Source organism: Paenibacillus sp. 01T443, from assembly GCF_056398325.1.
Genome location: NZ_JBFTPE010000004.1, coordinates 173,014 through 230,441, shown reverse-complemented (window position 1 = coordinate 230,441; position 57,428 = coordinate 173,014). Strand labels below are relative to the sequence as shown.

Genomic DNA, 57,428 nt, shown 5'->3' with positions numbered 1-57,428 from the left:
GACGAATGGGAGATGTATCAATTGACGGACTTGATTATTGGCCTGCCGACTTGGCAGCTTACGCGTATATTCGGTATTGCCGCTTATTTACTATTATTTTCCGGAATGGCTTTAGGCATCCTTTACAGCTATCCGTTTGTAAAAGGCAAAAGAAAACCAGCTATCTACAAAACACATATGCGCTTGACGAATAGCGGGTCACTGCTGGCTTTGCTGCATGCCGCGGTGCTTGTCATTGATACCTATACGCCGTTTGAGTGGAAGGAAATTCTCATACCCTTTATGGCTCATGATCATCCCTTACTTTATGGAATGGGTACAATCTCGCTTTACGGCCTTATTCTTTTGCTGCTTACATCCGATTTTCGCCAAAAATTATCGAAGGGCCTTTGGCTAACGATTCATTTGCTGGCCTATCCCATATTCATGCTGGCGATGGCACATGGGTTCTTTGCGGGAACGGATTCACAGCTTCCGGCGATGAAATGGATGTACGGCGCGACGTTTGTCATCACGCTTATGCTCCTTGGAGGAAGAGTGCTGCTCAGAAAGCCATTACGCCGCATGGCGGCATAAATTTATCGCATGCAAGAAGCCTACGCAGAACGTAGGCTTCTTGCATGCTCGCGCGGAAGCGGATACGATGTATGATGATGATGAAAAAAACTAGGACGGAACTGTATCGTTTGGGGGTATTAAAGCCGATATACAAAGTAATGGTTATTTACCTTTATTTGAATCGGGGGGATTTGATGAACCAGAGTCTGTTGCGCAAAGCACTGTACCCGCTTTCATTGATCATCCTGATCTCTTTCATAAGCGGCTGCACGCATAATCGTGACCAATCGGAGAAAACCGTACAGACGGCAGCTCCTGCTAAAGTGACTCTGAAGGTCGTCCAAAGCTTGATGGCGCCGCAGCGGACAGATCAGCTTGAAATATTAATCGAACAGTTCGAAGCGGAGCATCCGGGAATCGCGATTGAGCTTGTTTCACCCAATTACGATACGGCTGATAAAGACATTATGGCGATGCTTGAGCAAAACGAAGAGGTAGATATCGTGGAAGTACGCGATATTACGGCGCATGAATTCGTGAAACGGGGTCTGCTCGTTAGCCTGGAAAAGTATATTGCAGGCTGGAGCAACTACATGCTGCTCAGTGTAAATGCGAGACTTATGGCCAGAGACGTGGCTAACATTACGTATTATATTCCGAGCAGCCTCTATCAGGTGCAGCTCTACTATCGCAAGGATTGGTTTGATGCAAAAGCGCTTCAAGTACCGGAAACGTGGGAGCAGCTTTTCTTTGTCGCAAAGCAGCTTACGAAGCCCGAGATCGGACAGTATGGCTATGCCTTTCGCGGCGGAAGAGGTGCAGCGAACACCTTATCATCCATCATACAGGACTATAACGGGAATAACGTAAGTGCTGGCAATTCAATGTTTAATCTGGATGGAACAACTATTTTTAAAGGCGCTCGCGCGGCGGAKGCGCTTGAGCTTTACCGTAAAATTTATGTCGAGACCTCACACCCCACGTCGATTGATTGGGGCTACAAAGAACAGGTACAGGCTTTTGTGGACGGCAAAGCAGCCATTCTCATTCAAGACTCCGACGTGATACCCATGATCCAGGAGAAACTGAAGGCTAACGCTTGGGCGACGGCACCTTTGCCAGTTGGGCCTGAGGGCGTATCGCATTATAATTTAGGTGCGGCTGGTTGGGGTATCGCCTTGCAATCCAAGCATAGGGATGAGGCGTGGGCTTTCATTTCGTATCTTTCGTCATTCGAGAGCAATAAGGCCTTCGCTGATGCCGCTGGAGTGATCTCTATTTATAACAATGCTTTGGATAATGAAAAGTATTCTACAGGTACTTATGCCCCATATACACTGATGAGAAACAATCCTATTCGTTATCAAGGGGTCAAACGACCGAGCCATTATTCAAATTATAGCGAGTATTTTGAAGAGGCTACTGTTGCTGGACGGCAATATTTGCAGGGTGTCGTTTCGACGGAAGCACTGCTGGATCAGTTTAATGATTTTTGGCAGCGGCAAAGAGAGTTGGAAGGTGATTAAACAAGCAGGAGCTGCTGCTGGGCGCGCGAAGAACCGCGGACCCAGCGGCAGCTCTGTTTGTTATATCAAGTAAGCATAGGCTGTTCGTATGAAGCTAGTAGGACGGGGCAACCTGTTAAGAATGATGGTGCGTCTTGACCTGGATGCATCGCCGCATATACGATGATAGCATTCCATTATTAGTGATCGCTAGGAAGCGATGGCAAGCAGCAAGGAGGAACAAGTTATGAAGCAGCTGTTAGTTGTATTTACCGGAGGAACCATTGGAAGCAGAAAACAAGGGGAGGGCATCGATGTTGACGGTGCGGGCTCTTATTCCCTTATTGATGATTACAACCATAGTGCGGAAAAGCGCAGTGACGTAACGCTTCATGCGATACAGCCGCTAAACTTGTTAAGCGAGAATTTGACGACATACGATTGGATTACGTTAGCACAAACCATACGCCGTTTGGACCTTAGCCCGTATGATGGCCTTGTCATTACGCATGGCTCGGATACGCTTGCCTACAGTGCAGCAATGATCAGTTATTTATTTGCAGACACGCGGATACCATTCGTTCTGACTGCGAGCAATTACCCGCTGGCTGACGAGCGGAGCAACGGGCGGCGCAATTTTGTGAATGCGATCGATTTTGCTGCGGGTGAACAGCTCCCTGGCGTATTTGTCGTGTACGAGGATGACAAAGGGGACGCACTTATTTATCTTGGAACGCGGATTACGCAAGCCGTATCCTTCACGGACCAGTTTGGCAGTCCATATGGCGTACCCTACGGTAAAATAGCGGATAGCGTATTCAGCTGGCTTCCGCATGCACGTAATCCGAAGCCGGAAACGCTTCGGCTGGCTGCGCCGAAAACGGCATTGCAGTGGGAAGCGGAAGCGCTGCATCTAGATTCCAGCATCGTATATATTAGACCTTATCCCGGCCTGGATTATACCTATTACGATTTTTCAACCAACCAGCCTAAGGCGGTGCTCCATGATCTTCATCATTCCGGAACGGCCTGCGCAGTCGAAGAGGGACCATACTCGCTCCCGCAGTTTATCGAACGCTGCAAGGGATTAGGCATTGACGTTTACATATGTCCGATTAGAGATCGTTCGGATGCGCTCTATTCGTCTTCTCTGCGTTTGATTGAAGCGGGAGCGATTGTTATAGAGAAGCTTTCCGTGGAAGCCGCCCTAACGAAGCTGATGCTCGCTTACGGCATGCATGAGGATCCTGCAGAGGCAAGAGCCTTCGCAACGGAAAGCACTTTGTATTTTGAACACAACGAGGTGTAAAATGATTATAGAGAAGCTTTTGTTAACGACGGCATGCACAGCGGACATTCAGCCATTTTACAGCGAGGTATTGGGTCTTCCGATAATTCACTCGGAGCAGGGCAGCTTTACGGTAAGGGCAGGCCGGAGCGAGCTCACGATCCAGGAGATGGAGCAGAAGCCGGCCGAAGAACATTATTACCACTTTGCTTTTACGATTCCGGAGAACAGGCTGCCCGAGGCGAAAACGTGGATCGAAGCAATGGTGCCGATAGGCACAGAGGCTGGTCAGGATGTGTCCTTCAGCGAGTCCTGGAACTCGCATTCAGTTTATTTTGAAGATCCGGCGGGTAATATACTGGAGCTTATTGCACGTCATACGATGGACAATGCCACTGATCGTCCCTTCGACCCGAAGCAGGACATCCTTTGCATCAGCGAGATTGGTGTGCCGACCAGCAAGGTTCCAGCGGCCGTAGACCGGTTTGCCGAGCTCGGGCTCATGACCTATAAGACGCGTGACGACAGCTTTAATCCAATCGGGGATGACGACGGCTTGTTGATGGTGGTTGAAACGGGCAGGCGCTGGCATTTCACGAACAAAACGGCTGAGAGCTTCCCGGTTAACGTAACCATACGCGGCATAGGGGAGTTATATCTAAGTGAAAATGAACACGGTTTGTCGATTGAAAATATAAATTAGAGGAGCATGAGCAACCATGGGAGAAGCATTGAAGGTAGGAGACCAGGTTCCGAATTTTAAGCTGCAGGCATCAAACGGCAAGGATGTGGAGCTTGCGGATTATGCAGGCAAGAAGCTCGTTATTTATTTTTATCCGCGCGATATGACCCCTGGGTGCACGACGGAATCCTGTGATTTCCGAGATTTCAACGGACAGTTCGGCGCGAATAATACGGAGGTTATCGGAATCAGCCCGGATGATTTAGCTTCTCACGAGCAATTCGTGGATAAGCATGAGCTTCCATTCCTATTGCTCTCAGACACGGAGCATACGGTTTCAGAGCTGTTTGGCGTATGGAAGCTGCGGAGCTGGAACGGTGAGGAGTTTATGGGTATCGAACGCTCCACCTTCTTGCTTGATGAACAAGGTAAGCTGGTCATGGAATGGCGCAGCGTGAGTGTAGACGGACATGTGAACGAAGTGCTTGAGGCGGTAAAAAACAGCTAGCAGCTATAATACGAAAAGGCTCACCCTGAAGCAGCTTATTGCGCTTCAAGGCGAGCCTTTTATATTTTTTTACTCTTGTTTCTTCTTCCAACTTGGCAATTGGCTGACATAGCTGTCGGATAAATTGAGCAGCTCCAGCGCGCGCTGGTACTCATCTTCCGTAGCCTCCTGCTCTTTGATGCCGTCACCTGCTAAAGAATAGTGCGTGCCGTCCTCGTAGCCGCTTCCTGACATGAACAGCTCCTTGCTGCTTAAGAATGAGCCAGTCGGGAGATAATAACGCTGTGGCAGCACATTGTACGATTGATTCAACAAGTCTTGGCCGAAGTGGATATGATCGTCCAAGGAAATGCCGAGCATGTTCGCGATGGTTGGCAAAATATCGACTTGACCGCCAAGCTGATCGAATACTTTCCCTTCGGTAATGCCTGTCGATGCCACCACGAGCGGAATGTTGATCATATCGGTATAGCCGTATTCATGGCCGTAAATTTCAGCCATCAGCTCTTTGTCATCACGGTCGAGCGAATAAACCGGAAGACCAAGATGATCGCCGTAAAGCAGGATTAAGCTGTCATCCCAAATGCCGCGTTCCTTCAGATCCGCAATAAACTCGCCAAGCGCGAAGTCGGCATAGTTTTGCGCACGGATATAGTCTCCGACGAAGGTATCTTCATAACGCTCAGGAAGCGTCATCTTGTATTTGTCCGCTGGAATCGTGAACGGGTGATGCGAAGTCATCGAAATCACATGCGAGTAAAACGGCTTGCCGTTTTGACTCATGCGGTCCAGCTCAGCTGCTGTTTTCTTATAAAGCTGTTCATCGGAAGCACCGAAGAATACCGAATCCTCCGTACCGAAGAACTTCGCATCGTAATAACGGTCAAAGCCAAGTGCTTTGTAAAGCTCGCCGCGGTTCCAGAATTCAACGACATTCGTATGGAACGTCGCAGTGTCATATCCGTTTGCCTGCAGCATTTTAGGTAAGCTTGGAAGCTCCTTGTCGGCATAAATCATCGTTGCCGCGCCGCGGGGCGGAATGTAGAATGACGTATTAACAACGAACTCGGCATCGGAAGTATTGCCTTGGCCGACCTGCTGATAGAAATGCTTGAAATAATAGTTTTCGTTTACGAGCTTATTAATGTTAGGCGTAATTTCTTGGCCGTCAATTTTCAGGTTGACGAGGAAGTTTTGGAACGACTCCATTTGAATAATAATGACGTTTTTGCCTGATGCTGTCTTCCACAGCTGCGGAGCAGCCGGCTGTTCAATTTTTTTGACAGTATCGATTTTGTCCTGCGTAATATGGTTTGGATCCACGAAATCAATATCTTTATTGGAGAAAATCATATAGGCTTCATAATTGAGAATACCCATTTGCTCCGCTTTGACAATTTCATTCATACTGGCGCGGTTTGGCAGGATATTGAACAAGCAAAGCGCGATAGAAATGCTAAATAGAGCAACGACAAGTCGTTTGTTTTCTTTACGGGAGCTTGCTTGCTTCCAGTTCAGCGCCTTTTTTGGGCGGAATAGCACGACAGCCATAATGATAATGTCGATAAAGATTAGTAAATAGTAGGGATCCATGAGCGAGAATACGCTGTTTTTCACTGCAGTGACTTGATTGACCTGCTCGAGCGCAAGATAGGTTACGATAACCCCGTAATACTTGTAATACATAATGACAGCGAATAAGATGAGTGTCATTAGTAGATTCGCGATTAAATAGTAAATAAGCTTACGCTTGGAAGCGAACCATTCAATGAGACAGTATACAATAAGCACAAACGGTATTTCTTTTAAAATCGTAGTCCATGAAAACCCATCCTCGAAAATAACCATCCACGCCAGATAGCTTTTGAGCAGCATAATGAACGAGAAGAAAAGAATGGGACGAGTGCTTAACAATCGTTTTGGAGTGAGAAATGTCATATAACCGCCTACCTTTCACAGCAAAAACAGGCCGTCTCTCAGAGGCAGCCAGCCCGCTTATAGTAATATATATGCGTTCGGTAAATTCTTAATCCATTATGCTCCTAATTATACTCGGATGTCAAAAGGCAAAAGGCTCCTCCATGCCCATGAAAAATATTAGTAAGCAAAGAAATAATTAAGGTTTTTTGTTTATTCCTAAAGGTAACATGTTTTCCAAGCGTTAAGATTGAAACATAACAGCGGTTTTAGTAGTCTATTAATAAGAGAGTTTTGGACAAACCATGAATAGAAGTATATTTACATGAAATATATGTAAAAATATTTACTGGAGGCTTATCATGAAAAAAAGAAGAAGTAGGCTGCTGCTGTTCGTTATGGTATGCGCGGCAATGGTCATTGGTTACTCTTTATTTAATAAAGAAGAGACGACCACAATTCCTCCCAAACAGGCGGCCGCCGATAGCGGAACCGCTCCGAACGGCGGCGAGGTTACGGGCAGCGCGGACTCCGGGGCGGAAGAGCCTGAATCAACCGATGCGGCAGACGGAGACAAGGGTGAATCGCAGCCGGATGGCGAGGCTGACGGCGGTCAAGAAGAACAAACGGAGGACGGGCTGGCGGTTATTGCAAAGCCTGAGGAGATGGCCGTGCTTGTCAATAAGCAGCGCAAGCTGCCGGAGGAATATAATCCTTCGGATTTAGTGTATCCGGATGTTCGATTTATTTTTTCGGAGAAAATAGAAAAGCGGAAGATGCGCCAGGAAGCGGCATCGGCGCTTGAGAAGCTGTTTGCTGCGGCCGAAGACGATAACATCCAATTAGCCGGGGTTTCTGCGTATCGCTCGCACAGCACGCAAAAGACGTTGTTTGAACGCTATGTAAAGAGAGACGGCCTTGAAAAGGCGAGAACGTACAGCGCTTTTCCGGGAACGAGCGAGCATGAGACCGGCTTAGCGATTGATGTTTCCGGCAGTGACGGCAAATGTGCGGCGGCCGATTGTTTCGCGGATACAAAGGAAGCGCAGTGGCTGGCGGAGCATGCGCATGAGCATGGCTTTATTATTCGGTATTTGAAGGGTAAGGAAGAGATTACCGGCTATCAGTATGAGCCATGGCATCTTCGTTATGTAGGCGAAGACCTTGCTGCGGACCTTGCCGAAAGCGGAGAGTCGCTTGAAGAGTATTTTGATGCGGTGCCAGTCACACAATAAGAGATAATAGCAATAGCGCAAGCCGCACCTGTAACAACCGGGATCATTTCGTCGGTTCGGCACAGGGAGCTTGCGCTGCTTTCTACTGGTGATGTGAAACGTTAAACCTTTGCTTCAAACGTTTTGCAATCTGTTTCTTCGGAGTTGCTTGCTTGTTTGCCGCGGTTGCTGACCACATAAATAGATGAGGCGGCGCAGTGGTTACCTGCTGCCCAGAACTTGCATGAGTTCACTTCGCATAGTACATCCTTAGCCATTACCATTCACCCCCTCAATTATAGGATTGACAAACGATATATCGTTTTATACTCAGAAGGGACGGATAGATGTGGGAAATAAAATTTATTTTAATCATGATGCCGGCGTGGACGATCTGGTATCCCTGTTTCTTTTGCTGCAAATGAAAGAGGTTGAGCTGCTTGGGGTATCCGTTATTCCGGCAGACGGTTATATGGAGCCCGGCATTAAGGCGAGCTGCAAAATTATCGACCGCTTCGGAGATCCCGCCAAGACAGGAGAGATCGAGGTCGCTAGGTCCAATTCACGCGGCGTGAATCCTTTTCCCGCTGAATGGCGAATGCATACGTTTTTCGTGGATGCTCTCCCAATCCTGAACGAATCAGGGATTATCTCTACGGGTATTTCGGCACTGCCTGCCCATCTGCATATGGCCGAACAGCTTCGGCGCTCGGAAGAGAAGGTGACTCTGTTGTTCACGGGCCCGCTTACGGACCTAGCACGGGCATTGGATGAGGCTCCGGATATAGAGGATAAGATTGAGAAGCTTGTCTGGATGGGCGGTACGTTTAATGAGAAAGGCAACGTACAGGAGCCTGAGCATGACGGTACCGCGGAATGGAATGCCTTCTGGGACCCGGAGGCCGTACACCGCGTATGGGCAAGCCGTATTCCGATTTTGCTCGTCGCTTTGGAGAGCACGAACAAGGTTCCGCTGACGATGGAGGTTCGCAACCGCTGGGCATCGCTGCGGAAGCACGAGGGACTCGATTTTGTAGGCCAATGCTACGCAGCTTGTCCTCCGCTTGTCTATATGGAGACAAATTCGACCTATTATTTATGGGACGTGCTTACGACGGCTGTCGTAGGAAACCCGGGGCTGGTTGACATCAAAACGGTAAACAGCGTCGTGATTAAGGATGGTCCGAGCCAAGGCCGCACCGTAGAGGACGCGGACGGACGCCCGGTCAGCCTCGTATACGACGTTGATCCAGTTCGATTCTTTGATTATATTACCGAACTATCTGCAGGCGCGGTTAGCGCCGTTGTAGAACGGGACTAGATTTAATATAAAGAAGCGCAGCGAGGAATGAGCCAAGCTCATCCTATGCTGCGCTTCTTTCAAAATATAATTAAAAAATTCAACCTTATACGATGCTTATCATTCAACGCGAAACGAGCATTTGCCGCCAAGGACGACGCGTCAGCCGTTTACGCTTGTTAATCCATTTCGTAAATCGAGCCTGACTTGCTGGCATAAAGCTCAGCGTATACCTTCTCTGCATAGGCATCGGTCATACCCGATATATAATCGGCGACAAAACGCGGCCAGCTCCATTTGCTCTTATGCAGCTCGTAATTTTCAATCCAGTCCGGCGGGATGATAAGGCGGCCGTATTCGGGAACCTTAAAGCTGTCCCACAGCCTGCGGATCATAATCTCGCTGCGCATTTGCAGGCGCTGAACGCGGAAGTCCTTAATGAGCGTGACCCATGCGAGCTTCTTCAATATTTCCATCGTCCGCAGCAAATCGATATCCTGCTGCCCATTGTTCACGAAGGTGACTTTCTTCCAGCCGCGTGAGGAATCGTCTATGATCCCGACCCTGCCGGCGAACAGGCTTACCCATCTCGCCTTCATCTCCCGGCGTGTGCGCGAGGATTCGCGCTCGCAGCTTACGTACAGCTCCTGCCACTGCTCGAAATAGGAGACGAGCACACGCTTGACCATAGCGGGAATGTCCACTTCTCCCCAGCCAATGCCCGTATTGCCTTTGTCCTCGACAATTTCCTGAACGACATGGTCAATGAGCCTGCTGTCCTCAAAAAAGGTGCGGTTCATATGGATTTTGCCGGCACGGATGCCATCCTCAATATCATGCGTAGAATAAGCGATATCGTCACATAGATCCATGAGCTGGGCTTCCAGCGTGGAGCAGCCAATCGGGATCTTCCATGAACGGCGCAGCTGCTCGATTTCACCCCACTCGGTGCTGTACACGCCTTTGAGACGACCAGGCTCACCAAGGCTGAACGGGTATTTATTGATAGCAAGCAAGACAGCAGCGGTCAAATCAAGGCCGCTTCCGCTTCCGGCGCGCTTCTCCAAAAACATCAAAATGCGAAAGTTTTGCGCATTCCCCTCGTAAGGGATGCCGTATTCTTCCATGAGCACGTGATTAAGCACCTCTTCGCCTTTATGACCAAACGGCGGATGCCCGAGATCATGCGCGAGCGCAGCAATTTCCACGACGGCTGGATCCAATACGAGGCCGGGATGCTCCTTGCGTGAGAGAAATTCATATTGCTTGCCCAGTCTCCGGGCAACCTCGCGTGCGATTTGGGAAACCTCAAGTGAATGGGTCAGCCTTGTCCTGTAATAATCGCCCGTGCCTGCGCCAAACACCTGCGATTTGCCCTGCAGGCGGCGAAATGCGGGTGATTGTATAAGCCTTGCATAATCTCTTTCATATTCGTCTCGCTCTTCGCTAAAGGTGCCAAGCGCCTTCTCATCTAATCTAAATTTACGTATATCCATCGTCGTTCCTCCAGTGCCAGCGCTGCGGGTCTTCTATAAAATCAGAGCCATTCGTTCCCGGCTTGTAATCAGCTTATATTTCAAGTCTTCTCATGTAATGGCGGTATTAATGAAGCAATAGGTTGTTCTGCTTGAATTGTAGCATATAATCAGGCTTGAACATACTTCGTGCTTGGAGTATGATCGCATTAGCTTTTACATCAGACTGAGGTGTTTATTATACGAACGGCAATCATGCAAAACGGATATGCAATTATTATGCTGCTCAACATCTTTTTGGCGGTTACCGTCATCTTTCTTGAACGGCGCAACGCGAGCACGACATGGGCTTGGCTTATGGTTCTTTTCTTCATACCGGTTATCGGGTTTGTCATGTATTTGATCTTGGGGCAGAAGGTTCGCAAAAGAAAGCTTTATAAGCTGCTCGGCGACAGTCAGCGCATTATTGAGCACACTATCGAGAGACAGATGCGGCAGCTGCGCGACGGAGAAATTGCTTATAGTGATCCGGCTATGCAAAGCTATCAGGATATGATCTACATGAATTTGAAAACCAGCTACGCGCTGTTCACAAACAATAACGCGGTAGAAATCTATACAGAGGGCAATGCGAAATTTGACGCTTTGCTGAAGGATATAGAGGGAGCGCGCCATCATATTCATCTCGTTTATTATATCGTTCGCGACGACGAGCTGGGCAGAAGGCTGGTAAAGGCGCTGGCGGCGAAAGCGGCTGAGGGCGTCGAGGTAAAGTTTCTGTATGACCATATTGGAAGCTCCGGTTTGCCGAAGCGGTATTTTCATGATTTGCTGGCGTCTGGCGGCCAGGAAGCGGCATTTTTTCCATCGCGAATTCCTTATTTGAATTTAAAGATTAATTACCGCAATCATCGCAAGCTCGTTATTATTGACGGGCAGGTTGGCTACATTGGCGGTTTCAATATCGGTGACGAGTACTTAGGGCTGAACAAGCATTTCGGCGAGTGGCGAGATACGCATCTGAGAGTTCATGGCAGCGCGGTGCTGCAAATGCAGGCACAGTTTCTCATGGACTGGAATCTGGCTGCATCGGGTCAGATTTCGTTGAACGAGCTGTATTTCCCAATCATGAGCAGTGATGTGGGATCGATCGGAATGCAACTGGTGGCAAGTGGTCCTGACACAGAGTACCAACAAATTAAGGATGCGTATATAAAAATGATTTATGCGGCCAAAAAGACGATTTGCTTGCAAACGCCTTATTTTGTACCGGATGAAAGCTTGATGACGGCGCTGAAGATCGCATCATTATCCGGTGTCGATGTTCGCATCATGCTGCCGAGCATGCCGGATCATTTCTTTGTGTATTGGGCGACGCATTCCTATTTGGGGGAGCTTCTTGCCAACGGGGTCAAATGCTATATGTTCGAAAAGGGCTTCCTCCATGCGAAAACGCTTGTCATTGACGGCAAGGTCGCTTCGGTTGGCACGGCGAATCTCGACATCCGCAGCTTCAAGCTGAATTTTGAGATGAATGCGTTTATCTATGATACGCAGACATCGGCTAAGCTGCAACGCATTTTTGAGGATGATATGAAAAATAGTATGGAGATGACGCTTGAAATTTATTCAGAGCGGCCGCTTATGAACCGGTTCAAAGAATCGATTTCTAGATTATTGAGTCCAATCCTATAAACACACGTAAGAAGGGCTTCTGCTTATCTATGATAACCAGAAGCCCTTCACGTGCTTGGTAGAAAACTATTCAATTTATTCAAACGCTCCATTCCGCTGCTTGCCCTGTTTCTTTGTCCTTTCGAATTTGTTACAAACCTTATCGACTTCGATCCTAGCTTTAATGACCTCGATCAACATCCTTTCGATTTGTTTCAAATCCTTCTTTTCCGTAAGTACCTGTTATTCCAAGTGGCCGTTTACATCACTTTCGCTATTGTCCCCGCATGTCCTTAAATCCGATCGGTACTCCTTTCCGAGTTAATGAGACATGCTTCGCTAACTTAGTCCAATGGGCTATCCCCTTTCCTTTAATATAGGCTTAGTATACACCTTTATTTGAATTTTGTAAATATTCAGTTTATTTATTTCGACAAAAAAATGATTATTATTTCATAGAGTAATAGGACGACCATTACAAGGTATGGTTGACCGTTTCTGCCATTGAATTTATACTTAGTCTAAAGTCATTAATAAAGGAATGATGTTCTAGTGAACAAAATCAACTTAACAATACAGCGCAAAGAGATACTTGAAGTCGTTCAGCATGCGCCGGACCATCCAACCGCGGCGGATGTCATTGATCGGCTTCGCGGCAAAGGCTTCAACTTCGCCTACGGTACGGTGTACAATTCCCTGCGTTATTTGACAGATGCAGGTTTGATTAGGGAGCTGAAGCTAGGCGAGGCGGTTAGCCGATACGATGCCCGTACGGACGAGCATCAGCATATCGTGTGTACCGTATGCGGGCGAGTAGACGAGGTGCTTACGGAGCTGCCTGGCGAGTGGCTGCAGAAGGTAGCGATAGAAACGAAATATCGGATCGAGCATGCACAGGTTGTAATAGAAGGGGTGTGCGAAGAATGCGCGACGAAACAATCATAACGGACAATGCTTCGTTGAATAGGGCCGAGGCGGGAAGCTTCTCGGAAGAGGAGCTGCTGCAAAACGGGATGTTATGCTCGATTACGCAGCGGGTTATGATTATCAGTCCGATGCCGGAACGGGTAAAAAGCTTGCTCGTCGCATTGTCATCCGAATGCTTCGATGTTTTCTCGCTGCATGACTTTAACAAAGGCATGCTTCAAAGCCTGCAGCCGGAGCTGCTTGTCTTCGATGCGATACCCGTTGTCAACGCTTCGACAGGCCATACGCTGCAGGCAGGCGCGGAATTGCTGGAGTCTGCTGACCTGCATGCGGTTCCTGTATTGATCCTGCTGGATCAGAAATCATTTGACAGCCGCGGGACTTTCGCCCTCGGCGCGGCCGAGCTGCTTGTTTGGCCTGCTAAGCCTGAGCAAGCGGTAAAACAAATTAATCGCATGCTTTTGAACCGACCGGCAGTTAAGGCAGTTGACGCGGATGTTCGAACCTTTAAGGATATTACGGTCGACCTTAAGAAAATGACGGTAGACCGGGCTGGCCAGCGCATCGAGCTCACCAAGACGGAATATGATTTGCTGCTGCATTTTATGTCGTCCGACGGCTCTGTGCTGTCGCGCGAGTCGCTGCTTGATACGGTATGGGGCTTGCAATTCTATGGCGGCAGCAATTTGGTTGATGCCCATATTAAGAGCTTGCGCAAAAAATTAAAGGATAGCGCGGTATCGCCAAAATATATTGTTACGGTGCGGGGCGCAGGCTACCGAATTGCGGATATTCGCGATTAGCATGCAGCAGCGTTCTCATGTGAAAAATTTCATGGCTGGTGGAGTCTCATTATCATTTTCATGAAATATTCATCCTTCGTTCATCTTGCTTTCATGACAGCTAATAAGCTATCCGCTAAGATTGGTTTAAGGATTTAGATCAAGTCTAAATATATAAACCAATCGAAGAGGTGCTATCATGGACAACTACATGACAACGAATCAAGGAACGCCAGTTGGCGATAATCAAAGCTCGCGAACGGTAGGACAGCGCGGACCGGCGCTTTTAGAGGATTACCATTTGCTTGAGAAGCTCGCGCATTTCGACCGGGAGCGGATTCCGGAGCGTGTCGTACATGCGCGGGGGGCTGGCGCACATGGCGTCTTCCGCACGGAGGTCAGCATGAAGGAGCATACGAAGGCTCATTTTATGCAGGAAGCAGGAACCGAGACGCCTGTATTCGTCCGCTTCTCGACCGTTATCAACGGAACCGGCTCGCCGGAGACGGCGCGTGATCCACGCGGCTTTGCGGTGAAGTTTTATACGCAGGAGGGCAATTATGATATTGTCGGCAACCATTTGCCCGTATTTTTCATTCGCGATGCCATGAAGTTTCCCGATATGGTCCATTCCTTGAAGCCGGCGCCGCATACCAATCTTCAAGATCCCGCGCGTTACTGGGATTTCATGACGCTCTCGCCGGAATCCACGCATATGCTGACCTGGTTGTTCTCGGATGATGGAACACCCGCCACCTATCGCGAGATGGACGGCTTTGGTGTACATGCTTTTAAGTGGATCAATGATACCGGCAAGCCTGCCTATGTTAAATATCACTGGAAATCGCTGCAAGGCGTACGAAACTTCACTGCGGATGAAGCGAGCGTGATGCAGGGCAAAGACTTCAATCATGCGACACGTGATTTGCATAATGCGATTGAGCTTGGGCAATTCCCGGAGTGGGAGCTGCATGTACAGCTCATGCCGGTTGAGCATATGGATCGTTATGCGTTCGATCCGCTTGATCCGACTAAGGTATGGCCGGAGGATATGTATCCGCTGCAAAAGGTAGGCACGATGACATTGGACCGTAATCCTGTTAACTATTTCGCGGAGGTGGAGCAGTCGGCCTTCTCGCCAAGCGCATTAGTGCCAGGCATCGAGCCGTCCGAGGACAAGCTGCTGCAGGGACGATTGTTCTCGTACCCGGATGCGCAGCGGTACCGTCTTGGCGCAAACTACCTCCACATTCCAGTGAACTGTCCATATGCGCCTGTACGCAACCATCAACGCGACGGGGCGATGACGATGCAGGCTAATCCTTCGCCGGTTAACTATGAGCCAAACAGCTCCTCGGAGAGTCCGATGGAAGCAGCCGCATACGTCGATTCCTATGCGCCTCTTCAAGGGGTTGCCGGCCGTCAGAAGATCGATAAAACCGATGATTTCACACAGGCGGGCGAGCGCTTCCGCTCCTTGTCTGAGCAGCAGCAGGCAAATTTGATTGCCAATGTGACCGGCGAGCTGGAGCAGACGAACGACGAGATCCGCCTCCGCGCCATCTGCAACTTTTTCCGCGCTGACCGCAATTTTGGCATGAAGCTTTCGCAAAACCTAGGCGTAGATATCCGCAAGTATATGCCGCAGGGATAATCATCTCTAACGCCATTACACAGAAGCCCCGCTGCTTCGAGAAAACCTCGAAATAGTGGGGCATCTGCTCATTTTTCCGGTGACTATCCAGAACAAATGCTCAAATTGAGCTCCTACTGGCCGGTTAGATGGAAAAGTTCCCGTTAATTGCTCAATATGAGCTCCGCCGTCCCTTGATTTACCGAGGACCATCTCGTACAAAGGCACATTTAATACTCTCACAGTTTATTTACCTGGAAAAACTTCCGTTAATTGCACAATATGAGCTCCTACCAGCCACTTAGATGGAAAAACTCCAGTTAATTTGTTGTTTTGAGCTGCTTATGGAGCATTCTGAGGAAATTAGCAGGAGAAATTCCAGTTAGATTACCCTGCATGCAGAAAAGGATCATTTAACAGGAGAAATTCCTATTAAATAATGAAGCTCATAGGCATCCGATCCCGATCACTATATTCGAAATAAAATTTGGATAACTTACTGGTGACCTCAAGTACAAATACGTATCTAGTGCTCCTCCCGTTTAATTAGCTGGAAAAACTCCCGTTAATTGCTCAATATGAGCTCCTACCAGCCACTTTGATGGAAAACCTCCAGTTAATTTGTTGTTTTAGCTGCTTTTGGAGCATTCTGAGGAAATTAGCAGGAGTAATTCCAGTTAAGCTGTCAAATACGCAGAAAAGGAAAATTTAACGGGAGAAATTCCTGTTAAATGAGGAATCTCATAGGCAACCCGATCACTCTATTCGAAATAAGATTTGGATAACTTAATGGTGACCTCAAGTACAAATACGTATCTAGTGCTCCTTCCGTTTAATTAGCTGGAAAAACTCCCGTTAATTGCTCAATATGAGCTCCTACCAGCCACTTAGATGGAAAACCTCCTGTTAATTTGTTGTATTGAGCTGCTTTTGGAGCATTCTGAGGAAATTAGCAGGAGAAATTCCAGGTAAGCTGTCATACATACAGAAAAGGAATATTTAACGGGAGAAATTCCTGTTAAATATCTAAGGCATCCGTTTACTCTATTCAATAAAAGTTTGGTAATCTCGTTCAGCAGCATTTTTCTGCAAAGAGACTAGTCATCTCAACTTTGATGTCCTATAATTAGATTAAAGAGACGAAGAACGTCCCGTTGTTACTCCTGCGCGAGTAATACCGGGACGTTTTCTATTTTCAGGGAGGTTGATGAATATGGCGTATGATGAGGCACAACGCTCATTTATTCAATATCATGTCGAGAATAGGAAGGGGGAGCGCCGCGGCAGACTGGAGAGAGGACATGGGCATGCGGAAACTTTATTTTTACGGAACGTTTGGTGGCCTTTGCGGGGCAGCTTCCAGCATCTGCATCCCGAGTATGAAGTAATCGATTGGAGAGGCAGGTCGTATTTCGCTGATTTTGCTTGGCTGCTGCCGGGGAAAATAAAGCTTATTATTGAAATCAAAGGTTTTGCTTCGCATGTGCGCGACATGGACCGACAAAAATATTCCAATGAGCTAAACCGTGAAACCTTTATGTTCGCGATGGGCTATCATGTTATCTCATTTGCATACGATGATGTAGAGAAGAACCCGGAGCTTTGCATGACGATGCTTCGGATGGTGCTCAGCAGATTTGAGCCAGGGCAGGCTCAGATTTCCCGCACACAGCTTGCCGAAAAAGAGATAATACGCCTCGCCGTCCAGCAAGTGGAGCCTATTCGACCGAAAGATGTGGAGCGGCATTTTGGCATGGATCACAAAACGGCTGTTCATCATCTGCGGAACTTATGCGCAAGAGGGTGGCTGCAGCCTTTTTACCGCGGCACCGGAAAACGAATCGTTCGATATGAGCTGGCTCGTGATTTCTTGGATTATTTGGACTAAGAAAAGCACGATATCCAAAACCTTTTGATTACATTGCCGTTTTCCTCGGTATACGAAGTATCGGGTACTCCGCCATTACGTACGATGGTTCTCTCTGAGGCGAGATTGCTCTCGTCGCATACGACCAGAGCCTTACTAATGCCGAGCTGACGAGCCTCCTCCAAAGCTAAAGCTAAGAGCGCAGTGGCGTAGCCTTTACGCCTTTCCGAGGGACGTATGCCATAGCCAATATGTCCTCCGCTATTGAGCAGCTTATCGGTAAGCGCGTGTCGAATGTTGACCGCACCGACAATCCGCCCGTCATCCGTTACGAGCCAAAAGGTAGAGTCCGGTACCCAGCCCTTTGGTAAATTCGCGCCTTTTTCGTTAGCCTCTAAAAACTGGAGCATGCCTTGAAAATCGTCAGGGGCTTTGCTAATCACCCACGGCACCATATCTTCTCCGCTTTCCACCCATTCCTGGTAAAAAGATAAATAAGCGGCCTTCAATGCCATAGTTGGTTTTACTAACGCGACTTTCGTCACCATATAATCGCCTCCCGCTCTCCTAAGCAACGATGCTGTTTTTTGTAAGCCACTAATGATAAGCTGCTGTTTGAAAGTTATGTCCTTATCTAAATTGCCGTTTGAAAATGATTTCTTCATCATACCATATGGTTTATTTTGTACGCTCATAGCAGCAAAAAAACAGCCGCCTAACCTCCTTTCGGACGGTTAAACGGCCGTTCACATTCAAAAAGACTTATTTCTTCAGTTTATCCCATGCGCCCTGCATGCCAGTTTCCCAAGCAGACTCATCGATTCTGCCTGCGATATACTGCTGGATCACACTGGCGAATTCCTGCGTTACACCATCCGGGTATTTCGAGGATTGCAAGCCAAGCACTTTACCTGCTTGTACATAGTTGTAAACCTCAGTACCGATGTCGCCCATATCCTCAGGCGTAGCTGTAATCGTAGTCAGAGCCGGAATGAACTTGAATTTTTTAACGATGTATTCTTTACCGATATCGGAAGTAACGAGCCAGTTCAGGAACGTTTTAGCTTCTTCCTTCACGTCTGATTCTTTGTTGATAACAAGGTTAGCCGGGATACCGACATTCAGCTTGTCATTCGCTGCAGCATCCTCGCCTAGCGGCATTGGTAATACGCCAAGGTTCAGGTCGGGATTGATGCTGTCGATTTGAACCTGCGCCCAGTTGCCTTCTTGCATCATCGCTGCTTCACCGCTTGCAAATAGCGATACTTGCGTGTTGTAGTCGGTCGTGAGCGGGTTTTTGTTGCCGTAATCAATGGTAAGCTTCATCAGCTTAGCCCAATCCGCGAATTTCTCGTTGCCTGGGATTTTTGCGGAGCCGTCGTTCAGGCCAGCAATAAAGGCATTTACATCCGGCTGCTGCGCAAATGCAGGGTTGATGCCTTGGTTACCGATCAGCCACCACTCTTGATAAGCGTTAGCGAATGGCGTAATGCCGGCTGCTTTTAGCGTTTTTGCTGCTGCTTCAAGCTGGGAATACGTTTTTGGAAGCTCGGTAATGCCTGCCTTTGTGAATAGATCCTTGTTATAGATATAGCCGAAGCCTTCAAGGTTCATCGCCATACCGTATACTTTACCGTCTTTGGTCATAGGCTCGGCAGCCAAAGGCACAAGATCCTTCACCCATGCTTGGTCGGATAGATCCTCGAGCTTGTCCAGCCACATTTCCATTTCTGCGTAACCACCGTTGGAGAAAATATCAGGAGCATCGCCGGCAGCGAATTTTGTTTTTAGGGAAGCGCCGTAGTCAGCACCGCCGCCAACGGTTTGGATATCAAGCTTGATATTCGGGTATTCTTTATTGAATTCAACCGCCAATTCGTTCAGTCCTTCAACGATTTCGGTTTTAAATTGAAAGATCGTTACCGTTTTTACTTCATCTTTCGTTGTATTGCCGCCTTCGTTGTTGCTGCTGCCGCCACATGCGGTCAACACGATGCTCATTGCCAGCACGAGGCTAAGCGTTAGCATAGTCAGCTTTTTATTCATGATGTAAATCCCCCTTGATTAATGGTTTATTATATGGAATCGACTGTTCAATTACAAGCGTTAGCCTTTAACCGAACCTGCCGCTACTCCCTCAACGATGTAACGCTGCAACAGCAGGAAGAAAGCTACGATTGGAGCAATGCCGAGCACGAGCGCCGGAAGCGCAAGATCCCATTGCTTCGTATATTGACCGAAGAACGCGAAGGTCGCGAGCGGAATCGTCCGCATGTCGGGTTTTTGCAAAATAAGCGATGGAAGCAAGTAATCATTCCACACCCATAGGCAGTTCAAAATAATAACAGTCATCAGCATCGGCTTAAGCAGGGGCAATACGATCCGGAAGAACACGGTAATCGGATTGCAGCCGTCAACGGTCGCTGCCTCTTCAATTTCAAGAGGAATCGCTTTGATGAAGCCGTGAAACAGGAACAGCGAAAGCGGAGCGCCGAGTCCGAGATAACACATAATAAGACCGTACATACTATTGTTGACGCCAAGCATGTTCACAACTTTTAGCAAAGGAATCATGATCGACTGGAACGGAATAACCATAGCTGCTACAAAAAACATAAACAAAACGCGGTTAAAGCGAGTGTTCGCCCGAACCATCCGGTATGCGCCCATGGCGCTGATAAGCGCAGTCAGGACGACGGTCACAACCGTGATGATCATCGAATTGCTAAAAGCTTGCGGAAAGCGCGTCAGCTTCCAAGCGCGGGAATAGTTTTCCCAGTTAAAAACCTGCGGCCAGCTGGCTGAATTGGTCATGATCTCGCCGAAGGGCTTGACCGAGTTCACAAGCAGGAAATAGAACGGCGCGAGAAACAAAAGGCCGACGAGGATCATAACTGCTTCGGTGATGAACAGCTTTCCGGTATATTTTTTGGTATCCATTAAGCTTCAACCTCCTTGCTCTTGGTGACTCGAACCTGAATGAGCGTAATGACCGCAACGACGATAAAGAAGATTAATGATTTGGCCGTACCGAGACCGTAGCGGTTGTTCTGGAACGCCTCGGCATAGATGTTAAGCGCAACGGATTCCGTTGATTTGAACGGTCCGCCTTTGGTGAGCGACAGGTTGAGATCGAACATTTTGAATGACCAAGAGATGGCGAGGAACAAACAAACCGTGATCGCAGGCATGATGAGCGGTAAAATAATGCTGCGAAGCACCTGCATGCGCGTTGCTCCGTCGATCTCAGCGGCTTCAAGCACTTCCTTCGATACATTCGTTAGGGAAGCGATATAGACAACCATCAGATAACCGGCCGATTGCCATACGAATACCATCGTAATGCCCCAGAAGCCCGTCGTTTCATCCCCAAGCCACGGAAGGTTGAAGAACGACCAGCCGGTCATATCGCCGACGGTTGAGAATCCTTTTACAAAGATAAACTGCCAAATGAAGCCGAGCAGCAGACCGCCGATGACGTTCGGCATAAAGAAGATCGTCCGCAGCACATTACGGGATTTCAGCTTCTTCGTCAGCAGGTAAGCTAGAAAGAAGCCGACAAGATTGGTTAAGAGGACGCCGACGATTGTAAAGCGAATCGTAAACCAAAAGGAAGACCAGAAATCGGCATCATTCGTAAAGATTTGTTTGAAGTTATCGAAGCCAACCCAGTTTACAGTTCCTGCTACGCCGTTCCAATCGGTAAACGAGTAGTACATGCCAAGCAGAAACGGGATAATCATAATAAGTAGAAAAAAGATGGTAACGGGTCCCACGAATACTAATTGCGGCCACCATCCGGACATTCTCTTGCTGCCCATCGAAGAACTCCCCTTTCTTTTCACCAGAAAACTATTGTATGTTTAATTATGCAAGTCTCAGAAAGCGATAAACACCGACGGATGTGACCGGTCAGGTGCAATATATTGATCGGGAACGGAGGCGGTTTACCATTGAAATTTAATAGTATACGAACAAAATTAATCGTTTTTATGTTGTTTGCGACGATTGTTCCCATCGTGACTACGATGATCGTTTCCTACAGCTATACGACTCACTCGATGAAGGAAAGGGCACTGGAGGATACGCAAAACCTGCTGTATCAAGGTCAGCGGAACGTGACCGGGGTGCTGGAAGAGCTGAGTCTCGGCTCGCTTAACGTTTATTCGGATGCTGAGCTTTACCGGCAGCTGCAGACGGGGCTAGAGGATTTTCAAACGGATAGCCGCGTGTTCGCTGCGATGTCGTACATGAAGTCATCCGTGCCGGATGTGCATCAGGTGTATTTGTACGCAAGCCTTGGCAAGCGGGCAACGATCGTTACGAATGTAGCGGGCGCCAAACGGGCAAATGATATTGAACCTTTCTCCGAGCTGGATGCTTATGTAGGAAGCGGGGAGAGCACAGCGCTTCAGCCTACGCATAGGAGCCACACCTACGGCTTCTCCTCCCTGCAGCCTCAGCAGCCGAGCGAAATGGTATTTACGCTGCATCGCCGCATCGAGCTTATCCCTTCAAATGAAAAGCTAGGTTATGTCTCGATAGACGTGAAGCTTTCTCTGCTTACGGATATCGTATTGCAGCTTTATGACCGCAGCGAGGAAGATTTGTACGTAGTCGACAATAACGGCAATGTGATATTCGCGGATGATGAAGCGCTGCTTGGAAAGCCGCTTAAGGCTGCATGGTATGACGGGGCTTTGGCACGCGGTGACGAGGGAAGCGGTCATTTTGAGCAGGACGGCGCGTTATTTGTCTATGAACGCGTAAAAGCATCGATTGCGAATTGGACGATTGTAAAGCGTATTCCTACTTCTTATCTCATTCGGGAGGCCAATCAGGCAGCGGCCATTAATTTGCTTCTGCTTGCATTGTCTCTTGCTGTTATCGCAGCAGCGACGATTGTTGTTTCTCTCCGTATAACGGCTCCGATAAAGCAGCTCGTCCGTTATATGAATCAGGTTCAGGCTGGAAATTTGAATGTGCCCATACAACACTCGGGCAATGATGAGATCGGATTGGTCGTTGTGCGCTTCCGAAGCATGATGGACACGATAAATAATTTGATTTTGCGCGAATACAAGCTGGAGCTTGCGAACAAGACTAATCAGCTGCGGGCGCTGCAGGCTCAGATCAATCCGCATTTTCTGAATAACACCATCCAAATCATTGGAACGCTGGCGCTGGAGCTAGGTGTGCCCCGCATATATGCGCTGCTGTCTGCGCTTGCCCGGATGATGCGTTACAGCATGGATAATGAAGCAAAGACGATTACGTTGAGGGATGAGCTTACTCATTTGAAAGCATACGTTGAGCTTCAGAGAGAGCGCTATGAGAACCGGTTTGAATTTCAAGTCGAAGTGGCGGATTCGCTGCTCAGCGCAGAAATGCCGAAAATGCTGCTTCAGCCCGTTATTGAAAATTATTTTAAGCATGGCATGGACAAGTCTGCGGAGGATGGCCAGCTTTCCTTGCGGGCGCGGCTGCACGAGGACGACGGCCTGTTAGAGATCATCGTTGAAAATAACGGAGCAGCGATTCCGCAGAAACGGCTGTCGGAGCTGCGGCGGGAGCTTGCCAGCGTTCAGTTTCGGGAAGTTGTCCTGGATGAAGCTGCGGGAGGAGAGCATGAACGCAGCGAAGATTCAAAGGGGGTCAGTGCAGGTCATTCCGTCATGCTGGCTCAGGCTGGCGCAGAGCCTAAGATTGGATTAAACAATGTACTCTCCCGCATGCGTATGGTGTACGGAGACGAAGCACGGCTTGAGGTTGAGAATATAGAGCCAAAAGGGGTAAAGATTACGCTAATTATGAAGAGGATGCTGGAGAAGGGAGGGGAAAAGGATGAAAGCGTTAATCGTGGATGATGAGGCCCGTGTAAGAAAAGCGGTTAGGCTGCTTGTGAACTGGGAACTGCATGGGATTACGGAAATAGAAGAGGCTGGCGGCGGTTTTGAAGCGATTCAGCGGATGAGACAGGACAAGCCAGCCATTGTCATCATGGATATGATGATGCCGGAAGGAAGCGGCGTGGATCTGATGGCTGCCGTCAATGAGTTTGCGGGCACGGTGAAGTTTATTGTAGTGAGCGGACGCGGCGATTTTGATTTCGTTCGGGAGGCGGTGCGCCATGGCGGAATCGATTATTTGCTGAAGCCGATTGAGCCGGAGGCAATCAATGCGGCGGTTGCAAAAGCTGCATCACAGTGGCGGCAGGAGCAGCAAGAGCGGACTGATCGGCAGAAGCAGAGCATGCGGCTCAATGAATTCAAGCCGGTATATGGCGAGAAGCTTCTGACGGGGCTCATCAATGAACCGAAAACGGCGCAAATGGCTGTGCGGAGGCTGCAGGAGGAAGGGCTCATTCCTGAAGGGACAATGAAGGCGCGGCTTGCGCTGCTGCAGGTTGATGCAAGCGATAAGCAGCTTCAAGAGCGATTTGCCTGGGACAGCGATCTGCTGCATTTTGCGATTATAAATATATGTAATGAGTTTCTAATCCCCAAGAAACGCGGCGTCGCGTTTCGGCACTGGGGAGCGCCGACGGAGATCGTCATTGCCGTGTGGGGAGAGAATGAGCAGCTGCCTGTTATCCTTCAAGATATTAATGAAGGCATATTTATAACGCTGCAGCGGCGTATGCATGCGGGACTGAGCAAAGCAGGCGATTTCCCGGAAGCTATGCCTGTTCAATATGAAGAAGCATTAGCTACATTATCGGGGCGAAACGCACTGTCCGCAAATGATTATCTGCACAGCTGCGAGGAAGATAAGAATGTGAAACGAATCGCCTTCTCGGATTGGGAAGAGGAGTGGAAGGTCGCGGCGCTTAGCGGAATTAATGAACAGCTGGCTGCTGCATCGGGACGCTGGCTGGAGGCGGCGCGTTTAACGGGCCATATTTCACCTTATATGCTGGACGAATATAAAACTGCGGTTTTGCTTTTTTGCGCCAGGCTGCTTCGTGAGGCTCCGGGCCGGCAGGCCGTCGAAGAGGATGCGCTGCTGAGCGCAGAAGAGCTGGCGGATAGTTCTCCTTATGTGAATGCGGGCGCCTTCTCGCTGCAGGATTGGCGTGAATGGTCTTACCGGCTTCTGCAGCGTTTATCGCAGGCAATCGTTCAGCGCCAAGCGCAGGAGAAAACGAAAATGAGCGATATAGCCTGTTTTATTGACCAGCATTACAGGGAAGAGCTATCCCTGCAGGATATCGCGAAGCGGTTTTTTGTCAGCCGCGAATATGTGTCCCGCAAGTTTAAACAGGAATATGGCATCAACATTACCGACTACATAACAGGCATACGGATCGATAAAGCCAAGCTGTTGATGGTCAATCCCAATTTGCGTGTTGCCAAAATTGCTGAAATGGTCGGGTTTCATGACGAGAAATATTTCAGCAAGGTATTCAAAAAGCAGGAGGGCATATCACCGAAGGCATTCCGTCTTAAGGATACGGATTAAGCGGAATAGGGGAACGTTTTTCAGAGAATGTCAAAGCCTAGACTAGCCACCTATTTTCCGGTTACATTCGCTAGGGGTGCCTAAGCCATACATCATTTGCAGTGCGTATGGTTTTACAGTACGATGAAAGAAATAATAGAATATGTTTTCAATGAAACGGGGGAGGATGCGGTGTTGCTGTCAACACACTTGATCCAAATCGGCTCGATCATCGTATCGGCAATAGCTGGCCTCACACTTATTATATTTCGTATCCGTGCAGGAAAAAAGCCGACCACTTTGCGAAAAATCGCGATTCCGCCGCTAGGCATGGCAACGGGCTTCATTATGTTTGCTTTCTCTGCCACTCATATTCCGTGGGTGTGGGGGCTGTCTGCTTTCTTAACGGGATTGCTGATCTTCGCATTTCCATTAATCGTAACGACACGATTGGAGCGCGTGGAATCCGAAATTTATGTTAGACGCTCGAAGGCATTCATCTTCATTATGATGACCCTGTTCGTCATACGGCTGTCCTTGCATCGCGTCGTGGAGCAGTATATGTCGATACCGCAAACCGGAGCTATTTTCTATTTGCTTGCGTTTGGCATGATCGTGCCGTGGCGTCTTGCTATGATTAGTGATTACATGAGGCTGCAAAAAGTAGATTCATAGTGTAAATGGGGGAGAGACGTATGGATCCAAAGCTGACTGAACGAGTGAAGTTGACCCAAAACAAGCTAAGAAGGCGGACATTATCCGCGATTTTTCAGGAATTCGATCAGAAATTGATGAGGCTGGAGCGCAGCAAGCGTGAAGAAAAGTATATTAAAATGTCAGAAACGCCTTTTTCCTTCTTTCGCGGAAGCGCTTATTTATTTTATTTCGATGTGTCGCGGGAGTGGTTTCCATACCATACACCAATCAACCGCCCAACCTGGATTCAGGGCGATCTGCATTTCGAGAATTTTGGCGCTTTCCGCAATGAACGCGGTGCGCTTGTCTATGATGTGAATGATTTCGATGAGGGTTATTTGGGCTCGTATTTATATGATCTGATGCGGATGTCTGTAAGCATTGCGTTGGTCGGCAGGCTGAAGGGGCAGCCTTATGACAGTCAGATCGGCGCAATAGAGGCATATCTGCAGGCTTATTCGAAGCAAATGCGCCGTTTTGTGAAAGGCAAGGATAACCCGGGTACCTATGCGATAGATATGGAACGGGCCGAGGGTCCCGTAAAGAAGCTTCTTAAAAAGCTGCAAAAGCGTAAAGACCAGCATTTCTTGGAGAAGGTTACTGCGCTTGTACAGGAGCACCGCCAGTTTGCTACTACCGATGAAATTGTTTCGCCGACCGACAAGGAGCGTGAAGAGCTGCTTGAGGCTTGGCCGATGTATTTAACTACAGTCGCAGCGGATGACGCGGCGGAATTGCGCCATTTTCAAGTGAAGGATATTGCGGTAAAGCATGGTTCAGGCACGGCCTCTATCGGCCTTGACCGATTTTATGTATTAATTGAAGCGGGCGAGGAAGAGCAGGGCGGGGATGATATCGTACTTGAGGTAAAAGAAGTGCGTGTTCCGGTTCCAGCCTACTTTATGGCTTACGATGAGACGTTCTGGTCGATGTTCCAGCATCAGGGGAAACGGGTAACGATGACGCAGAAAGCGATGCATCACGAGGCAGATCCTTATCTCGGGTGGCTGTCGTTCGGGGATCGGCAATTTTATGTGCGGGAGCGTTCTCCGTATAAGAAAAAGCTTAAGCTTGAAGCGCTTGAAACAGCAGGTGACCTGCTGTCTGTGACGGCTACGATGGGAAGGCTGACAGCCAAGCTGCATGCGCGTGCCGATGTTGATGTGGTACAAGGGATATTGGCCTATCACAGCGAAATTGAAATCGTGAAGGCGATGGGCAATGATGAGGATTCATTTTGTACCTCGATCGCGAATTGGGCGCTCTCCTATGCCGATCAAGTGGAACAGGATTATGCATTATTTACGGATTGGCTGAGCGGAAGAAAGAAGTAATCGTAATCATACAGCTTCATATGGCAAGGACTGCACGCAGGTTGTAAATCGCCTGAGTAGCAGTCCTTTTTCATTGACAGTCGCTCATTGTTCATGTTATTCTTCTTATATAATAAATTGTATACAATTTAATTTTTAAAAATTAAAATCCGTTAGAGGAGGCAGTTGGCAATGAGCATTTATTCATACGAACTAGAGACAATAAAAGGTGAACAGCAGAGCATGGAGCAATATAAGGGCAAGGTGTTGATTGTCGTCAATACGGCCAGTAAATGCGGCTTCACGCCGCAATACACGGATCTGCAAAAGCTATATGGAGAATATAAGGATCAAGGGCTTGAGATTCTTGGTTTTCCGAGCAATCAGTTTGGCGAACAGGAGCCAGGTGCGAATTCCGATGTTCAAAGCTTCTGCCAACTGAACTACGGTGTTACGTTTCCGCTATTCGACAAGACGGACGTGCGGGACGAAACGGCTCATCCCTTATTCAAATATTTGACGGAGGCAGCACCCTTCGAAGGTTTTGACACAAGCGGCAAAATGCTAAATGACTTCCTTGACGAGAAACTGCCGCATTACCTGGTGGATAACTCCATTAAATGGAACTTCACTAAATTTCTAATTGACCGCGAAGGAAACGTCGTAAAACGGTTCGAATCAACCCATAAACCACTCGATATGAGGGTCGAAATTGAGCGATTGCTTTAATGCTCCCTCACTAAAAAATGAAATAGATGCGGCTTCCCGGCGAAAAAAAGCCCATATAATGGCTATTTTAGTCGTTTTGCAGGAAAGGCTGACGTTTGAAGGCGAATTTACACCTAATTACGGACAATTGTTTAACAAACGATAGCTATACATGATGAACAGAATGCATCAGTGAGTATATTCGTAAACATAAACGAAGTTATCTACGGTGTTACGTTTCCGCTTTTCGACAAGACAGACGTGCGGGACGAAACGGCTCATCCCTTATTCAAATATTTACTGAGGAAGCACCCTTCGAAGGTTTTGACACAAGTGAGCAGAGCAGCAAAATGCTAAATGCCTTCCTTGACGAAAAACTGCCGCATTACCTAGTAGAGAATTCCATTAAATGGAACTTAACTAAATTACTAATTGATCGCGAAGGAAACGTCGTAAAACGGTTCGAATCAACCTATGAACCACTCGATATGAGAGCCGAAATTGAGCGATTGCTTTAATGCTCCCTCACTAAAAAATGAAATAGATGCGGCTTCCCGGCGAAAAAAAGCCCATATAATGGCTATTTTAGTCGTTTTGCAGGGAAGGCTGACGTTTGAAGGCGAATTTACTCCTAATTACGGATAATTCTTTAACAAACGATAGCTATACATGACGAACAGAAAGAACAAGTGAGTATATTCGTAAACATGTACGAAGTTATTCGGAAAGGGAACCAGTCTCAGGACTGGCTCCCTTTTGTATTTAAGGAGAGAGGCTGAAGAATCCATCTAATTGGGATCCTATGGACAAGCTATTATTAGAGAAAATGCTGCTAGCAGCTCCTATTCAGGGATACTGCTTGTCTTTATTGAACCCTTCGTTCTCCTCATATATCCGGCTTCAATATACCTTCGTTTGCGAACTTGAACGATTGTATGCACTATCATGCAGCGCTCCAGTCCCGCTCCCAGACTTTTAAGCTCGAGCCAATCATGCCCCTTACACTCTCTATTGTCATGTAAATATATCAGGTCTCAGAGCGGTTTCGATAAACGCTTGTCTTTCAAATCAGGTTGAAAATAAACAGAAATTGAACGGGTGTATTAACCGCTTTTCAATGTTCTTGGAAGGGGGATTATAGAAGTTCTATAATTCGAATGTCACTGTTCATTTTAGTTTTTATTATGCATTTAATTTGTGGACGATCCGATGTAATATCCTTAAAATGCGTTATCGTATAAGAAAACTACCAATATCGTTCGATTAATTCATAAGTTGATAATGTGCAAATAAAATTAACGGGAATTTGATTTTCCGGTATGTTTCAACTAGCTAATAGGGTTGGGGGTTTCTCTATTCTCTGTGTGTGAAATTAGTTAATCAATAAAAGGTCATAACTATTGGATTCATACAGCAGCTGCCGCTAATCACAGACAAGCTTTGCCCATTAAGCAGCAATGATAGCTGTCCAATGCACATGCCAATTGCGCTGTTCGAATGCTGACGGGCTTGCGCGCCATTTGACCGGTACAAATGCAGATATATTTTTCAAAAATGGTCATACTACCCATCAACACGTCGAATTTCGCATCGAAAGTTACCGCATGGGGGGATTATTTATATGAAGGATCAGCGCCAATCAGATTCCTTGCAAGAAAAAACGCAATCTGCGGGAGAGAGATTCTCATCCTCAGGTTTTATTCTGGCGGCGATAGGAAGCGCGGTCGGACTGGGGAACATGTGGAAGTTTCCCTATATAACAGGGCAGTACGGTGGTGCGGCTTTTTTCTTGCTCTTCGTTATATGCTTGCTGTTGGTCGGACTGCCGGTTCTGCTTGCTGAGCTGGCGGTAGGGCGGGGCGGCAGAGGCAATGCGTCCACGTCGCTCATTCGTCTAAGCGGTCATAAGCTGTGGGGCGGCTTTGGGTTTATTACGATATTAGGCGCGTTTGTCATCTTGTCCTTCTATGCGGTTGTTGCTGGCTGGACTTTGCATTACGCCATGCTGTCATTTTCGGGAGAACTATTCAAGCATAATGATTTTGGGCTGCTGTTCAGTGATTTTAATAACAGTTGGATGCCTGTTTTCTGGCAATTCATCGTGCTGCTTCTGACAGGCTTCATTATTATACGGGGCGTCTCGGCCGGCATTGAGAAGTTTAATAAGATATTGATTCCAGGACTGGTTATTTTGCTTGTTGTGCTGTGTATACGAGCATTGTCGCTGGAAGGAGCGGGAGAGGGGGCAGCTTTTTTTCTAAAGCCGGACTTTAGCAAGCTGTCGGCGGAATCCGCGCTTGTCGCGCTTGGCCACGCCTTCTTCTCGTTGTCGCTCGGTATGGGAGCGATGATGACATACGGCGCATATGTCGATAAGCGGCAATCGCTGGGTCTGGCTACGCTGGCCATTGGCGCAGGGGATTTAATTTATGCTTTTCTCGCGGGTTTGATTATATTTCCTACGACGTTTGTCTTCGGTCTAGAAGCGTCGCAGGGACCGAGCCTTGTATTCGTAGCGCTACCGGCCGCGTTCTCGGCCATGCCGCTCGGATCGTTTTTTGGCGGTTTGTTTTTTGTTCTGCTTGCTTTCGCTGCCTTGACTTCCACAGTCTCGCTGCTCGAAGTGCCGATTGCCTTCGTCCGCGAGGCATTTGGCTGGCGCCGCAGCTTTTCGGTTATTTTTCTAACGCTGCTTTGCTTCTTGATCGGATTGCCCTCAGCCTTATCTTTGGGAAACAAAGTGCCTTGGCTGACGTTTGGCGGCAAGCCGTTTTTTGATTGGATGGACTTCGTATGCTCTAACATCGTGCTGCCGCTCGGGGGGCTGGTCGTCACGCTGTTCGTCGGCTATGCTTGGCGCGGGGCGGCGGAGGAGGCGGGCTTGTCTTCATGGTGGCTGCGGCTGTGGCTGTTCATGCTTCGCTACGTCGCGCCCATTCTCGTATTGCTCGTATTCCTCTACTCGTCAGGCATCATCCGGTTTTGATGTTTATGATTTTTGAAGCGATTAAGCAGCAAAATAGCGAAGAATACCATTAAATAATAGGCAAATCTATTCATGATGGATCTGCGTATCGCTAACCCGCCTCATTTTGAGGTCGGGTTATGCTGCTTTCTACCGTAGAACCAGAGGGAGTATTATAATTTCGCGGAAATTTGTGTATTATAAGAGGATAAATATTTTTCGTGGGAAAGGTTGGTCGCAGATGGAGAATGCTGTAGAGAACAAGTCATCATCCTCGAATTTCATAAAAAACATTGTAGTCGAAGATTTGAAGAGCGGCCACGTACAGGAAATTGTCACTCGTTTTCCGCCGGAGCCGAATGGCTATTTGCATATTGGACATGCCAAGTCGATCTGTCTGAACTTTGAGCTCGCCGATGAGTTCAAGGGCAGAACCAATTTGCGTTTTGACGATACAAACCCGCTCAAAGAAGATACGGAGTATGTGGAATCCATTCAAGAGGATGTCCGCTGGCTTGGCTTCGAGTGGGACGAGCTTCGTTTTGCGTCGGATTACTTTGAGGAGCTTTATAACCGTGCGGTGCTCTTGATTAAGAAGGGTAAAGCGTATGTCTGCGATCTAACGGCCGAGCAAACCCGCGAATATCGCGGTACGTTGACCGAGCCGGGCAAGGAAAGCCCTTACCGCAGCCGCACCGTGGAAGAAAACCTTGATTTGTTCACGCGCATGCGCGCGGGCGAGTTCCAGGACGGCGAGAGAGTGCTGCGCGCCAAGATCGATATGGCTTCGCCGAACATTACTTTGCGCGACCCTGTTCTGTACCGTATTGCGCATACCCATCACCACCGCACGGGCGATGCTTGGTGCATCTATCCGATGTACGATTATGCTCATCCGCTAAGCGATGCAATTGAAGGTATCACGCATTCCATTTGTACGCTGGAGTTCGAGGATCACCGTCCGCTGTATGACTGGACGATCGCAGAGTGCGAGATGGAAGCAACTCCGCGCCAATATGAATTTGCCCGTCTTAATGTGACGAACACCGTCATGAGCAAGCGCAAGCTGAAGCAATTGGTAGACGAAGCCGTAGTAGACGGCTGGGATGATCCGCGTATGCCGACGATAAGCGGTTTGCGCCGCAAGGGCTACACGCCCGAAGCGATGCGCGCATTCTGCCGCGAGATCGGGGTATCGAAGAGCAACAGTCTAGTTGACGAGCGCAATCTTGAGCATTTTATCAGAGAAGATTTGAAGCTGAAAGCACTTCGGACAATGGCTGTCCTCCGTCCACTTAAAGTTGTGATTACAAACTATCCGGAAGGTCAAACCGAGCTGCTGGATGCCGAGAATAATGCGGAGAACGAAGAAATGGGCACGCGTCAAATTCCGTTTTCGCGCGAGATTTACATTGAACAGGATGATTTCATGGAAAATCCTCCGAATAAATATTTCCGTCTATTCCCTGGCAACGAAGTGCGATTGAAGCATGCGTATTTCATCACCTGCCAAGAAGTCGTAAAGGATGAGGCGGGAAATGTAATCGAGCTGCACTGCACGTATGATCCGAAGACGAAGAGCGGCTCCGGTTTTAATGAACGCAAAGTGAAAGGCACGATTCATTGGGTCGAAGCATCGCAAGCCGTTGCTGCAGACTTCCGCTTGTTCGAGCCGCTGATTACGAGCGAAGCCGAAGAGGATGGCAAGCCTTTTCTGGAATGCATTAACCCGAATTCGCTTGAAGTGCTGCAAGGCTTCGTTGAGCCTAACATGAAGGATGCTGCGGGCGGAGACAAGTTTCAATTTTTCCGTCACGGCTACTTTAATGTTGATCCGAAGGATACGACGCCCGAGAAACTGGCTTTCAACCGTATCGTATCGCTGAAGAGCTCATTCGATCCGTCTAAAGCATAAGGCAAAATGAAGACTAAAGCCTGTCGAGCGTCAATACTCGGCAGGCTTTCTTTCTATTTATAGGGGGATGGGAACATGGAAAACCATCATATTCAAGGTTTGATACTCGCTGGCGGGCTAAGCACGAGGATGGGAACGGATAAAGCGCTGCTGCCTATTGCGGGCAAGCCGCTCCTCTATCGGCTCGTAGAAGAAGTATCGCGTTTGACGCAGCATGTGACGGTATCGGTTGGATCACCTGAGCGCGAAGCGCTATATCGGGAGAGCTTGGGCGATTTGGGAGAGACGGTGAGCTTCGCTGTTGATCTTATTCCTGAATGCGGACCGTTATCGGGGCTTCATGCTGGTTTATCTGCTATTGGTGACGGTTATGTATTTACGATGGCATGCGATATGCCGCAGCTGTCTGAGGAGCTGCTTTCCGCTCTTCTTACTCATACGGATAGCGGGGCAGATGTTATTTACGCCCCCGGCCAGCCATTTCATGCGCTTTACCATGCAAGGACGGCAGGACAAATAGAAGCAGCGCTAAAAGCGGGTGATTTCCGTTTAATGGGACTGCTTAACCGGCTTCGGTCCGTGGAGATCAATCTGCAAGAGCAGGGAGAATCATCCTATTTTATCAATTTAAATACCCCTGCGGACTACAATAAATATATAGCGCGCAATGAGTGATATGATATAATTTGTCAAAGCTCTGAGAGTCCTATTTCAAGAAAATGCAAGAATAACATAGAAGGGTAAGAGGTGGCGAGCATGACCAGACAGCTACAATATGAAATAGCGGATGCGCAGCTAAGCGATCTGGAGCGTATTGTCGACATTTATAATTCAACGGTTGCAAGCAGGATGGTTACGGCAGATTTGGAGCCTGCAACGGTAGAGAGCAAGAGAGCGTGGTTCGATGATCATTCGGCTGATTTTCGTCCGCTGTGGATTCTGCTCATTGAGGGAGAAGTCGCGGCGTGGTTCAGCTTTCAATCGTTTTACGGCAGGCCTGCTTATAATGAAACGGCAGAAATAAGCATATATATAGCGGAGCCCTATCGCAAGCTTGGTCTCGGCTCCGTGCTAATTCAGAAGGCCATCGATGAATGTCCTCGTCTGGGCCTCAGCACGCTGCTCGGCTTCGTGTTTGGGCACAATGAGCCAAGCTTGGCGCTGCTTCGCAAGTTCGGCTTTGAGGTATGGGGGCATCTTCCTAAGGTCGCGGTACTCGACGGCGTAGAGAGAGATCTTGTGATCTCGGGGAGACGCGTATGAAGAGAACACTGGTAATAAGCGATATACATGGCTGCTATACGCCGTTTAATGATTTGCTCGAACAGATGAACTATTGCCCGGGAGAGGATCAGCTGATGCTGCTTGGCGATTTCGTCGATCGCGGTCCCCAGAGCCGGGAAGTGGTGGAGCAGGTCATCGGGCTGGTTCAAAAAGACGGCGCGATAGCTATTCAAGGCAATCATGACGAACGGCTCGTCGATGTCATGTTGGAGAGGAGCGAGCAGGCGCTGCTCAAGTTTACCGGACATGGAGGAAGGCAAACGGCAGAGAGTTACGCTGGTATCAAGCAGGGCTCGATAGAGCATGTCATCGAACAAGCGAAAGCAGCTGTTCAGGAGCATTTTACGCATCACATGGCGTTTCTCGATAACCTGCCTTACTATCATGAGGATGAGCATTTTATTTATGTGCATGCCGGACTTAATCCGAACTATTTGAATTGGAAGGATCAGCCGACCAGAGATTTTCTCTATATCAAGCAGCCTTTCTTAAGCAGACCGACGAACGTAACTAAAACCGTTATCTTCGGCCATACCAAAACGATTGATATCCACGGAAAACCTGATATTTGGTTTGGTCCCGGAAAGATTGGCGTCGACGGCGGCTGCTCGACCGGACTTCAGCTCAATGGACTAGCGATTACCGGAGCGGATGAGTTTAACGTTTATTCTGTGCCGTGGAGGCTGTAGACGATGCGGTTGTACCCGAATGCCCATTTTAAAAGTTTGCTGCTGAACCTGTTTCTCACCGCGCTTGCGTTTGGGTATGCGCTGATCATGTGCTGGCTGTTATTTTATCGCAATCGTTATTTTGGCGAAGGCTATAGCTATAATTTAGTTCCTTTTTATACGATCAAAAAATACATCATCCATTATGATCATTTTAACTTTGATATCTGGTTCAAGAACTTATTCGGCAATATCGTCCTCTTCATGCCGATTGGCCTATTTCTTCCGCTGTTAAATAAGAAGTACAGCCGCGGACTTGTTCTCACCGCTGCCTCGATCATGCTCATTACAATCGTGGAAATGACTCAAATGCTGACGCGCGTGGGCAGCTTCGATATCGACGATATCATTCTTAACACATTTGGGGCGCTGCTTGGATTGCTGAGTATGAAGCTTCTCGTTCGTCAAGTCTAATGCTCGCATTTAAGCTAGTGAGGGAGAATCGGATACCGTCTCTCATTTGGATCCCCCAGATCCTATTGTTCGGACAAGAGATGTTTATGTACGAGACGCCGCGAATCGACAGCAGTGTGCTGCTAACGGTTTTACTGTTGTTTCTAGGCTTGATCGAATTGGTTTTCTCGGTTTGGAGCTTTATTATTTTTGTAAAAGCAGTAGCCGAAGCCCATCAATTTTCGGCGTGGAAATCGCTCGGGAGCATGTTAATCCCTGCTTTGATTCTATCTGCCATCGTGATTATTATTGTGATCATTGCGATAAGAGTAATTGTTCAGTAATTCGCTAACGCATTAATGTTAATATAATAGCAGTGACTGGAATGCCAAAAACGAAAGGAAGAGTAACCATTGAGTAAATTTTGGAGTCCGCTGACAGCTTCGCTCGTGCCGTACGTGCCTGGCGAACAGCCGAAGGATAAAACGTATATCAAGCTGAATACAAATGAGAACCCCTACCCGCCTTCTCCGAAGGTCATCGAGGCAATTAAGGATGCGGCAAATGCCGACCTGCGTTTGTACCCCGATCCTACCTGCGAGAGTCTTGTGAATGCGGCTGCCGCCTATTACGGATTGCCCGCCGGGCAGGTGTTTGCAGGCAATGGCTCGGATGAAATTTTGGCATTTGCTTTCGCGGCATTCTTCGATCCGGCTAAGAAGCTGTTGTTCCCGGATATCACTTATAGCTTCTATAAGGTATACGCTAAGCTCTACGGCCTGCAGACGGAGCTTGTTCCGCTGGACGAGCAGTTCCATGTACGGGTCGGAGACTTCCGCGCGGATAACGGCGGTATCATCATACCGAATCCCAATGCGCCAACCGCCCAATTGCTTCCGCTCGATGATATTCGCAAGCTGCTTGCAGACCATCCTAATCAGGCTGTCATCATCGATGAAGCCTATATTGATTTTGGAGGACAGTCGGCGGTAGAGCTTATTAAGGATTACCCGAATTTGCTCGTCGTTCAGACGCTCTCGAAATCTCGTTCTTTGGCAGGCTTGCGTGTTGGGTTTGCATTTGGCAGCGAGGAGCTAATTGAAGGATTGAATCGAATCAAAAATTCATTTAATTCCTATACGATTGACCGGCTTGCGCTGGCAGGGGCGGTTGCTTCCTTTGAGGATGATGCTTATTTCAAGGAAACGACAGCGAAAGTGATCGCCACGCGGGAGCGTGTAACGGAGCGGCTTCTCGCGATGGACTTCAAGGTAACCGATTCGAAAGCGAATTTTGTATTCATTTCACATAAATCACTCGCGGCTAAAGCGATCTTCCAGCAGCTGCGCGACAAAGGCGTATTGGTCCGTTATTTCGATCAGCCACGCATCGATGAATACTTGCGGGTAAGCATCGGAACGGATGAAGAAATGAATGCTTTTATCCAGGCGCTGCAAGAAATCGTAGGCGATTAATGGAAGAAACGGTGAAGGAGCAGGTGTTGTTTAAGCGCTCGATGCGCGCGGTGCTGCTGCTCAGCCTTATTTATGCCGCGGCTGGAAATGCATTTTTGTATACGGCTTACTTTAACAGTGCAATCGTGGAGCGCAGCTACCTGGTATGCGGTCTAATGATTCTCGCATTCGCGATTCCCATCGTTAAGCTGTTTCGAAATCGGCATTGGTACTTTCCGATCTTCATCTTCTTGTTTTGGATCCCGTTCAGCGTGTTGCTTGCATTCGTGTTAAGCCAGATTCTGCCGCTATCCCAAAATAACACCGACTTTGGACTGCTGCTCGTTTATTTCCTCATCCTAAATGTTATGGTGATGGTGCTCAGCATCGCACTCGCTATGATCTTTAATGCTTGCTGGATGCTGTGGGGCAAATACAACGGAATTAAAAACAACCGAATCGAAAATAATCAAATCAAGAAGCAATAAAACAGGGAAGCCGTATCTGTTCTCCAAGTGAAGGGGAGCATGTATGGCTTTTTTTTCTGTTCCAGCAAGCCTTGACTTTTTGTCAAAAGCGTCTTACAATTTCGATAAACTAACTAACGTTCGTTAGGTAAACGGGCGAGCCGAGCATGACGGAGGAATGAATGATGAGTAGTGAGCCTACAACGGCGGAGAAAATTAAGCAGGCGGCATTAACGATGTTTACGGAATCCGGCTATGAGGGAGCGGCCCTATCAGAAATTGCCAAGGCGGTTGGCATTAAGACGCCGTCCATTTATGCGCATTATAAATCGAAAGAGCAGCTGTTCGTCCAGCTAATTCAAGAAGTGATTGCGGAAGAGCTGAAGCAGTATGTGGAGCTTCTTCGAGAAATGGAGCAGGAGCCGATTAAGCAGCAGGTATATCGATTGTTCGCTTTCTTCACGGATCTTAACCATATAACAACCGGCCAGGCCTTTTTGAAGCGGACGATTCTTGTGCCTCCGCGCCATTTGAGGGATCAGCTTAGGCAGGATTTCCTGCGGCACGAGAATGAGCTGAGCGAAGGGATTGCTGCAGTCATTCATAAAGGAGCGGCAGAGGGGCTTTTTAACCCGGAAGAGGAAGAACGTTTAATAGCCGTTTTTTACGTATGCGTTGATGGATTGCTCGTCGAAAACCAATTATACGAAGAAGAGCTGTTCGAAAAAAGAAAGCAAATGGTATGGCAATCATTATGGTTGCTTTGGACGATGACAGCGGGAGAGGGATGAATAAGCATGCAGTGGGTATTTTTATTGTTGGCGGGATTTCTTGAGGTAGGCTGGACGTTCGGCCTTAAATATTCGGAGGGCTTTACGCAGCTTGTGCCCAGTATCATTACGGTCGTGCTGCTCGCAGCCAGCTTTATGCTGTTTGCCCGCGCGATGCGTACGATTGAAATTGGCGTTGCGTACGCAATGTTTACGGGGATCGGTACGGTGGGTACCGTTGTAGCGGGTATTCTGATTTTGGATGAGCCGACTGATTTCTGGCGTTTATTTTTTATTGCTTTGCTTGTCGGCGGCATCGTCGGGCTGAAGCTGGTGTCGAAGGAAAAGCCTGCAGCCAAGGCTGAAGCGAATCGGTCAAGCGCAGTCCACATAGAGCGAGAAAAGGTGGGATCTTAATATGGCTTGGGTCTTTTTAATTATTTCCGGATTAGGGGAAGTCGGCGGCGTAACGTTTATGAAGTTGTCTGACGGATTTAAACGCTGGAAGGGTACGGTAGGAGCGATTGGCGCAGGCTTTGTCAGCTTTTTCTTCTTGTCCAAGGCGCTTCAGACCATCCCGATCAGCACCGCATACGGCATATGGACGGGAATCGGCTCGATCGGCAGTGTTATGCTCGGGATGTTTATTTTCGGAGAATCCCGGGATTGGCGTAAATTGTTATTTTTATCGATGATTATTTCGGGAGTTATTGGATTAAAGGTCGTAAGCGGAGGCCATTAAGTCTCGTGAAATCGCATAAGACCGTGATGGAGAGCTGGAGAGCTTTTTGTCATGGTCTTTATTTTTATGGCGGGGGGTCTTACAATGAAAGAAAACATTGTTCGTGGATAAAGAAAGAGGGAACACTCATGATGGATGAGAAGCAGTTGGAGTCATTTATCGGGCTAATGAAGAAGACTCTGCTTTCCGAGCTTGTTCTGGGCAGTATCGACCCTGCGGATCCGATCCGTGTGGACGAGACCCCGCAAGGCTGGAAGCTTCTGGGCGCTGGCAATTATGCGGGTGTGTTTACGCACCGCGATTATTCGGATATTGCTGTAAAGGTATACGCGCCTGGCCGCGAGGGCTGGGAGAGCGAATGCGAGGTTTATAAGCGGATTGGCAGCCATCCTGCCTATTCGATGTGTTATCACGCCGGTGAGCATAACGGGCATTATTATTTGATCTTGAAACGGCTGAAAGGAAAAACGCTGTATCAATGCATCATTGATGGAGTCGTTATTCCCGAAAAGGTGATTCAGGATATCGATGAAGCACTCGATTATGCAAGGTCCCGGGGCCTACATCCGCATGATGTGCATGGCAAAAATGTCATGGTGAAGGATGGACGCGGCATCGTCCTGGATATTTCCGATTTTTTGAAGGAAGAGCCGTGTACGATGTGGGAGGATTTGAAGAAAGCCTACAATAAAATTTACATGCCCTTTCTGTCCAAGAAGGCGATCCCCGTGCCCGAATGGGTGCTGAACGGCGTTCGCAAAGGTTACCGATGGATGAGAAACTCTTCAGTCATCGGACGCTCGTCCTAACAAGGGGGCCAAGCAGCTGCATCCGCTAAGAATGCCGCTGCTTGGAGTAACGCTGCCGTACCATGTTAATGCTCCTCGTCAAAAGCATCTAGCAGCACCTTGGCGAGATCGGCATCCTTTTTAAGCACATGAATCCGTCTCAAGGAATTGCCTTCAATGGTAATTTTGGATTTCAGTCCATTGGCTTTGAAATGGGCCTCCAATCGGTCAATCAACTCCGATCTAGAACCCCCTTCCGTACGAACGGGTATCCATCGATTCCAAAATAATGCCATTTTGCGTCACCTCCTTAAAGTTTTACAAAGTAAAACTAGTTTAGGAAGCATGTGCCTATCGGCTAGGTCGGCTAAACCGAATAAGGGGGCACAATTCATATTTATTCGGAGAGCACGCACAAACATGACAATAGGCGAAAAAATACTTGCGGCGCTATCCAAAAATTGAGCGGGGATAACGGGATCATTCCTTCCGTATGCTAAGAAAGTGATTTGGCGACCTGTCTATTGACAAACTTAACTGTAACTGATAAAATTACAGTACAAAGCAGGGAGGCCCATAAACAGTGAACAGCGAATTTACGATTGCCGTACACAGTCTCGTTTACTTGGCTTATTTACCAGAACGAATGGCTAGCAGCGATATGATTGCCGAGAATGTCGGTACGCACTCTGCTCGTGTTCGCAAGGTAATGGGTGGTTTGCGCCGCAGTGGATATGTGGATACCCGTGAAGGCTCAGGCGGAGGCTACAGGCTGACGATTGATCCCAATGTGGTAACACTTGCTGACATCTATCGAGTGATGGCACAAGGCTCGCTCATTCCGAGTTGGTGCTCGGGCAATCCAGAGATGGATTGTGTCGTTGGATCGAATATGAATCAAGTGATGTTCGGTATATTTTGCACGGCGGAGAAACAGCTGGAAAGCCATTTTAGCGCGATAACGATTCAGGACGTGTTGAAACAAATTCATGCATGCGGATAGCAAATGACGTTTCAATAAGCGGTGAGACGGGTATTCCCTTTATCATACACATTGTTTGGAGAGGATGATTGAAATGGCAGTAGCATTGACAAAAGAAAACTTTAACGAGAGCATTCAAAACGGCGTTTCCCTTGTAGATTTCTGGGCACCTTGGTGCGGACCTTGCAAAATGCAGCTTCCAATTGTTGAGGAGCTTGCAACTGAGCTGGAAGGCCAAGCTGTAATTGCAAAAATCAACGTGGATGAGCAGCCTGAGCTTGCTTCCCAATTTGGCGTTATGAGCATTCCGACATTGATTTTGTTCAAAGACGGTCAACCCGTTGACAAAATGGTCGGCGTTCAAAGCAAAGATGCTTTGAAAGCAAAAATCTCCGGTCAAATGTAAGCAACTTTTTATAATGAAGAAACGTCTAAATATCGTCTGGTATCAGTCTAAGGCTGCTCACCAGGCGATATTTTTTTAATGGTCTCGTCATATCTATCAAACATAAATTGCTATATTATACATCTAATGGATAGGAAAACCGCGGGAAATGCACATTTTTTACACATTTTCACAATCGTTTCTGTTGCTTTCTAATAGAGTTATCTAGTAGAATTGATCTAATTGTGCGCATTGGCGTGCCCAAACTTTGATTTATGGAGTGGTGATGGAGTGAACGCAGTCATGACGAAAAAGGACAGCACGGTAACCGGAGAGTCTCTGCGGCAAGGGTTGACGTCTTCAAAAATATTGATCATTATTCCGGCTTACAACGAAGAGCACAGCATAAGCCACGTGATCCGTGATGTGAAGACTCATTGCCCGTCTGCTCATATATTGGTCATTAATGACGGCTCGAAGGACCGAACTCGCGAGGTAGCTGAAGCGAACGGTGCGGCTGTTGTGACACTCCCGACTAATCTGGGTATTGGCGGCGCCATGCAGACCGGATATCGTTATGCTTACCGCTATGGATATGATGTTGCCGTACAAGTGGATGGAGACGGGCAGCATAAAGCGGAGCAGCTTCACCTTATATTGGATCCCGTGCTTAGCGGGAAAGCCGATTTGGCAATTGGCTCGCGTTTTATTGAGCAAACGGGTTTTCTTTCTTCAGCGTCTCGGAGAGCCGGCATTAAAATTTTGTCTACCATTGTCAGCGCGATGACGCATAAGCGGGTGCTTGATGTAACGTCAGGCTTCAGAGCAGCCAACAAACGGGCGATTTCGGTATTTCAAAGCGATTATGCGACGGATTACCCAGAGGTGGATTCCATTGTGTTGATCCATCGCAGCGGTTTGCGTACAAGCGAGGTTGCGGTTGTCATGGAAGCACGTACGGGCGGGACATCATCAATAAATGCAATGCGTTCTGTGTATTATATGATTAAGGTTACGCTGGCGTTGTTTATACGCAGCCTGAAGTCAACCAAGCCGGCTGAGGTTCAATCCTAGAAGCAAGGGCGGCTTCAATTTTTTTGCTACAAATATGAGTTCGTGATCGCTTGAAGGAGGATACACCATGCAAGCCTTGTGGATTATCACAAGTGTAGGTTTTTTGTTTGTACTGATTATGTTGATTAACCGGAGACTGCTGCGCGAGCAGTATTCGATGCTTTGGCTGTTGTTTGGCGTGGTAATGCTTATTTTATCCGTTCGCGTACAGATCATTGATGCATTGGCAGATGCTGTTGGTATCGATTATGCACCGGCGCTGTTATTTTTGGTTGGTATTTTGTTCTGCATCGCACTTATCCTGCATCTTACGGTTATCGTATCGAAATTGTCGGAGAAGGTTATTCGGCTCACGCAAGAACTTGGAATATTGCATCACGAATTGCATGAACGCAAAAGGTCGGATTCATAATGGCTTATATTATATTGTTTCTTAATATTTTGCTGCTCGTTTCAGGTCAATTGTTGTGGAAAACAGGAATGAACAAAATGGATACGGCGAAAGGTGATACTTGGGTATCGCTGCTCTGGTCACCCCATATTTGGTCGGGGCTTGTTTTGTACGGCATCGCGACGGTTTTGTGGTTATACGTTCTCAAAAAGCTGCCGCTTAGCTTAGCTTATCCGCTGCAAAGCTTGGCGTACGTCATTGCGCTTGTTGCAGCTGTATTTATATTTCACGAATCGGTACCGCTGCAGCGCTGGATTGGTGCCACAATTATCTTGGCGGGCGTAATCGTACTCGCTTGGAAATAGGCCGTATTTAGCATTGAGGGGGATATACGAAATTGGTGGGATGGATTAGGAATAACAAAACCTGGACGATAGCGATCGTCCTCATTTTTATGTTCGCCTTTTATTTAAGAGCCGATTTTCTTACTTCCGTAAAGCATACGGTATCGCATGATACAAAGTATTATGATGAAATGGTGCATCGACTGCTGGATAAAGGGATCTATGGCTATAAGGAAGAGGTTTCGAATGCAAGGGTGACACCGGGTTATCCTTTATTTATGACTGGCGCGTATATGATTGCTGATGCGATCAATGTAGAGCCCTACCCGCTTATTAGATGGATTCAGGCGCTTATTAGCGTTGCTTCTTTGGCTTTGATTTATGCTATTGCCATGCTGGCAACCCGGAATAAATGGGTGGCTATGCTGTCGATAATCATCGGTGCGATTTATCATCCCTTTATTTGGGCGACCGGGGCAGTGCTCACGGAAACACTCGCCTTATTTTTCTTAATGGCTTATCTAGCCATGCAGCTTTACGCTTTCCGTACAGAGCGGAAGCGCGATGCTGCATTTGCCGGTGTGCTTTTGGGCTTAACGGTGCTTGTAAGAGCGGAGTTCTTGCCTATTTTTGTGCCGTTATACGGAGTATTTCTTCTTCAGCGATGGTTTAGCCGTAGAACGGACCTGATGATTTCGAGGAAGTCGAATTGGGCGATTTTCAAAAAAGTTGCTTTATTAGGCATCATTACGGGTCTTTGCTTATCGGCTACGATGCTGCCATGGTGGATTCGCAATGTGGTAACCTTGAACGAATTTGTATTGACGGCTTCGCAATCGAATCCGTTTAAAGCGGGTACATATCCGAATAAGGATTATACTGACAAAATTGTCGTTCAAAACGGAATGTCGCAAAATGAATATGCATGGGCACGGATCAAGGCGGGCTTTACGCAGCAAACCTGGAAATATGTGAAGTGGTATACGGTTGGCAAGCTGGAATATACGTATAATCGGATGTTCTTTGGATCAGGGCATCAGCCGGGATATACGGTATATCCAAAAGGACATAATGTACATCAATTCATTGTATACGGCAGTCTCATACCGCTGCTGCTTCTAATATGGAGATGGAGACATCCAGCGGTTATGCTCGCGGTAGTCATCATCATTATGTCGTTGATCCGGCTCGTATTCGTTCCGGAGTACCGTTACAATTTTACCGTCATGCCGCTTTTTATCATTCTATCGAGCTGGTTAGGCGTGTTTTTATTGCAAAAAATCAAGACTTCTATCGGACGCGGAAAAACCGCACAGCCGATGAAATAAGGAATAAGGAAAGACTGTGGCGGATCCATATCCGACGCAGTCTTTTTTTATACGGCCTGCAACTTCCTTCATGTATGATGCGTCTAATTTATGAATAAATTGGAAAAGCATTGGAGGGTGAAGCAGTGAAGAAAAAGAACAGCAAAAAGCTTGCGGTCATGCTGTCCGCAGCGATGCTCATGAGCGTATTGCCTGCATCGGCATTTGCCGAAAGCGTTAGCAGGCCTGCGGGAGCGGAGGCGGTATCTACGTCTGCGTCAGGAGGAGATACGGTGGATGAAGCTTTTGCGGCTCCGGTTAATGTAGCCATTACGAAGGAGAAAGCAGAGGCATTGGCCAGGCAGTATGTCAGCATTCCTAAGGAGTATACGCTGCAAGGGTCTAACCTTTCTATGGAAATGCTGGCAGGCGGCAAACGCAATGCCTGGGGCCTCGACTTCGTCAAGAAAGTTAACGGTAAGCATTTAGGAAGTATTTATGTTCGTATTCATGCGGATGACGGGCAGCTGCTCGAATTTAACTCTTACACCGATAATCCCTCTGCTAAGCCGACTTATCCGCTTAAGGTAGAGCGGGATGACGCGCAGCAAATCGCGCTAAAATTCATCAACGCCATAGCAGCCAAATACAAAGACAGTATTCAATATAATCCGGAATACGGACTTCAGCTTCTTCCTCCGCTGACGGGCGAGGTGCTACACCGGCTCCGTTATGACCGAGTGGTGAATGATATTCCCTACGTAGACAACTACATAGAGCTTGAGGTGGACAGCGAAGGGCATGTTCGCAGGTACTCGCTCCAATGGGATGATACGATCAAGTTTCCGAAGGTCGATGCGCTTCTAACAGCGGTGCAGGCAAGCGAGAAGCTTCGTGCCGCAGCGGTTCCGCAGCTAACCTATATCGTGCCTTACAATGCACAGGGGAAAAGAAAGCCGCTGCTTAGCTATGAGCTTTCGCCTATAGCTATAGATGCTGCATCGGGCGTGCTTAAGGAACAAGCGAATTTTCCGTCTTTCAGGGCGGGAACGGTTTCTGATACGCCTCTGTCAGAGAAGCCGCTTGGCGAGATGCCTAAAGCGGGGGCCGTAACCGAGAAGCAGGCGGCAGATGCGGCTAAGGCTGCTTTTAAGCTTCCCGCTGATGCGGAATTGAACGGTTCCAACTACAGTGAACAAATAAATGAGAGCACAGGCGTGATGGAAGCGTACTGGCATTTGAATTGGTCCATAAAGAAGGACGGTAAAGAAATTGGCTCAGCCTCCGCTTCTGTGGACGGACGTACGGGAACCGTGCGCAGCTTCTATATCTATTCGTACAATGACCAGGGGCAAGCCGGCAGTCCGAAGGTGTCGCTGGAGCAAGCCTCTGCTTTCGCGGTAGAAGCGGTGAAGAAGCAATTGCCTTGGCTAACGGATGAGCTTTATTTCGTTAAGCCTGATCCCAAGCAGTATGAGGGAATTAACGCAGGGGATAATCGTCAGTACTATTTTAGCTTTGTTCACAAAATCCACGGCGCAGTCATTAATTATGACAACATTAATGTTGCGATCGATTCGAGTACGGGAGAAACGGTTAATTTTGATGCTTACCTTTCGAGCTTTGAATACCCGGCGCAAGCACCGGCTTTAATCAAGAAGGAGCAGGCTGTCTCCAGTTGGTTGGATTACTACCGCACGCAGCTTACGTACCGGTTAGTGCAGCAGTTTTCTTGGAACGGGCAGCCGATCCCGATTGAGAAATATAACCTGATGGTGGCATCGGGCGAAATCAATGGCGATGAGGTCCAGACACAGACAGAAGCAGAGCTTGTATACCAGCTGGTGCCTCGTCTGATCGATGAATCGGTATTTCTGGATGCGGAGACGGGCGGCTGGCGCAATAGGGAAACCGGCGAGGCTACGCAGCTGGAGAAGCCGAAGGCAAAGGATATCGAAGGGCACTGGGCGCAGCGCCAATTGGAATTGATGGTTGCCTATAAAGCGCTCGATGTCAAAAATGGCGAGGTGCGCCCGAATGAGCCGATCACTCGCGGCGAGCTGATCAAGATGCTGGTGCTCGCAAGAAGCAGCGGCCAATCACCGGGCTATGGTTCTGCCGATCGCTCAGATGCCAAGGCTTCATTTAACGATGTCGCTGCTGATTCCAGCTATTTCGTATATGTTGAATCCGCGCTGGAGCAAAATCTAATCGATGTGGGCGATGGCTCGTTTAATCCGAGCGGCAAAGTATCACGTGACGAGATGGCTGAACTAATCGTGCGCGCTTTAGGTTATAATGCGCTTGCGAATTACGATCATATTTTTAAAGCGACATTCAAAGACTCCGCGCAAATTGAGCATAAGGGTCAGGCGGCTATCGTCGTCGGTCTGAAAATCATGAGCCTCGCAGACGGCAAGTTTCTGCCTAAGAAACAGGTGACGCGCGGCGAAGCATCGGTAGCCTTCTTCCGGTACCTGCAATCCCGCGCAGAGCTGAAGGAAGCCCCGATAAGAATGTAGCGCGAACGGCAAATGGCCTGGCATCACCTCGTTAAGGGGATGCCAGGCCATTTTACTGCTTCAAGGGCAAGAGCTAGTCTGTTTTCTTATTGTTTGTGGTGTAGTTAGATGTAGACTTCGTATCTTCGATCGTATCGTTAACGAAAGCCATATCCTGGTTTTTTGCGTGCATATTCGTTGTTCCTTTGTAGTTTCCTTTATGCTTTTTGTTTTCCATTAACTCATCTCCTCATCGTAATTATTGGTGAAGCGCTCATACATAAGCCAGTGCTTCCGTAGTATTTCCGCAGCCGGGCTAATCATTCTCTTGCGGGCTCCAAATGTGAAGAAGGGGCATCTTGCCGGCATTGCTTTATTTTTAATATATAAGAATTTATAAGTTTTCACTTATAAATGTGCTTATCTATCTCCGCGAAACGAGCTTGTGCCGCCAGAGGACGGCGACAGCCGTTTACGCTTGGCCGGATGAAAGTGGTTCCTGCCAGCGGGTTACACTTTCAATGTAGGTGATGCTGGGGTATAATAGCTGGAGTTGTTTACTTTCGGGAAAATAGGGGTGTCTTATCGCATGGCATTGAAAGCTGGAATCGTAGGTCTTCCGAACGTCGGAAAATCGACTTTGTTTAACGCAATTACGCAAGCAGGAGCAGAATCCGCCAATTATCCTTTTTGTACTATAGATCCTAACGTTGGTGTTGTTGAAGTACCGGACGAGCGTCTGGACAAGCTGGTTGAGCTTGTCGTTCCGAAGAGCATCGTGCCAACAGCCTTTGAATTCGTTGATATTGCCGGTCTGGTTGCAGGCGCGAGCAAGGGCGAGGGGCTTGGCAATAAGTTTTTGGCGCATATCCGCGAGGTAGACGCAATTGTTCACGTTGTACGCTGCTTCCAAGATGAGAATATTACGCATGTATCGGGTAAAGTAGATCCGATCAGCGATATTCAGACGATTAATTTGGAGCTTATTTTGGCGGACATCGATTCGGTTGACAAAAAAATCGAACGCTCCCGTAAAAATCTCAAGGGCGGAGACAAGAAGGTTGCCCAAGAGATCGAAGTGCTGGAGCGCATTAAAGAAGCATTGTATAACGACATGCCGGCGCGCAGCGTTGAGCTGAGCGACGATGAGAAACTGCTCGTTCGTGATTTGCACCTGCTTACGATGAAAACGGTATTGTATGCCGCTAACGTAAGCGAGGAAGAGGTTTCGAATTCGGACGGCAACGAGTATGTGCAAAAGGTACGTGAATTCGCAGCGGCTGAAGGCGCGGATGTTGTGCCGATCAGCGCGAAGGTTGAAGCGGAGATTGCAGAGCTTGAGGGCGAAGACAAGGAGATGTTCCTTGAAGAGCTCGGCATGTCGGAGTCAGGTCTTAACCGTTTGATCAGCTCGGCTTATAAGCTGCTGGGATTGTACACTTACTTTACGGCAGGCGTACAAGAGGTCCGTGCATGGACGATTCGCGGCGGAACCAAAGCGCCGCAAGCGGCTGGAGTTATCCATACCGACTTCGAACGCGGATTCATTCGCGCTGAKGTTGTTTCCTTTACCGATCTTGCAGCAGCCGGCTCCATGGTAGCGGCTCGCGAGAAAGGGCAAGTTCGCCTCGAGGGCAAGGAATACGTTGTGCGTGACGGCGACGTTATCCACTTCCGTTTTAACGTGTAAATGATTTGGCAATGCTATAGCCCTGTAAGTGCTGTTTGGCGCTTGCGGGGCTTTGTTGTGGCTTGATCTTGTCTTTGGGGTAACCAAAGATGCTTGGCGAACATATGAAGATTATAGCGATATCGCAATTTGGGCGCGGATTGCCAGCTGTTAATCCAAACCAGCAGTCGATAGAAATCCGCTGGTATGGTATAATAAACATTATCCTAATGGAATAAATAGAGGTGAATGATCGTGTTTGACCGTTTACAAGCACTCGCAGACCGGTATGAGAAGCTGAGTGAGCTGTTGTGTGATCCGGATGTATCCAGTGATCCCAAGCGGCTTAGAGAGCTTTCCAAGGAGCAGTCAGATTTACAAGAGGCATATGAAGCCTTTACGGAATATAAACAAGTTACCGAGCAGCTTGATGATGCCAAGCTGATGCAGGCAGAGAAGCTCGATGACGAAATGCGTGAAATGGTTAAGATGGAGATTGACGAACTCAGCAAGCGCCAAGCGGAGCTTGATGAGAAAATTCGTATCGTCTTATTGCCGAAGGACCCGAATGACGACAAGAACGTTATCGTCGAAATTCGCGGCGCGGCAGGCGGCGACGAAGCGGCTTTATTCGCATACGAGCTTTACCGCATGTATACGAAATTTGCGGATACGCAAGGCTGGCGCGTAGAGCTTATGGATTTCAGCGAGAATGACGTTGGCGGCTTCAAAGAGGTTATTTTCATGATTACGGGCAAAGGCGCGTACAGCAAGCTGAAGTTCGAGAGCGGCGCGCATCGCGTGCAGCGTATTCCGGTAACGGAATCCGGCGGACGGATTCATACATCGACTTCGACGGTAGCGGTTATGCCGGAGGTTGAAGATGTAGAGGTTGAAATTCTTGATAAGGATATTCGTGTCGATACGTTCTGCTCCAGCGGAGCAGGCGGCCAGTCGGTTAATACGACGAAATCAGCGGTACGCGTGCTGCATGTCCCAACGGGCATTATGGCAACTTGTCAGGATGGCAAATCGCAGAACGAAAATAAGGCGAAGGCACTTGCCGTGCTTCGTGCTCGGATCTCTGATGTTCGCCGCCAAGAGGAAGAAGCGAAATATGCCGGCGAGCGCAAAAGCAAGGTTGGAACGGGAGATCGCAGTGAGCGTATCCGTACGTACAATTTCCCGCAAAGCCGCGTGACGGATCACCGTATCGGATTGACGCTGCATAAGCTGGATTCGGTCATGAACGGAGACTTGTCAGAGGTTATTTCCTCCCTGACGATTGCAGAGCAAGCCGATATTATGGAACGTGAAATGGCTTAACAAAATGGCGCTGGACCGCTGGTTGCTTTCGATAAGCAGACAGAGGTTCGGCGTTTTGTTAGGTTACGGGCATTTAAGGCCGTGTTGGGGATGACTGAGAAATGGGTTATGCTGCGGTGCGCCTTTTACGGGATAGAATTTGGATTTGAAGGGACGATGCGGAAATGAGCAAGCAACCAGGGGAGCGGTGGTTTAAAGAGCCATTGACGCTTCGGCAGGCCAGCTTGCAGGCGACCTCGATATTACAAGCGGAAGCGGTGGAGGAGCCTCGCAATAATGCCGAGCTGCTGCTTATGCATCTGCTCGGCATGGACCGCGCCGCGCTGCTCCGCGACGGCGGAGATCCTTTCCCAAGCGAGCGGATTGCGGAGTGGGAAGCGCTCATCCGCCGCAAAGCGGCGGGCGAGCCCGTGCAATATATGATCGGCGAGCAGTGGTTTTACGGGCGGCCGTTCACGGTGACGCCGGCCGTGCTCATTCCGCGCCCGGAGACAGAGCTGCTCGTGGAGGCGGTGCTTGAGGCCGCAGACCAGCTCTGGCCAGCCGCGCAGGGGCTTGCGCCGACGGTGGTCGACGTCGGCACAGGCAGCGGCGCCATCGCCGTGACGCTAGCTTCGCAGCGTCCCGCGTGGCGCGTGTGCGCGTCCGACCTATCGCCGGACGCGCTGGCAGTCGCCCGCACGAACGCCGCCCGCCATGAAGCGGCGGACCGGCTGACGCTCGTGCAGGGCGACCTGCTCATGCCCTTCATACCTGGGCATGAGCAGAGTGAACCCCCGCACGGCGAGCTTCGCATCGACGTGCTGGTCTCCAATCCGCCGTACATACCGTCGGCGGACATGGAAGGGCTGCAGCGCGAGGTGCGTGACTATGAGCCGCATCTCGCGCTGGAAGGCGGGGCGGATGGGCTTACGCCATACCGCCGCATGATCGAGCAGCTTCCGCTGCTTGCGCAGATGCCCCGCATCGTCGCGTTCGAGCTCGGCATGGGCCAGCCTCGTATCGTTGCAGAGATGCTGCGGGCGCTCGACCGCTGGGATGACATCCGCATCATCAGCGATTACGCGGGCATCGAGCGCCATGTCATCGCAACGCAGTCGCGCTAATGGCGCGGAAAACAAAAGAATGCCCCGAAAGCGCACAGACTTTCGGGGCATTCTTTTTGTATTTAAGGGCTGAATAGAAGCTTATATTTAAAAGTTGTCGGCATGAGCTGGAGCTGATGCCGTACAGGCCTTCCGCTTCGGAACGCCCGGCTGGCGGATTGCTTCTCGGATTGCCGGCAATTATAAGCGGCGCTTTCGCTGCTTACTTCTTGGATTGCCGGCTATTATAAGCCGCGTATTCGCTGCTTGCTTCTCGGATAGCCGGCAATCATAAGCCGCGTATTCGCTGCTTGCTTCTCGGATAGCCGGCAATCATAGGCCGCGCTTTGGCTGCTTGCTTCTCGGATAGCCTGCAATCATAAGCCGCGCATTCGATGCATGCTTCTCGGATTGCTGGCTATCATAAGAGCTGCGCTTCGGCTGCTTGCTTCCCGGATTGCCGTCAATCATAAGCCGCGCTTTGGCTGCTTGTTTCTCGGATTGCCTGCAATCATAAGCCGCGCATTCGCTGCATGCTTCTCGAATTGCCGGATATGATAAGCCTCGCTTACGCTGCTTGCAATAGGTTTTTCGTGTAGTGGCCACTGTAAATTACAGGGCCAATTTTATTCAGGTTTGAGTTTAAATACAGGACTTCGAATAATAAGCTGGTCCCTCTGGTTCTGTCAGGGTGCTTCCGGAAATAATTAACGGGAAAAACTACCGCTAATTCTCGGAAATCTTTGATTTCATAAAGAATAACAGGAAAAACTCATGCTAAATGCTGAAAACCGGCAATATTTTTCCGCAGCTTAGGATTTAGCAGGAGAAATTCCTGTTAAATCAATATTCTTTAGGTTATTCCGATTTTTAACAGGAGAAATTCCATCTAATCCGTTCGTATACCCGAGCGAACAGGCGGAATGCCGACTGTCTCCGTTCATCCCTACCATATTACTGCATCAACGCAAATGTATCGCGGGAAGCGGGAGCCGCAAATACAATTATTTCTGTAATCTTGCCCTAAGGTTGCCCGGTTCCACTTCCGTTCGCCTCCCGCTTGCTTCGCAGTCGCACTCGCACACCATTACTCGATCCAAACAAGCAGCCTTAGCTCTCATCACCCAGCATCACTTACTCCGGCATCATATTCGTGCTGATCGCAATGCGGTTCCACGCATTGATCGTGATGATGGCCATAATAATCTCTCCGACCTGCTTGCTGTCGAAATGGCGGGCAGCCTCCTCGTATACGCTATCCGGCACATGCTCCTTCGTGATGAGCGTAACGGATTCCGTCAGGGCAAGCACCGCTCTTTCCGCATCCGTAAAATAACGCGTATCGCGCCAAGCGCTCAAAGCGTATATCCGCTGCTCGGTCTCGCCGAGTGCTCTTGCATCCTTGGTATGCATGTTGATGCAGTAGGCACAGCCGTTGATTTGCGAAGTGCGAATTTTGATAAGCTCCTTCAGCTCCTTGCTGATGCTCGTCGTGCCCAAATATTTCTCCAGCCCGAGCATCGCTTGATAAGCGGCGGGAATTTCTTTTGCAATTACGGTTCTTTCTGCCATGGTTTTCATTCTCCTCTATCATCCGAATTATTGGCCATTCGGCCGTTTTGCATGTCTTCATGATCTAAGACAAAGCAGTGCGCTCGGTTGTGACAGGAAAAGAATGATTCCGTAAAAAAAGTTATTCGGCCAGGACATGCTTTAGCTTATCGGGGTTCAGCATAACGAAAATCCGCTCAATATGCTGATTTTCCGGATCAAGCTGAAAGCTAATCACGCTTCGCGGCTTGCCGTCTTTCATGATAACGACACCGGCCTGCCCGTTGACGACAGTGAAGCGGTGGCCGTCTCCAAGGAAGGTTCTCGGGATCACTCCCTGCAGGAAGGCCATGACGCGAGCCCTGCTGATAATCGCGAAGATAGCCGCACGTACCTTGCCGCCTCCATCGGAGACAAGTACCGCCTCTTCGGTCAGAAGCGCAACCAGTTTATCGTAATCGCCTGTCGCGGCGGCCTCCATAAAGGTAACGACGAGCGGCTCGGCTTTCATGGTATTGACCGGCAGAAGCTCTCGTTCCTTTTGCAGCTTCTCTTTGGCCCGGCTGTAAATTTTGCGGCAATTCGTTTCCGTCTTTTGTAAGCAAGCGGCAATTTCATCGTAATCATAGGCAAGCGATTCCCGGAGGACAAATACTGCCCGCTCTACAGCGGAGAGCTGCTCCAACATAACGAGCAGGGCATAGGAAATGGATTCATGCTGAACGTATAGCTCGGCAGGGTCCATGACCGCATGGTCCGTGACCATGTGGCCGACGTCCGGCTCCGGGAGCCACTGGCCGACATATACCTCTCTCCTTTTGCGCGCAGATTGGCTGAGGCTAATGGATCGGTTCGTTACCATCCGGACAAGATAGGCTTTTTCATTATGTATGTCACTAGCGTCAAGCAGGCTGTAATCCGCAAATACGTCCTGAACCAGATCTTCGGCTTCGCTGAATGTGCCAAGCATGCGATAGGCGATGGAATGGAGCAGGGGGCGATAAGCGGCATAGGTTTTTTCGAAATCCATCAGAGATCCATCCTTGTCTTTTGCAAAATAGAGGAGCGTCAATAATGCAAATGCCGTCAAGTTGTTTCTTTAATTATAAACGAAAGCTCTTTTTACAAATATATGAAATTATAAAATTTCGATGCTTACCGGGATTCTTTTATTTCACCACGAATCTATCTTTTTCCGCCAGAGGACGGCTAGAATCGTTTACGTTTAAAAAAGATAGTTTGCTAGGTTTATATATTCCGATTGGCGGACATAATGACGGATAGATACGTTCCGGAACGCAAGCAGACGCACTGACGGGTGCGACGAGAGGAGCTTGTGTGTATGTCCAGCCATTATTCCATTCATTCTTATTCCAATGTTGAGGAATTACCATCATCCAAATCCGTTCGTTCCAATAAATTTGGTTACCGTAAATCTTATGGTTTTATTATATTTGCACTTATTCTCTTAATAATGAGCTGGGAAGCCCAGCAAATGGACGCGGCGGTCGCTGGCGGCCAAATCCCGCAGGAATCCATCCGTCTTCGTATATTAGCCAATTCCGATAATCCCGCTGACCAAGTCGTAAAACGCCTTGTTCGGGATGAGATCGTTAAAGCGATGAATAGCTGGGTAACAGGTCCTCAGACGATTGAGGAAGCACGTCAGACGATTCTCGCCAATATGCCCGAAATTGAACGGATTACTGCGGAGGTATTGGAAAGCCGCGGTTTTGAATACGGCTCGCACGCAGAGCTTGGCATGGTGCCATTCCCTACGAAAATGTACGGCAATCAGGTTTATCCAGCCGGCGACTATGAAGCGCTCCGGATTACGCTAGGCGAAGGCGGCGGCCAAAATTGGTGGTGCGTGCTGTTCCCTCCTCTATGCTTCATCGACGCAGCAAGCGGCGAGGCATCGGCAGCTTCTGCTGCTGCTTCCGATTCTGCTGAGGGTGATGCGCTGAAGGCGGATACGGCTCCAGTGAAAACGGCAGCGCTTGAAACGACAGCGGCAGCTTCGGAAGGCCAAGCGCCGGAAGCGAAGTTTTTCCTTTGGGAGATCATCGAATCGCTTATCAATTGGATTAAATCATTGTTTTCATAAGGAATGGCAGTCACGTCTTGCAAGCCGAAGACGTGACTTTTTTTGTTCAAAATATAAAGGATAGTAAGTTTCCGAAACTTATCGGGATTCATATATTTCACCGCGAAACAAGCATTTGCCGATATAGGACGGCGAAAGCCGTTTACGCTTGTTTAGGGACGCTTATGCTATAATAGCGGGAGAATGGATAATTTATTATGAGAGCAAGGATTGAAGGATAGAGATGACGATAATGAAAGTATGGCGCGTGAAGCAGGCGAATGAGGAACAGTTGGGTTCGGAGCTCAGGGAGGCAGCTGCTTGGCTAAGGGAGGGCGGACTTATCGCTTTTCCGACAGAGACGGTCTATGGGCTTGGTGCGGATGCTCGGAGCACTGCCGCCGTGGAACGGATATTCAGCGCGAAGGGGCGTCCCTCGGATAACCCGCTAATTGTGCATATCGCGAACCGCAAGCAACTGGATGAGCTGGTGCTCCCATATCCTAAGCTGGCCTCTGTGCTTATGGACCGCTTTTGGCCGGGACCGCTTACGATTGTGCTGCCTGTTCGCGATGAGGTGCTCTCGCCCCTTGTGACGGCAGGGCTGTCTACGGTAGGCATTCGGGTTCCGGATCACAGGACGGCGCTTGCGCTGCTTGAGCAAGCGGGCTGCCCGATTGCCGCGCCAAGCGCGAACCGCTCGGGTAGACCGAGTCCGACGCTGGCGGAGCATGTGCTGGAGGATCTGGATGGACGCGTAGACGGCCTTGTGGATGACGGACCGACGGGTGTTGGCTTGGAATCGACGGTTATTGAATTGGAAGGCGAGCTTGGCATTCGTATTTTGCGTCCGGGCGGCATTACGCGTGAAGCACTGCAGCAGGCGGTACCGGAAGCGAGAATCGACAGCGCCTCGATAGAGGAGCCTGAGACAGCGCCTCGTTCCCCCGGCATGAAATATACGCATTACGCACCGCAAGGGGAGCTTGTGCTTGTACAAGGCGATCCGGGGGCCGTAATCGCTTATATTCATGCACAAGTAGATGCCGCAAACCGGGCCGGGAAAGTTACTGGCGTGCTGGCATTCGAGGAGCGATTAGCCGATTACACGGCTGACCATGTATTGTCGTTAGGAAGCGAAGCGGAGCTGGGCGCTGCCGCCCATCGCTTGTATGCGGCTCTGCGGGAGCTAGACAGTGTTGGCGCTGAACGAATTTGGGCGGAAGGAAGCAGCGAGCAGGGCATTGGTGCCGCGCTGATGAACCGCCTGGCTAAGGCAGCCGGTAATCGAATCGTTCGTGTATAGAAGTAATCATTCAGGCTGGAGCTGGCGCATGGGTTAAGAGTAATATCGTCTCAATTCAAGAGCTGCCTAATGCTTCTACACTGCATTTAGTACAATGCAACTACCGCTCGATCACCCGTTATCTCGCTGCAATGCAGTTTCTGCAATAGAAAGCATGTCTCGGGGCAGTTTTGTGGCGTGTTGAGGGAATTCTGTTGTACTTTCTGCAACGTAGCTCAATTTGTCGGGTACCATGTCAGGTTTCTGTTGTAGAAACTGCAGTAGAATTAGTTGGTGTTGGTGTTGGTGTTGGTGTTGGTGTTGGTGTTGGTGTTGGTGTTGGTGTTGGTGTTGGTGTTGGTGTTGGTGTTGGTGTTGGTGTTGGTGTTGGTGTTGATACTGGTACTGGTACTGGTACTGGTACTGGTACTGGTACTGGTACTGGTACTGGTACTGGTACTGGTACTGGTACTGTTACTGTTACTGTTACTGTTACTGTTACTGCTACTGTTTCTGTTACTGGTACTGGCGTTGATGTTGGTGTTGGCGTCGGTGTCGGCGCTGGTGCTGGTGTTAATATTGGCGTTCGCTGGCACTGGCACTGGTGTTTGTGCTGGTATTGAAACGGAAATGACTTCAGTTACAGTTTGAACTATGTTAAGTATGTTTGTGATAAGTATGTTTGTCCCCATGCCCGCATATGTTTGGTAGAGAAACCAGGCGGACATGGGGGAGATAGACTGYGGTTGAAGCACATTTGCATGCCGGGCAGTTTTTGACGCTGCTTATTATTGCGTTAGCGCTGGGCTTAGACGCCTTTTCGCTCGGACTTGGCATAGGATTAAAGGGCATTCGGCTGCTGGATATTTTGAAGCTGGGCATAGTTATCGCTTTGTTTCATGTTCTAATGCCGCTGGCAGGCATCTATACGGGACAGTATGTGGGCGTTTTGCTCGGCGATGTAGCTACGACCGCTGCAGGTATTTTGCTGGTGCTGCTTGGCGGGCATATGATATACAGCTCCTTGCGAGGAGACGCGGTACAGTCCTTTGACCACAAATCCTTATGGGGCTTGCTCGTGCTCTCGCTTAGTGTCAGCATTGATTCATTCTCTGTCGGCATTACGCTCGGCATGTTTGCGGCCAATATGTGGACGACCATTTTGTTGATTGGGCTGCTGGGTGGGCTCATGTCCATACTTGGCTTAATGATCGGCCGCAGAGTTAGCGGCAATTTCGGTGAATACGGCGAGGCTGTAGGCGGCGGAATTTTGTTTATTTTCGGCATTTTGTTTATTTTTTAAGCGAAAGACAGCTTGGAAAAGCGTGCAAAAAGGAGTTGGCATTGTGAAACGTATACTATTTGTTTGTACTGGCAATACATGCCGCTCGCCGATGGCGGAGGCTATGCTGCGCAGGATGGCTGCTTTGAGAGGCATTACGGTTGCGGTTCGTTCCGCGGGCATATCCACGATCGATGGTCTGCCGGTGTCGGCCCATGCGGTGGAGACGCTTAAACAGCGGGATATCGAGCATAAGAGCACATCGCTTGCGCTGACAAGTGAGGCGGTCGGTTGGGCTGATATTATTTTGACAATGACGTCTAATCATAAGCGCGGGCTGCTGCAATGGCATCCGGAAGCGGTAGACAAAACCTATACGCTGAAGGAATATGCGAATCAGGATGCCCGGGTGCTCGCTGATATCGAAGAGCTGGAGCGCCTGTATACGGAGCTGCATATGAAGCAGGCTTTGGGCCAGCAGCTGACATCGGGGGAGAGAAGCCGTTTGCTGGAGCTGGAACGCAGAATTCCAAGCTTCGACATCGTGGACCCGTTTGGAGGCTCGCTCTCCATTTATAACAGCAGCGCGAATGAAATTGAGGATGCGCTCGTTAAACTTCTGGACAAGCTTACCAAAAGATAATTCCGCGTTTGTCCCATTGATATGGATTGATTTTTCGAGCCTCTTCGGCTATTATGGAAATACAATATACGGTTTCCGATGTAACTGGCGACGGAAGTGGGCTAACCACGGTGGAGCATCGGAATATACGGCCGGTCGCCTGGGCAAAGAGCAGCATGCTATTAAGCATGTCTTGCTCTTTTTTCGTCTTTTTCTGCAAAAATAGGTATACTAGCACTGTGATGTGTCATATCGAAGGAGGTCTTTTGCGTTGAAAATTGCTATTGGTGCCGATCATGCAGGCTATCGTTTGAAGGATGAGGTTGTACCGTTTCTTCAATCGCTCGGCCATGAAATTGAAGATGTAGGATGCAGCTGCGATCAATCGGTTGATTATCCGGACTATGCACTCCCCGTATGCGACCTTGTTACGAGCGGCAAAGCAGAACGCGGTATCTTGATTTGCGGAACCGGAATCGGCATGTCGATTGCGGCTAATAAAGTGCGGGGTATCCGCTGCGCGCTCGTCAATGATATGTTCTCCG

The 57,428-nt window shown here is 48.7% G+C and carries 59 protein-coding genes and 1 riboswitch (2 of these 60 only partly in view); of the genes, 47 read left to right on the top strand and 12 right to left on the bottom strand.

The window, feature by feature from the left end:
- From AC1DLI_RS07220 to bcp, 6 genes are all read left to right on the top strand, one after another.
- A protein-coding gene (locus AC1DLI_RS07220; protein ID WP_477600985.1) for an FAD:protein FMN transferase crosses the window boundary here: on the top strand, nt 1–25 show its 3' end. Its footprint begins 962 nt before the window's first position; the window shows 25 of its 987 coding nt (coding positions 963–987); its start codon lies off the left edge, out of view; the stop codon is at nt 23–25.
- The gene (locus AC1DLI_RS07215; protein ID WP_477600983.1) at nt 22–576 is read left to right on the top strand and encodes a ferric reductase-like transmembrane domain-containing protein; all 555 of its coding nucleotides are present in this window, start codon (nt 22–24) and stop codon (nt 574–576) included. Before AC1DLI_RS07220 ends, AC1DLI_RS07215 begins: the two co-directional genes overlap by 4 nt.
- A 176-nt stretch (nt 577–752) precedes the next feature.
- Nucleotides 753–2,084 carry an ABC transporter substrate-binding protein gene (locus AC1DLI_RS07210; protein WP_477600981.1) on the top strand — a complete coding sequence of 444 codons (1,332 nt, stop codon included), beginning with the start codon at nt 753–755 and terminating at the stop codon, nt 2,082–2,084.
- 226 nt (nt 2,085–2,310) lie between these two features.
- Nucleotides 2,311–3,372: an asparaginase gene (locus AC1DLI_RS07205; RefSeq protein WP_477600979.1), complete on the top strand. Its 1,062-nt coding sequence runs from the start codon at nt 2,311–2,313 to the stop codon at nt 3,370–3,372.
- A 1-nt stretch (nt 3,373) separates the two neighbouring features.
- The gene (locus tag AC1DLI_RS07200) at nt 3,374–4,054 is read left to right on the top strand and encodes a VOC family protein (protein WP_477600977.1); all 681 of its coding nucleotides are present in this window, start codon (nt 3,374–3,376) and stop codon (nt 4,052–4,054) included.
- A 16-nt stretch (nt 4,055–4,070) separates the two neighbouring features.
- Nucleotides 4,071–4,541: a thioredoxin-dependent thiol peroxidase gene (gene bcp / locus AC1DLI_RS07195; RefSeq protein ID WP_477600975.1), complete on the top strand. Its 471-nt coding sequence runs from the start codon at nt 4,071–4,073 to the stop codon at nt 4,539–4,541.
- Nucleotides 4,542–4,610: 69 nt separating this feature from the next.
- Here the strand turns inward: bcp and AC1DLI_RS07190 are convergent, their stop codons facing one another.
- Nucleotides 4,611–6,479 (bottom strand): LTA synthase family protein, encoded by a 1,869-nt coding sequence (locus AC1DLI_RS07190; RefSeq protein ID WP_477600973.1) that lies wholly within the window; start codon nt 6,477–6,479, stop codon nt 4,611–4,613.
- Between the two features lie 341 nt (nt 6,480–6,820).
- Between AC1DLI_RS07190 and AC1DLI_RS07185 the strand changes: the two genes are divergently transcribed.
- A complete protein-coding gene (locus AC1DLI_RS07185) occupies nt 6,821–7,693 on the top strand; it encodes a M15 family metallopeptidase (RefSeq protein ID WP_477600971.1) in 873 nt (290 codons plus the stop codon).
- A gap of 101 nt (nt 7,694–7,794) precedes the next feature.
- Here AC1DLI_RS07185 and AC1DLI_RS07180 read toward each other — a convergent pair whose 3' ends face one another.
- Nucleotides 7,795–7,950, bottom strand: a complete 156-nt coding sequence (locus AC1DLI_RS07180) for a DUF1540 domain-containing protein (protein ID WP_308995320.1) — start codon at nt 7,948–7,950, stop codon at nt 7,795–7,797.
- Between the two features lie 71 nt (nt 7,951–8,021).
- On the opposite strand from AC1DLI_RS07180, the gene AC1DLI_RS07175 reads away from it, so the two are divergent.
- Nucleotides 8,022–8,993, top strand: coding sequence for a nucleoside hydrolase (locus tag AC1DLI_RS07175; protein WP_477600969.1), 972 nt, complete (start codon nt 8,022–8,024; stop codon nt 8,991–8,993).
- A gap of 158 nt (nt 8,994–9,151) precedes the next feature.
- On the opposite strand, the gene AC1DLI_RS07170 is transcribed toward AC1DLI_RS07175, so the two are convergent.
- Nucleotides 9,152–10,468: a deoxyguanosinetriphosphate triphosphohydrolase family protein gene (locus tag AC1DLI_RS07170; RefSeq protein ID WP_477600967.1), complete on the bottom strand. Its 1,317-nt coding sequence runs from the start codon at nt 10,466–10,468 to the stop codon at nt 9,152–9,154.
- 234 nt (nt 10,469–10,702) lie between these two features.
- Here AC1DLI_RS07170 and cls point away from each other — a divergent pair, with 234 nt between their 5' ends.
- From cls to AC1DLI_RS07145, 5 genes are all read left to right on the top strand, one after another.
- Nucleotides 10,703–12,142 carry a cardiolipin synthase gene (gene cls / locus AC1DLI_RS07165; RefSeq protein ID WP_477600965.1) on the top strand — a complete coding sequence of 480 codons (1,440 nt, stop codon included), beginning with the start codon at nt 10,703–10,705 and terminating at the stop codon, nt 12,140–12,142.
- 531 nt (nt 12,143–12,673) lie between these two features.
- Entirely contained in the window at nt 12,674–13,066 is a 393-nt protein-coding gene (locus tag AC1DLI_RS07160) for a Fur family transcriptional regulator (RefSeq protein WP_477600963.1), read from the top strand.
- Nucleotides 13,045–13,851, top strand: coding sequence for a winged helix-turn-helix transcriptional regulator (locus AC1DLI_RS07155; RefSeq protein ID WP_477600961.1), 807 nt, complete (start codon nt 13,045–13,047; stop codon nt 13,849–13,851). The genes AC1DLI_RS07160 and AC1DLI_RS07155 overlap by 22 nt, the downstream gene beginning before the upstream one ends.
- Before the next feature lie 178 nt (nt 13,852–14,029).
- The gene (locus AC1DLI_RS07150) at nt 14,030–15,484 is read left to right on the top strand and encodes a catalase (RefSeq protein ID WP_477600959.1); all 1,455 of its coding nucleotides are present in this window, start codon (nt 14,030–14,032) and stop codon (nt 15,482–15,484) included.
- 1,192 nt (nt 15,485–16,676) lie between these two features.
- On the top strand, nt 16,677–17,351 hold the full coding sequence (locus tag AC1DLI_RS07145) for a DUF559 domain-containing protein (protein WP_477600957.1): 675 nt from the start codon (nt 16,677–16,679) through the stop codon (nt 17,349–17,351).
- On the opposite strand, the gene AC1DLI_RS07140 is transcribed toward AC1DLI_RS07145, so the two are convergent.
- From AC1DLI_RS07140 to AC1DLI_RS07125, 4 genes are all read right to left on the bottom strand, one after another.
- Nucleotides 17,348–17,878 (bottom strand): GNAT family N-acetyltransferase, encoded by a 531-nt coding sequence (locus AC1DLI_RS07140; RefSeq protein ID WP_477600955.1) that lies wholly within the window; start codon nt 17,876–17,878, stop codon nt 17,348–17,350. The two genes, AC1DLI_RS07145 and AC1DLI_RS07140, sit on opposite strands and share 4 nt — an antisense overlap.
- A gap of 214 nt (nt 17,879–18,092) precedes the next feature.
- Complete coding sequence (locus AC1DLI_RS07135; protein ID WP_477600953.1) at nt 18,093–19,376, bottom strand: ABC transporter substrate-binding protein; 1,284 nt, start codon at nt 19,374–19,376, stop codon at nt 18,093–18,095.
- A 60-nt stretch (nt 19,377–19,436) separates the two neighbouring features.
- On the bottom strand, nt 19,437–20,270 hold the full coding sequence (locus tag AC1DLI_RS07130) for a carbohydrate ABC transporter permease (protein WP_477600951.1): 834 nt from the start codon (nt 20,268–20,270) through the stop codon (nt 19,437–19,439).
- Nucleotides 20,270–21,151 (bottom strand): carbohydrate ABC transporter permease, encoded by an 882-nt coding sequence (locus AC1DLI_RS07125; RefSeq protein ID WP_477600949.1) that lies wholly within the window; start codon nt 21,149–21,151, stop codon nt 20,270–20,272. The genes AC1DLI_RS07130 and AC1DLI_RS07125 overlap by 1 nt, the downstream gene beginning before the upstream one ends.
- A gap of 132 nt (nt 21,152–21,283) precedes the next feature.
- Here AC1DLI_RS07125 and AC1DLI_RS07120 point away from each other — a divergent pair, with 132 nt between their 5' ends.
- The 18 genes from AC1DLI_RS07120 (at nt 21,284) to AC1DLI_RS07035 (ending at nt 39,014) form a co-directional block, all read left to right on the top strand.
- Nucleotides 21,284–23,197, top strand: a complete 1,914-nt coding sequence (locus AC1DLI_RS07120) for a cache domain-containing sensor histidine kinase (RefSeq protein WP_477600947.1) — start codon at nt 21,284–21,286, stop codon at nt 23,195–23,197.
- The gene (locus AC1DLI_RS07115) at nt 23,175–24,791 is read left to right on the top strand and encodes a helix-turn-helix domain-containing protein (protein ID WP_477600945.1); all 1,617 of its coding nucleotides are present in this window, start codon (nt 23,175–23,177) and stop codon (nt 24,789–24,791) included. The genes AC1DLI_RS07120 and AC1DLI_RS07115 overlap by 23 nt, the downstream gene beginning before the upstream one ends.
- Nucleotides 24,792–24,962: 171 nt before the next feature.
- Complete coding sequence (locus AC1DLI_RS07110) at nt 24,963–25,445, top strand: CcdC family protein (protein WP_477600943.1); 483 nt, start codon at nt 24,963–24,965, stop codon at nt 25,443–25,445.
- Between the two features lie 20 nt (nt 25,446–25,465).
- Nucleotides 25,466–26,800 (top strand): DUF2252 domain-containing protein, encoded by a 1,335-nt coding sequence (locus AC1DLI_RS07105; RefSeq protein WP_477600941.1) that lies wholly within the window; start codon nt 25,466–25,468, stop codon nt 26,798–26,800.
- A gap of 171 nt (nt 26,801–26,971) precedes the next feature.
- Nucleotides 26,972–27,508: a glutathione peroxidase gene (locus AC1DLI_RS07100; protein WP_477600939.1), complete on the top strand. Its 537-nt coding sequence runs from the start codon at nt 26,972–26,974 to the stop codon at nt 27,506–27,508.
- Between the two features lie 1,600 nt (nt 27,509–29,108).
- On the top strand, nt 29,109–30,473 hold the full coding sequence (locus AC1DLI_RS07095; RefSeq protein ID WP_477600937.1) for a sodium-dependent transporter: 1,365 nt from the start codon (nt 29,109–29,111) through the stop codon (nt 30,471–30,473).
- A 220-nt stretch (nt 30,474–30,693) separates the two neighbouring features.
- Entirely contained in the window at nt 30,694–32,367 is a 1,674-nt protein-coding gene (locus AC1DLI_RS07090) for a glutamine--tRNA ligase/YqeY domain fusion protein (RefSeq protein WP_477600935.1), read from the top strand.
- A gap of 75 nt (nt 32,368–32,442) precedes the next feature.
- Nucleotides 32,443–33,042 carry a molybdenum cofactor guanylyltransferase gene (gene mobA / locus AC1DLI_RS07085; RefSeq protein ID WP_477600933.1) on the top strand — a complete coding sequence of 200 codons (600 nt, stop codon included), beginning with the start codon at nt 32,443–32,445 and terminating at the stop codon, nt 33,040–33,042.
- Between the two features lie 81 nt (nt 33,043–33,123).
- On the top strand, nt 33,124–33,630 hold the full coding sequence (locus AC1DLI_RS07080) for an N-acetyltransferase family protein (RefSeq protein ID WP_477600931.1): 507 nt from the start codon (nt 33,124–33,126) through the stop codon (nt 33,628–33,630).
- Nucleotides 33,627–34,340, top strand: a complete 714-nt coding sequence (locus AC1DLI_RS07075) for a metallophosphoesterase family protein (protein WP_477600929.1) — start codon at nt 33,627–33,629, stop codon at nt 34,338–34,340. The genes AC1DLI_RS07080 and AC1DLI_RS07075 overlap by 4 nt, the downstream gene beginning before the upstream one ends.
- A 3-nt stretch (nt 34,341–34,343) precedes the next feature.
- Nucleotides 34,344–34,793: a VanZ family protein gene (locus AC1DLI_RS07070; RefSeq protein ID WP_477600927.1), complete on the top strand. Its 450-nt coding sequence runs from the start codon at nt 34,344–34,346 to the stop codon at nt 34,791–34,793.
- Nucleotides 34,794–34,879: 86 nt separating this feature from the next.
- Entirely contained in the window at nt 34,880–35,116 is a 237-nt protein-coding gene (locus AC1DLI_RS07065) for a hypothetical protein (protein WP_477600925.1), read from the top strand.
- A gap of 69 nt (nt 35,117–35,185) precedes the next feature.
- Nucleotides 35,186–36,247, top strand: coding sequence for a histidinol-phosphate transaminase (gene hisC, locus AC1DLI_RS07060; RefSeq protein ID WP_477600923.1), 1,062 nt, complete (start codon nt 35,186–35,188; stop codon nt 36,245–36,247).
- Complete coding sequence (locus AC1DLI_RS07055) at nt 36,247–36,714, top strand: hypothetical protein (protein ID WP_477600921.1); 468 nt, start codon at nt 36,247–36,249, stop codon at nt 36,712–36,714. The genes hisC and AC1DLI_RS07055 overlap by 1 nt, the downstream gene beginning before the upstream one ends.
- Nucleotides 36,715–36,878: 164 nt before the next feature.
- Nucleotides 36,879–37,484 carry a TetR/AcrR family transcriptional regulator gene (locus AC1DLI_RS07050; protein ID WP_477600919.1) on the top strand — a complete coding sequence of 202 codons (606 nt, stop codon included), beginning with the start codon at nt 36,879–36,881 and terminating at the stop codon, nt 37,482–37,484.
- A 6-nt stretch (nt 37,485–37,490) separates the two neighbouring features.
- A complete protein-coding gene (locus tag AC1DLI_RS07045) occupies nt 37,491–37,880 on the top strand; it encodes a DMT family transporter (RefSeq protein ID WP_477600917.1) in 390 nt (129 codons plus the stop codon).
- A gap of 1 nt (nt 37,881) precedes the next feature.
- The gene (locus AC1DLI_RS07040; RefSeq protein WP_477600915.1) at nt 37,882–38,205 is read left to right on the top strand and encodes a DMT family transporter; all 324 of its coding nucleotides are present in this window, start codon (nt 37,882–37,884) and stop codon (nt 38,203–38,205) included.
- 128 nt (nt 38,206–38,333) lie between these two features.
- Nucleotides 38,334–39,014, top strand: coding sequence for a serine/threonine-protein kinase (locus AC1DLI_RS07035; protein WP_308995290.1), 681 nt, complete (start codon nt 38,334–38,336; stop codon nt 39,012–39,014).
- A 65-nt stretch (nt 39,015–39,079) separates the two neighbouring features.
- Here AC1DLI_RS07035 and AC1DLI_RS07030 read toward each other — a convergent pair whose 3' ends face one another.
- Nucleotides 39,080–39,289: a ubiquitin family protein gene (locus AC1DLI_RS07030; RefSeq protein ID WP_308995289.1), complete on the bottom strand. Its 210-nt coding sequence runs from the start codon at nt 39,287–39,289 to the stop codon at nt 39,080–39,082.
- Nucleotides 39,290–39,576: 287 nt separating this feature from the next.
- On the opposite strand from AC1DLI_RS07030, the gene AC1DLI_RS07025 reads away from it, so the two are divergent.
- The 7 genes from AC1DLI_RS07025 to AC1DLI_RS06995 all read left to right on the top strand — a co-directional run bounded on the left by AC1DLI_RS07025 (nt 39,577) and on the right by AC1DLI_RS06995 (nt 45,998).
- Nucleotides 39,577–39,996, top strand: coding sequence for an RrF2 family transcriptional regulator (locus AC1DLI_RS07025; RefSeq protein WP_076266281.1), 420 nt, complete (start codon nt 39,577–39,579; stop codon nt 39,994–39,996).
- Between the two features lie 73 nt (nt 39,997–40,069).
- Nucleotides 40,070–40,381, top strand: a complete 312-nt coding sequence (gene trxA / locus AC1DLI_RS07020) for a thioredoxin (protein ID WP_308995288.1) — start codon at nt 40,070–40,072, stop codon at nt 40,379–40,381.
- A gap of 282 nt (nt 40,382–40,663) precedes the next feature.
- Nucleotides 40,664–41,434, top strand: a complete 771-nt coding sequence (locus AC1DLI_RS07015; RefSeq protein ID WP_477600912.1) for a glycosyltransferase family 2 protein — start codon at nt 40,664–40,666, stop codon at nt 41,432–41,434.
- A gap of 67 nt (nt 41,435–41,501) precedes the next feature.
- Entirely contained in the window at nt 41,502–41,846 is a 345-nt protein-coding gene (locus tag AC1DLI_RS07010; RefSeq protein ID WP_364151903.1) for a DUF2304 domain-containing protein, read from the top strand.
- On the top strand, nt 41,846–42,190 hold the full coding sequence (locus AC1DLI_RS07005) for an EamA family transporter (RefSeq protein WP_477600910.1): 345 nt from the start codon (nt 41,846–41,848) through the stop codon (nt 42,188–42,190). The genes AC1DLI_RS07010 and AC1DLI_RS07005 overlap by 1 nt, the downstream gene beginning before the upstream one ends.
- A gap of 35 nt (nt 42,191–42,225) precedes the next feature.
- Complete coding sequence (locus AC1DLI_RS07000) at nt 42,226–43,497, top strand: phospholipid carrier-dependent glycosyltransferase (RefSeq protein ID WP_477601188.1); 1,272 nt, start codon at nt 42,226–42,228, stop codon at nt 43,495–43,497.
- A 125-nt stretch (nt 43,498–43,622) separates the two neighbouring features.
- A complete protein-coding gene (locus tag AC1DLI_RS06995) occupies nt 43,623–45,998 on the top strand; it encodes an S-layer homology domain-containing protein (protein ID WP_477600908.1) in 2,376 nt (791 codons plus the stop codon).
- Between the two features lie 73 nt (nt 45,999–46,071).
- On the opposite strand, the gene AC1DLI_RS06990 is transcribed toward AC1DLI_RS06995, so the two are convergent.
- Nucleotides 46,072–46,215, bottom strand: a complete 144-nt coding sequence (locus AC1DLI_RS06990; RefSeq protein WP_308995283.1) for a hypothetical protein — start codon at nt 46,213–46,215, stop codon at nt 46,072–46,074.
- 351 nt (nt 46,216–46,566) lie between these two features.
- Between AC1DLI_RS06990 and ychF the strand changes: the two genes are divergently transcribed.
- The 3 genes from ychF (at nt 46,567) to prmC (ending at nt 50,078) form a co-directional block, all read left to right on the top strand.
- Nucleotides 46,567–47,667 carry a redox-regulated ATPase YchF gene (gene ychF, locus AC1DLI_RS06985; RefSeq protein ID WP_477600905.1) on the top strand — a complete coding sequence of 367 codons (1,101 nt, stop codon included), beginning with the start codon at nt 46,567–46,569 and terminating at the stop codon, nt 47,665–47,667.
- A 234-nt stretch (nt 47,668–47,901) separates the two neighbouring features.
- Nucleotides 47,902–48,972, top strand: a complete 1,071-nt coding sequence (gene prfA / locus AC1DLI_RS06980) for a peptide chain release factor 1 (RefSeq protein ID WP_477600903.1) — start codon at nt 47,902–47,904, stop codon at nt 48,970–48,972.
- Nucleotides 48,973–49,136: 164 nt separating this feature from the next.
- On the top strand, nt 49,137–50,078 hold the full coding sequence (prmC, locus tag AC1DLI_RS06975; RefSeq protein WP_477600901.1) for a peptide chain release factor N(5)-glutamine methyltransferase: 942 nt from the start codon (nt 49,137–49,139) through the stop codon (nt 50,076–50,078).
- Between the two features lie 312 nt (nt 50,079–50,390).
- Here the strand turns inward: prmC and AC1DLI_RS06970 are convergent, their stop codons facing one another.
- The 3 genes from AC1DLI_RS06970 to AC1DLI_RS06960 form a co-directional block, all read right to left on the bottom strand.
- On the bottom strand, nt 50,391–50,663 hold the full coding sequence (locus AC1DLI_RS06970; protein ID WP_477600899.1) for a hypothetical protein: 273 nt from the start codon (nt 50,661–50,663) through the stop codon (nt 50,391–50,393).
- 528 nt (nt 50,664–51,191) lie between these two features.
- Nucleotides 51,192–51,629: a carboxymuconolactone decarboxylase family protein gene (locus AC1DLI_RS06965; RefSeq protein ID WP_308995279.1), complete on the bottom strand. Its 438-nt coding sequence runs from the start codon at nt 51,627–51,629 to the stop codon at nt 51,192–51,194.
- A 121-nt stretch (nt 51,630–51,750) separates the two neighbouring features.
- Nucleotides 51,751–52,638: an RNA polymerase sigma-70 factor gene (locus AC1DLI_RS06960; RefSeq protein ID WP_477600897.1), complete on the bottom strand. Its 888-nt coding sequence runs from the start codon at nt 52,636–52,638 to the stop codon at nt 51,751–51,753.
- Between the two features lie 312 nt (nt 52,639–52,950).
- Between AC1DLI_RS06960 and spoIIR the strand changes: the two genes are divergently transcribed.
- The 6 genes from spoIIR to rpiB all read left to right on the top strand — a co-directional run.
- Nucleotides 52,951–53,715: a stage II sporulation protein R gene (gene spoIIR / locus AC1DLI_RS06955; protein ID WP_477600895.1), complete on the top strand. Its 765-nt coding sequence runs from the start codon at nt 52,951–52,953 to the stop codon at nt 53,713–53,715.
- Nucleotides 53,716–53,938: 223 nt separating this feature from the next.
- Complete coding sequence (locus AC1DLI_RS06950) at nt 53,939–55,000, top strand: L-threonylcarbamoyladenylate synthase (protein WP_477600893.1); 1,062 nt, start codon at nt 53,939–53,941, stop codon at nt 54,998–55,000.
- A 194-nt stretch (nt 55,001–55,194) separates the two neighbouring features.
- Nucleotides 55,195–55,602 (top strand): hypothetical protein, encoded by a 408-nt coding sequence (locus AC1DLI_RS06945; RefSeq protein ID WP_477600891.1) that lies wholly within the window; start codon nt 55,195–55,197, stop codon nt 55,600–55,602.
- Nucleotides 55,603–55,736: 134 nt separating this feature from the next.
- Nucleotides 55,737–56,282: a manganese efflux pump MntP gene (locus AC1DLI_RS06940; protein ID WP_477600890.1), complete on the top strand. Its 546-nt coding sequence runs from the start codon at nt 55,737–55,739 to the stop codon at nt 56,280–56,282.
- 43 nt (nt 56,283–56,325) lie between these two features.
- On the top strand, nt 56,326–56,904 hold the full coding sequence (locus tag AC1DLI_RS06935; RefSeq protein WP_477600888.1) for a low molecular weight protein arginine phosphatase: 579 nt from the start codon (nt 56,326–56,328) through the stop codon (nt 56,902–56,904).
- Nucleotides 56,905–56,974: 70 nt separating this feature from the next.
- Nucleotides 56,975–57,056, top strand: a riboswitch (ZMP/ZTP riboswitch).
- Between the two features lie 98 nt (nt 57,057–57,154).
- Nucleotides 57,155–57,428, top strand: the 5' portion of a protein-coding gene (gene rpiB / locus AC1DLI_RS06930; protein ID WP_364151875.1) for a ribose 5-phosphate isomerase B. 185 nt of this gene lie beyond the right edge of the window; only the first 274 of its 459 coding nucleotides appear in the window; it begins with the start codon at nt 57,155–57,157; its stop codon lies off the right edge, out of view.

Bases quoted from the DNA above. Each gene is read 5' to 3' on its own strand.
- AC1DLI_RS07205 (WP_477600979.1), top strand. From the start codon at position 2,311: ATGAAGCAGCTGTTAGTTGTATTTACCGGAGGAACCATTGGAAGCAGA.
- AC1DLI_RS07200 (WP_477600977.1), top strand. From the start codon at position 3,374: ATGATTATAGAGAAGCTTTTGTTAACGACGGCATGCACAGCGGACATT.
- bcp (WP_477600975.1), top strand. From the start codon at position 4,071: ATGGGAGAAGCATTGAAGGTAGGAGACCAGGTTCCGAATTTTAAGCTG.
- AC1DLI_RS07190 (WP_477600973.1), bottom strand. From the start codon at position 6,479: ATGACATTTCTCACTCCAAAACGATTGTTAAGCACTCGTCCCATTCTT.
- AC1DLI_RS07185 (WP_477600971.1), top strand. From the start codon at position 6,821: ATGAAAAAAAGAAGAAGTAGGCTGCTGCTGTTCGTTATGGTATGCGCG.
- AC1DLI_RS07180 (WP_308995320.1), bottom strand. From the start codon at position 7,950: ATGGCTAAGGATGTACTATGCGAAGTGAACTCATGCAAGTTCTGGGCA.
- AC1DLI_RS07170 (WP_477600967.1), bottom strand. From the start codon at position 10,468: ATGGATATACGTAAATTTAGATTAGATGAGAAGGCGCTTGGCACCTTT.
- cls (WP_477600965.1), top strand. From the start codon at position 10,703: ATGCAAAACGGATATGCAATTATTATGCTGCTCAACATCTTTTTGGCG.
- AC1DLI_RS07155 (WP_477600961.1), top strand. From the start codon at position 13,045: ATGCGCGACGAAACAATCATAACGGACAATGCTTCGTTGAATAGGGCC.
- AC1DLI_RS07150 (WP_477600959.1), top strand. From the start codon at position 14,030: ATGGACAACTACATGACAACGAATCAAGGAACGCCAGTTGGCGATAAT.
- AC1DLI_RS07145 (WP_477600957.1), top strand. From the start codon at position 16,677: ATGGCGTATGATGAGGCACAACGCTCATTTATTCAATATCATGTCGAG.
- AC1DLI_RS07140 (WP_477600955.1), bottom strand. From the start codon at position 17,878: ATGGTGACGAAAGTCGCGTTAGTAAAACCAACTATGGCATTGAAGGCC.
- AC1DLI_RS07135 (WP_477600953.1), bottom strand. From the start codon at position 19,376: ATGAATAAAAAGCTGACTATGCTAACGCTTAGCCTCGTGCTGGCAATG.
- AC1DLI_RS07130 (WP_477600951.1), bottom strand. From the start codon at position 20,270: ATGGATACCAAAAAATATACCGGAAAGCTGTTCATCACCGAAGCAGTT.
- AC1DLI_RS07125 (WP_477600949.1), bottom strand. From the start codon at position 21,151: ATGGGCAGCAAGAGAATGTCCGGATGGTGGCCGCAATTAGTATTCGTG.
- AC1DLI_RS07115 (WP_477600945.1), top strand. From the start codon at position 23,175: ATGAAAGCGTTAATCGTGGATGATGAGGCCCGTGTAAGAAAAGCGGTT.
- AC1DLI_RS07105 (WP_477600941.1), top strand. From the start codon at position 25,466: ATGGATCCAAAGCTGACTGAACGAGTGAAGTTGACCCAAAACAAGCTA.
- AC1DLI_RS07100 (WP_477600939.1), top strand. From the start codon at position 26,972: ATGAGCATTTATTCATACGAACTAGAGACAATAAAAGGTGAACAGCAG.
- AC1DLI_RS07095 (WP_477600937.1), top strand. From the start codon at position 29,109: ATGAAGGATCAGCGCCAATCAGATTCCTTGCAAGAAAAAACGCAATCT.
- AC1DLI_RS07090 (WP_477600935.1), top strand. From the start codon at position 30,694: ATGGAGAATGCTGTAGAGAACAAGTCATCATCCTCGAATTTCATAAAA.
- mobA (WP_477600933.1), top strand. From the start codon at position 32,443: ATGGAAAACCATCATATTCAAGGTTTGATACTCGCTGGCGGGCTAAGC.
- AC1DLI_RS07080 (WP_477600931.1), top strand. From the start codon at position 33,124: ATGACCAGACAGCTACAATATGAAATAGCGGATGCGCAGCTAAGCGAT.
- AC1DLI_RS07075 (WP_477600929.1), top strand. From the start codon at position 33,627: ATGAAGAGAACACTGGTAATAAGCGATATACATGGCTGCTATACGCCG.
- AC1DLI_RS07070 (WP_477600927.1), top strand. From the start codon at position 34,344: ATGCGGTTGTACCCGAATGCCCATTTTAAAAGTTTGCTGCTGAACCTG.
- AC1DLI_RS07065 (WP_477600925.1), top strand. From the start codon at position 34,880: ATGTACGAGACGCCGCGAATCGACAGCAGTGTGCTGCTAACGGTTTTA.
- AC1DLI_RS07055 (WP_477600921.1), top strand. From the start codon at position 36,247: ATGGAAGAAACGGTGAAGGAGCAGGTGTTGTTTAAGCGCTCGATGCGC.
- AC1DLI_RS07050 (WP_477600919.1), top strand. From the start codon at position 36,879: ATGAGTAGTGAGCCTACAACGGCGGAGAAAATTAAGCAGGCGGCATTA.
- AC1DLI_RS07045 (WP_477600917.1), top strand. From the start codon at position 37,491: ATGCAGTGGGTATTTTTATTGTTGGCGGGATTTCTTGAGGTAGGCTGG.
- AC1DLI_RS07040 (WP_477600915.1), top strand. From the start codon at position 37,882: ATGGCTTGGGTCTTTTTAATTATTTCCGGATTAGGGGAAGTCGGCGGC.
- AC1DLI_RS07035 (WP_308995290.1), top strand. From the start codon at position 38,334: ATGATGGATGAGAAGCAGTTGGAGTCATTTATCGGGCTAATGAAGAAG.
- AC1DLI_RS07030 (WP_308995289.1), bottom strand. From the start codon at position 39,289: ATGGCATTATTTTGGAATCGATGGATACCCGTTCGTACGGAAGGGGGT.
- trxA (WP_308995288.1), top strand. From the start codon at position 40,070: ATGGCAGTAGCATTGACAAAAGAAAACTTTAACGAGAGCATTCAAAAC.
- AC1DLI_RS07015 (WP_477600912.1), top strand. From the start codon at position 40,664: ATGACGAAAAAGGACAGCACGGTAACCGGAGAGTCTCTGCGGCAAGGG.
- AC1DLI_RS07010 (WP_364151903.1), top strand. From the start codon at position 41,502: ATGCAAGCCTTGTGGATTATCACAAGTGTAGGTTTTTTGTTTGTACTG.
- AC1DLI_RS07005 (WP_477600910.1), top strand. From the start codon at position 41,846: ATGGCTTATATTATATTGTTTCTTAATATTTTGCTGCTCGTTTCAGGT.
- AC1DLI_RS06990 (WP_308995283.1), bottom strand. From the start codon at position 46,215: ATGGAAAACAAAAAGCATAAAGGAAACTACAAAGGAACAACGAATATG.
- prmC (WP_477600901.1), top strand. From the start codon at position 49,137: ATGAGCAAGCAACCAGGGGAGCGGTGGTTTAAAGAGCCATTGACGCTT.
- AC1DLI_RS06965 (WP_308995279.1), bottom strand. From the start codon at position 51,629: ATGGCAGAAAGAACCGTAATTGCAAAAGAAATTCCCGCCGCTTATCAA.
- AC1DLI_RS06960 (WP_477600897.1), bottom strand. From the start codon at position 52,638: ATGGATTTCGAAAAAACCTATGCCGCTTATCGCCCCCTGCTCCATTCC.
- spoIIR (WP_477600895.1), top strand. From the start codon at position 52,951: ATGTCCAGCCATTATTCCATTCATTCTTATTCCAATGTTGAGGAATTA.
- AC1DLI_RS06950 (WP_477600893.1), top strand. From the start codon at position 53,939: ATGACGATAATGAAAGTATGGCGCGTGAAGCAGGCGAATGAGGAACAG.